The organism is Bacillus sp. 522_BSPC (assembly GCF_001076885.1).
In the GTDB taxonomy this organism is placed as follows: domain Bacteria; phylum Bacillota; class Bacilli; order Bacillales; family Cytobacillaceae; genus Niallia; species Niallia hominis.
Genome location: NZ_JVDT01000074.1, coordinates 1 through 57,671 on the forward strand (window position 1 = coordinate 1; position 57,671 = coordinate 57,671).

General features: G+C 34.5%; 56 protein-coding genes and 2 pseudogenes (1 of these 58 running past the window's edge). 23 read left to right on the forward strand and 35 right to left on the reverse strand.

Translation table 11 applies throughout. The annotated features are described in order from the left end of the window. Positions 1–83: 83 nt before the first annotated feature. The gene (locus tag ADJ83_RS05140; protein WP_031536624.1) at positions 84–1,337 is read right to left on the reverse strand and encodes an ABC transporter permease; all 1,254 of its coding nucleotides are present in this window, start codon (positions 1,335–1,337) and stop codon (positions 84–86) included. Between the two features lie 11 nt (positions 1,338–1,348). After that, complete coding sequence (locus ADJ83_RS05145) at positions 1,349–2,281, reverse strand: ABC transporter ATP-binding protein (RefSeq protein WP_031536625.1); 933 nt, start codon at positions 2,279–2,281, stop codon at positions 1,349–1,351. Between the two features lie 166 nt (positions 2,282–2,447). On the opposite strand from ADJ83_RS05145, the gene ADJ83_RS05150 reads away from it, so the two are divergent. Continuing rightward, positions 2,448–3,767 carry a hemolysin family protein gene (locus tag ADJ83_RS05150; RefSeq protein WP_081836586.1) on the forward strand — a complete coding sequence of 440 codons (1,320 nt, stop codon included), beginning with the start codon at positions 2,448–2,450 and terminating at the stop codon, positions 3,765–3,767. Positions 3,768–3,846: 79 nt separating this feature from the next. On the opposite strand, the gene ADJ83_RS05155 is transcribed toward ADJ83_RS05150, so the two are convergent. The 4 genes from ADJ83_RS05155 to ADJ83_RS05170 form a co-directional block, all read right to left on the reverse strand. After that, a complete protein-coding gene (locus ADJ83_RS05155) occupies positions 3,847–4,497 on the reverse strand; it encodes a response regulator transcription factor (protein ID WP_031536627.1) in 651 nt (216 codons plus the stop codon). After that, positions 4,494–5,603: a sensor histidine kinase gene (locus tag ADJ83_RS05160; RefSeq protein WP_031536628.1), complete on the reverse strand. Its 1,110-nt coding sequence runs from the start codon at positions 5,601–5,603 to the stop codon at positions 4,494–4,496. The genes ADJ83_RS05155 and ADJ83_RS05160 overlap by 4 nt, the downstream gene beginning before the upstream one ends. A 106-nt stretch (positions 5,604–5,709) precedes the next feature. Next, a complete protein-coding gene (locus tag ADJ83_RS05165; RefSeq protein ID WP_031536629.1) occupies positions 5,710–6,048 on the reverse strand; it encodes a YisL family protein in 339 nt (112 codons plus the stop codon). A 64-nt stretch (positions 6,049–6,112) separates the two neighbouring features. Next, positions 6,113–7,018 carry a fumarylacetoacetate hydrolase family protein gene (locus ADJ83_RS05170; RefSeq protein WP_031536630.1) on the reverse strand — a complete coding sequence of 302 codons (906 nt, stop codon included), beginning with the start codon at positions 7,016–7,018 and terminating at the stop codon, positions 6,113–6,115. Positions 7,019–7,306: 288 nt separating this feature from the next. Between ADJ83_RS05170 and ADJ83_RS05175 the strand changes: the two genes are divergently transcribed. The 7 genes from ADJ83_RS05175 to ADJ83_RS05205 all read left to right on the forward strand — a co-directional run bounded on the left by ADJ83_RS05175 (position 7,307) and on the right by ADJ83_RS05205 (position 9,702). After that, positions 7,307–7,528 (forward strand): spore germination protein, encoded by a 222-nt coding sequence (locus ADJ83_RS05175; protein ID WP_031536631.1) that lies wholly within the window; start codon positions 7,307–7,309, stop codon positions 7,526–7,528. 22 nt (positions 7,529–7,550) lie between these two features. Continuing rightward, positions 7,551–7,790: a spore germination protein GerPB gene (locus tag ADJ83_RS05180; RefSeq protein WP_031536632.1), complete on the forward strand. Its 240-nt coding sequence runs from the start codon at positions 7,551–7,553 to the stop codon at positions 7,788–7,790. Positions 7,791–7,817: 27 nt separating this feature from the next. Continuing rightward, positions 7,818–8,453 carry a spore germination protein GerPC gene (gerPC, locus tag ADJ83_RS05185; RefSeq protein ID WP_031536633.1) on the forward strand — a complete coding sequence of 212 codons (636 nt, stop codon included), beginning with the start codon at positions 7,818–7,820 and terminating at the stop codon, positions 8,451–8,453. Then, positions 8,450–8,629: a hypothetical protein gene (locus ADJ83_RS05190; protein ID WP_031536634.1), complete on the forward strand. Its 180-nt coding sequence runs from the start codon at positions 8,450–8,452 to the stop codon at positions 8,627–8,629. Before gerPC ends, ADJ83_RS05190 begins: the two co-directional genes overlap by 4 nt. 2 nt (positions 8,630–8,631) lie before the next feature. Further along, positions 8,632–9,138, forward strand: coding sequence for a spore germination protein GerPE (locus ADJ83_RS05195; RefSeq protein WP_065429055.1), 507 nt, complete (start codon positions 8,632–8,634; stop codon positions 9,136–9,138). Positions 9,139–9,206: 68 nt separating this feature from the next. Further along, the gene (locus ADJ83_RS05200) at positions 9,207–9,425 is read left to right on the forward strand and encodes a spore germination protein (protein ID WP_031536636.1); all 219 of its coding nucleotides are present in this window, start codon (positions 9,207–9,209) and stop codon (positions 9,423–9,425) included. Between the two features lie 58 nt (positions 9,426–9,483). Beyond that, positions 9,484–9,702, forward strand: a complete 219-nt coding sequence (locus ADJ83_RS05205) for a spore germination protein (protein ID WP_031536637.1) — start codon at positions 9,484–9,486, stop codon at positions 9,700–9,702. A 71-nt stretch (positions 9,703–9,773) separates the two neighbouring features. On the opposite strand, the gene addA is transcribed toward ADJ83_RS05205, so the two are convergent. The 6 genes from addA to ADJ83_RS05235 form a co-directional block, all read right to left on the reverse strand. Next, the gene (addA, locus tag ADJ83_RS05210; RefSeq protein ID WP_031536638.1) at positions 9,774–13,511 is read right to left on the reverse strand and encodes a helicase-exonuclease AddAB subunit AddA; all 3,738 of its coding nucleotides are present in this window, start codon (positions 13,509–13,511) and stop codon (positions 9,774–9,776) included. After that, positions 13,498–16,989 (reverse strand): helicase-exonuclease AddAB subunit AddB, encoded by a 3,492-nt coding sequence (gene addB / locus ADJ83_RS05215; RefSeq protein WP_031536639.1) that lies wholly within the window; start codon positions 16,987–16,989, stop codon positions 13,498–13,500. The genes addA and addB overlap by 14 nt, the downstream gene beginning before the upstream one ends. A gap of 268 nt (positions 16,990–17,257) precedes the next feature. After that, on the reverse strand, positions 17,258–17,812 hold the full coding sequence (gene lepB / locus ADJ83_RS05220) for a signal peptidase I (protein ID WP_031536640.1): 555 nt from the start codon (positions 17,810–17,812) through the stop codon (positions 17,258–17,260). Between the two features lie 39 nt (positions 17,813–17,851). Then, positions 17,852–18,472: a TVP38/TMEM64 family protein gene (locus ADJ83_RS05225; RefSeq protein WP_031536641.1), complete on the reverse strand. Its 621-nt coding sequence runs from the start codon at positions 18,470–18,472 to the stop codon at positions 17,852–17,854. A 227-nt stretch (positions 18,473–18,699) separates the two neighbouring features. Continuing rightward, entirely contained in the window at positions 18,700–19,641 is a 942-nt protein-coding gene (locus ADJ83_RS05230) for an LCP family protein (protein WP_031536642.1), read from the reverse strand. A gap of 378 nt (positions 19,642–20,019) precedes the next feature. Continuing rightward, a complete protein-coding gene (locus ADJ83_RS05235) occupies positions 20,020–22,011 on the reverse strand; it encodes a S9 family peptidase (protein ID WP_031536643.1) in 1,992 nt (663 codons plus the stop codon). Between the two features lie 249 nt (positions 22,012–22,260). Here ADJ83_RS05235 and ADJ83_RS05240 point away from each other — a divergent pair, with 249 nt between their 5' ends. Continuing rightward, entirely contained in the window at positions 22,261–22,626 is a 366-nt protein-coding gene (locus tag ADJ83_RS05240) for a hypothetical protein (protein ID WP_031536644.1), read from the forward strand. 26 nt (positions 22,627–22,652) lie between these two features. Here ADJ83_RS05240 and ADJ83_RS05245 read toward each other — a convergent pair whose 3' ends face one another. Further along, positions 22,653–23,240 (reverse strand): competence protein ComK, encoded by a 588-nt coding sequence (locus ADJ83_RS05245; protein ID WP_048717148.1) that lies wholly within the window; start codon positions 23,238–23,240, stop codon positions 22,653–22,655. Between the two features lie 190 nt (positions 23,241–23,430). Between ADJ83_RS05245 and ADJ83_RS05250 the strand changes: the two genes are divergently transcribed. After that, the gene (locus ADJ83_RS05250) at positions 23,431–23,661 is read left to right on the forward strand and encodes an IDEAL domain-containing protein (protein ID WP_031536646.1); all 231 of its coding nucleotides are present in this window, start codon (positions 23,431–23,433) and stop codon (positions 23,659–23,661) included. 302 nt (positions 23,662–23,963) lie between these two features. Here the strand turns inward: ADJ83_RS05250 and ADJ83_RS05255 are convergent, their stop codons facing one another. The 6 genes from ADJ83_RS05255 to hemE form a co-directional block, all read right to left on the reverse strand. Next, positions 23,964–25,244: a M48 family metallopeptidase gene (locus ADJ83_RS05255; protein WP_031536647.1), complete on the reverse strand. Its 1,281-nt coding sequence runs from the start codon at positions 25,242–25,244 to the stop codon at positions 23,964–23,966. Positions 25,245–25,515: 271 nt separating this feature from the next. Further along, positions 25,516–26,505: a lipoate--protein ligase gene (locus ADJ83_RS05260; protein ID WP_031536648.1), complete on the reverse strand. Its 990-nt coding sequence runs from the start codon at positions 26,503–26,505 to the stop codon at positions 25,516–25,518. A gap of 246 nt (positions 26,506–26,751) precedes the next feature. After that, positions 26,752–28,971, reverse strand: a complete 2,220-nt coding sequence (locus tag ADJ83_RS05265) for a YhgE/Pip domain-containing protein (protein WP_031536649.1) — start codon at positions 28,969–28,971, stop codon at positions 26,752–26,754. Positions 28,972–29,044: 73 nt separating this feature from the next. After that, the gene (locus tag ADJ83_RS05270) at positions 29,045–29,635 is read right to left on the reverse strand and encodes a TetR/AcrR family transcriptional regulator (protein WP_031536650.1); all 591 of its coding nucleotides are present in this window, start codon (positions 29,633–29,635) and stop codon (positions 29,045–29,047) included. 343 nt (positions 29,636–29,978) lie between these two features. Beyond that, positions 29,979–30,923 carry a ferrochelatase gene (hemH, locus tag ADJ83_RS05275; RefSeq protein ID WP_031536651.1) on the reverse strand — a complete coding sequence of 315 codons (945 nt, stop codon included), beginning with the start codon at positions 30,921–30,923 and terminating at the stop codon, positions 29,979–29,981. A 66-nt stretch (positions 30,924–30,989) separates the two neighbouring features. Beyond that, positions 30,990–32,048, reverse strand: coding sequence for a uroporphyrinogen decarboxylase (gene hemE / locus ADJ83_RS05280; RefSeq protein ID WP_031536652.1), 1,059 nt, complete (start codon positions 32,046–32,048; stop codon positions 30,990–30,992). Between the two features lie 517 nt (positions 32,049–32,565). On the opposite strand from hemE, the gene ADJ83_RS05285 reads away from it, so the two are divergent. Next, the gene (locus ADJ83_RS05285) at positions 32,566–33,084 is read left to right on the forward strand and encodes an antibiotic biosynthesis monooxygenase family protein (protein WP_048717151.1); all 519 of its coding nucleotides are present in this window, start codon (positions 32,566–32,568) and stop codon (positions 33,082–33,084) included. Between the two features lie 35 nt (positions 33,085–33,119). On the opposite strand, the gene ADJ83_RS05290 is transcribed toward ADJ83_RS05285, so the two are convergent. The 3 genes from ADJ83_RS05290 to liaF are packed head-to-tail and all read right to left on the reverse strand — an operon-like array spanning position 33,120 to position 35,537. Beyond that, positions 33,120–33,755 carry a response regulator gene (locus ADJ83_RS05290; protein ID WP_031536654.1) on the reverse strand — a complete coding sequence of 212 codons (636 nt, stop codon included), beginning with the start codon at positions 33,753–33,755 and terminating at the stop codon, positions 33,120–33,122. Beyond that, entirely contained in the window at positions 33,748–34,791 is a 1,044-nt protein-coding gene (locus ADJ83_RS05295; protein ID WP_031536655.1) for a sensor histidine kinase, read from the reverse strand. Before ADJ83_RS05295 ends, ADJ83_RS05290 begins: the two co-directional genes overlap by 8 nt. An 8-nt stretch (positions 34,792–34,799) precedes the next feature. Next, a complete protein-coding gene (liaF, locus tag ADJ83_RS05300; RefSeq protein ID WP_031536656.1) occupies positions 34,800–35,537 on the reverse strand; it encodes a cell wall-active antibiotics response protein LiaF in 738 nt (245 codons plus the stop codon). A 454-nt stretch (positions 35,538–35,991) separates the two neighbouring features. On the opposite strand from liaF, the gene ADJ83_RS05305 reads away from it, so the two are divergent. Beyond that, positions 35,992–37,395 (forward strand): hypothetical protein, encoded by a 1,404-nt coding sequence (locus ADJ83_RS05305; protein ID WP_031536657.1) that lies wholly within the window; start codon positions 35,992–35,994, stop codon positions 37,393–37,395. 304 nt (positions 37,396–37,699) lie between these two features. Here the strand turns inward: ADJ83_RS05305 and ADJ83_RS05310 are convergent, their stop codons facing one another. Then, a complete protein-coding gene (locus ADJ83_RS05310) occupies positions 37,700–38,359 on the reverse strand; it encodes a phosphatase PAP2 family protein (protein WP_048717154.1) in 660 nt (219 codons plus the stop codon). 169 nt (positions 38,360–38,528) lie between these two features. Here ADJ83_RS05310 and ADJ83_RS05315 point away from each other — a divergent pair, with 169 nt between their 5' ends. After that, positions 38,529–39,737: a M20 family metallopeptidase gene (locus ADJ83_RS05315; protein WP_031536660.1), complete on the forward strand. Its 1,209-nt coding sequence runs from the start codon at positions 38,529–38,531 to the stop codon at positions 39,735–39,737. Between the two features lie 46 nt (positions 39,738–39,783). Here ADJ83_RS05315 and ADJ83_RS05320 read toward each other — a convergent pair whose 3' ends face one another. The 3 genes from ADJ83_RS05320 to ADJ83_RS05330 all read right to left on the reverse strand — a co-directional run bounded on the left by ADJ83_RS05320 (position 39,784) and on the right by ADJ83_RS05330 (position 42,584). Continuing rightward, positions 39,784–40,509, reverse strand: a complete 726-nt coding sequence (locus ADJ83_RS05320; protein ID WP_031536661.1) for an EcsC family protein — start codon at positions 40,507–40,509, stop codon at positions 39,784–39,786. A gap of 121 nt (positions 40,510–40,630) precedes the next feature. Further along, positions 40,631–41,851 carry an ABC transporter permease gene (locus ADJ83_RS05325; RefSeq protein WP_031536662.1) on the reverse strand — a complete coding sequence of 407 codons (1,221 nt, stop codon included), beginning with the start codon at positions 41,849–41,851 and terminating at the stop codon, positions 40,631–40,633. Continuing rightward, complete coding sequence (locus ADJ83_RS05330) at positions 41,844–42,584, reverse strand: ABC transporter ATP-binding protein (protein ID WP_031536663.1); 741 nt, start codon at positions 42,582–42,584, stop codon at positions 41,844–41,846. The genes ADJ83_RS05325 and ADJ83_RS05330 overlap by 8 nt, the downstream gene beginning before the upstream one ends. Before the next feature lie 703 nt (positions 42,585–43,287). Between ADJ83_RS05330 and ADJ83_RS05335 the strand changes: the two genes are divergently transcribed. The 6 genes from ADJ83_RS05335 (at position 43,288) to ADJ83_RS05360 (ending at position 47,915) form a co-directional block, all read left to right on the forward strand. Continuing rightward, positions 43,288–43,710: an HIT family protein gene (locus ADJ83_RS05335; RefSeq protein ID WP_031536664.1), complete on the forward strand. Its 423-nt coding sequence runs from the start codon at positions 43,288–43,290 to the stop codon at positions 43,708–43,710. Positions 43,711–44,022: 312 nt separating this feature from the next. Further along, positions 44,023–45,105 (forward strand): 3-phosphoserine/phosphohydroxythreonine transaminase, encoded by a 1,083-nt coding sequence (gene serC, locus ADJ83_RS05340; RefSeq protein ID WP_031536665.1) that lies wholly within the window; start codon positions 44,023–44,025, stop codon positions 45,103–45,105. A gap of 78 nt (positions 45,106–45,183) precedes the next feature. Next, positions 45,184–45,534: a YtxH domain-containing protein gene (locus ADJ83_RS05345; RefSeq protein WP_031536666.1), complete on the forward strand. Its 351-nt coding sequence runs from the start codon at positions 45,184–45,186 to the stop codon at positions 45,532–45,534. Positions 45,535–46,033: 499 nt separating this feature from the next. Then, positions 46,034–46,603, forward strand: coding sequence for an HTH-type transcriptional regulator Hpr (locus tag ADJ83_RS05350; RefSeq protein ID WP_031536667.1), 570 nt, complete (start codon positions 46,034–46,036; stop codon positions 46,601–46,603). A gap of 367 nt (positions 46,604–46,970) precedes the next feature. Next, positions 46,971–47,519, forward strand: a complete 549-nt coding sequence (locus ADJ83_RS05355) for a DUF3267 domain-containing protein (protein ID WP_031536668.1) — start codon at positions 46,971–46,973, stop codon at positions 47,517–47,519. Positions 47,520–47,735: 216 nt separating this feature from the next. Beyond that, the gene (locus ADJ83_RS05360; RefSeq protein ID WP_035416273.1) at positions 47,736–47,915 is read left to right on the forward strand and encodes a hypothetical protein; all 180 of its coding nucleotides are present in this window, start codon (positions 47,736–47,738) and stop codon (positions 47,913–47,915) included. Positions 47,916–48,033: 118 nt separating this feature from the next. On the opposite strand, the gene ADJ83_RS05365 is transcribed toward ADJ83_RS05360, so the two are convergent. From ADJ83_RS05365 to ADJ83_RS24750, 4 genes and pseudogenes are all read right to left on the reverse strand, one after another. After that, the gene (locus ADJ83_RS05365; protein WP_035416274.1) at positions 48,034–48,123 is read right to left on the reverse strand and encodes a YjcZ family sporulation protein; all 90 of its coding nucleotides are present in this window, start codon (positions 48,121–48,123) and stop codon (positions 48,034–48,036) included. Positions 48,124–48,215: 92 nt separating this feature from the next. Continuing rightward, the gene (locus tag ADJ83_RS05370; protein ID WP_035416275.1) at positions 48,216–48,299 is read right to left on the reverse strand and encodes a YjcZ family sporulation protein; all 84 of its coding nucleotides are present in this window, start codon (positions 48,297–48,299) and stop codon (positions 48,216–48,218) included. Between the two features lie 674 nt (positions 48,300–48,973). Further along, positions 48,974–49,168, reverse strand: a complete 195-nt coding sequence (locus tag ADJ83_RS05375; RefSeq protein ID WP_031536670.1) for a sporulation YhaL family protein — start codon at positions 49,166–49,168, stop codon at positions 48,974–48,976. 179 nt (positions 49,169–49,347) lie between these two features. After that, positions 49,348–49,554 (reverse strand): annotated as a pseudogene (locus tag ADJ83_RS24750) (3'-5' exonuclease); the annotation flags it as partial. A 220-nt stretch (positions 49,555–49,774) separates the two neighbouring features. Here ADJ83_RS24750 and ADJ83_RS05380 point away from each other — a divergent pair. Next, positions 49,775–49,942, forward strand: a pseudogene (locus ADJ83_RS05380) (recombinase family protein); the annotation flags it as partial. A 455-nt stretch (positions 49,943–50,397) separates the two neighbouring features. Here the strand turns inward: ADJ83_RS05380 and ADJ83_RS05385 are convergent. Then, positions 50,398–50,838, reverse strand: coding sequence for a cell wall hydrolase (locus ADJ83_RS05385; protein WP_031536671.1), 441 nt, complete (start codon positions 50,836–50,838; stop codon positions 50,398–50,400). Between the two features lie 176 nt (positions 50,839–51,014). On the opposite strand from ADJ83_RS05385, the gene ADJ83_RS05390 reads away from it, so the two are divergent. The 3 genes from ADJ83_RS05390 to ADJ83_RS05400 all read left to right on the forward strand — a co-directional run bounded on the left by ADJ83_RS05390 (position 51,015) and on the right by ADJ83_RS05400 (position 53,081). Further along, a complete protein-coding gene (locus ADJ83_RS05390) occupies positions 51,015–51,455 on the forward strand; it encodes an Hsp20/alpha crystallin family protein (RefSeq protein ID WP_031536672.1) in 441 nt (146 codons plus the stop codon). A 64-nt stretch (positions 51,456–51,519) separates the two neighbouring features. Then, positions 51,520–51,645 (forward strand): hypothetical protein, encoded by a 126-nt coding sequence (locus ADJ83_RS26465; protein ID WP_255256528.1) that lies wholly within the window; start codon positions 51,520–51,522, stop codon positions 51,643–51,645. A 617-nt stretch (positions 51,646–52,262) separates the two neighbouring features. Next, complete coding sequence (locus ADJ83_RS05400) at positions 52,263–53,081, forward strand: AraC family transcriptional regulator (RefSeq protein ID WP_031536676.1); 819 nt, start codon at positions 52,263–52,265, stop codon at positions 53,079–53,081. A gap of 132 nt (positions 53,082–53,213) precedes the next feature. Here ADJ83_RS05400 and ADJ83_RS24755 read toward each other — a convergent pair. From ADJ83_RS24755 to ADJ83_RS05425, 4 genes are all read right to left on the reverse strand, one after another. Beyond that, positions 53,214–54,574, reverse strand: a protein-coding gene (locus tag ADJ83_RS24755) for an IS3 family transposase (RefSeq protein WP_109768643.1) whose coding sequence is annotated in 2 segments (ribosomal slippage) — positions 53,214–54,118 and positions 54,118–54,574 — 1,362 coding nt in all. Because the reading frame shifts where the segments join, the coding sequence is not laid out codon by codon here. Positions 54,575–54,669: 95 nt separating this feature from the next. Next, on the reverse strand, positions 54,670–55,836 hold the full coding sequence (locus ADJ83_RS05415; RefSeq protein WP_081836587.1) for a Ger(x)C family spore germination protein: 1,167 nt from the start codon (positions 55,834–55,836) through the stop codon (positions 54,670–54,672). Beyond that, complete coding sequence (locus ADJ83_RS05420) at positions 55,833–57,359, reverse strand: spore germination protein (protein ID WP_031536680.1); 1,527 nt, start codon at positions 57,357–57,359, stop codon at positions 55,833–55,835. Before ADJ83_RS05420 ends, ADJ83_RS05415 begins: the two co-directional genes overlap by 4 nt. Before the next feature lie 3 nt (positions 57,360–57,362). Further along, positions 57,363–57,671 carry the 3' end of an endospore germination permease gene (locus tag ADJ83_RS05425; RefSeq protein ID WP_031536681.1) on the reverse strand. 771 nt of this gene lie beyond the right edge of the window, so 309 of the gene's 1,080 nt are visible here — the last part of the coding sequence; its start codon lies off the right edge, out of view; it ends in the stop codon at positions 57,363–57,365.

The window sequence follows — 57,671 nt, forward strand, 5'->3', positions numbered from 1 at the left end:
AAATAGGATACATATCAGAGTGGTTACTATAAAGGCGCCTGGACTTCTCAAAAATTGCTTACATTTCCCCCATAATACAGCCTTCATCGAATCCCCCCTTTTTTCCTCAAGATAATGGCACTAATCAAGAACAATGTAACAGAAAATAGAAGGATAGCCTTAATCTGTCCCCATAAATCTGGCAGTGAATAGCCTTGATACACTTTTAAATAAGCAGTAATGGCAGCTCCTCCTGGAGAATATTCTCCTAACGTCTCCATAAACCCACCAATTGCACTTACATTAAAAAAGCTCCCTCCAATAAAGGCGATGATAGGCACTATTAAGGAAGATAAAATCCTTTCCACATTTGGCGAATTGGTAGCAAAGGAAATAGCGGTTGCAAATGTTGCAAATGTTGCTGCCATTACATTTATTGTCAAAGTAACCACTAAATGATTTAGCATACTAGGAAAAACTATACCGTAAATAGTAGCTGTTAAACTAAATAGAATAGTCAGCTGTAAAAAGGACAAAATAAATGCTGCGAAAAATATTCCTAAAAAAAATATAAATTTCGGAACATTTGCGAGAAGTATTCGCTCATACATCAGCTCTTCCTTTTGCTGATATGCGAAACCTGCTACTGTTGTAGAAATATAGAATACAAACATGACACACATTCCCACTCCATAATAAGCAAATGCACTAATATCTTTTTTCTTTTCAAAATTTTTAATTTGTTCATCTGTTTTGATTTTTATTAACGCTGCATATTCGAGTTGAAGCTCTTCGGCAGTTTTTATATATACCCACTCTTTTTGATAACTATCGATAATATCCTGGATAATGGTTACCTGAAGGGATTGCTTCTCCTTTGTCATTAGTGTCCAAGCAGGAATATCTGTTTCTTCCTTTAACAAATTCGCATAAAATTCAGCAGTAAATCCTTCTGGAATAACTAGCACACCATCAAAATCCTTTTCCTTTACCTTTGTCCGGTCACTAAATTCGGTAATGGATAAAATATTCTTTAACTCTGGATTTCCACCGACTTCTTTAATAAATATTTCAATTGGTTGGAGTGATTGAATAAGTGCTATCTTCTCTCTCTTCTCCTGTTCACTTCTATTTGATTGGTTCACTATATCTATTGCTTTTTGCTGCCCTTTGTTTGCTTCATCCTCCACTACAACAGCAAGCTTTGCATGCACTTCCACTTCGCCGTTATTATCCAATGCCCCTAACGCACTTCCAAGTATGGTAATAAGCACAAAAGGCATGAGTAATAAAACAATAAGCTCCCTGGGTCTTCTCCAAATCATCAATAACTCTTTCATTATCATTTGCAAGAGCATTTTATACCCTCCTAATCTCTTAGCTGACGGCCAGTTAGATGCAAGAAAACATCTTCTAATGTCGGCGTCTCAATATTTACAGAGAGTACAGTTGTCTTCTGCTCTTCGGCAATTCGCAAAATATCTTTTAACAAATTTACTTGTCTTGGTACGATTACTGTAATAACAGATTGTTGAATAGAGATGTTTTTAATATTTTCATGTTGACGGAGTGCTTCTGTAAATTCGTGTTTTATCATTTCTACCTTAATATTTATCGCAGTTTCTGCAGAAAGAATGTTTTTAATCTCCTCGTTTGTTCCGGAAGCAATAATCTCCCCATGATCCATAATATAAATCCGATCACATAGAAATTCTACTTCTTCCATATAGTGACTCGTATAAAGCACCGTTATTTGTCTCTCTTGATTTAGTCTTTTAACGGTTTCTAATATATAATTTCTTGATTGTGGGTCAATACCGACAGTTGGTTCATCCATAATGATGATTTCTGGTTCATGTATGAGAGCTACGCCAATGTTTAATCTCCTTTTCATTCCTCCTGAAAAAGTTTTAACTAAGTCCTTTTCTCGTTCTTTTAAACCGATGATATCGAGAACTTCATCCACTCTCTTTTGTAAAATTTTTTTTGGGATCCGGTGCATTTTTCCGAAGAACAGAAGATTTTCCCGTGCAGACAGATCCATATAAACAGCAATTTCCTGTGGAACGACTCCAAGTATTTTTCGTAACTTCTGGGGTGTTTTTAGGATGCTTTCATTATTAAGTCGCACATCTCCATCATCAGGGGAAATTAAAGAGGATATCATGGAAATAGTCGTAGATTTTCCCGCACCATTCGGTCCAAGTAAACCAACTATTTCTCCTTTCTCTAAATATAAATTAACGGAATTCACCACTTGCTTCTGTTTATAAGCTTTAGATAGATTCATTATCTCTAACAACACACATCATCCTTTCTTTATACAGAATAATGAAAAAAAACAGCGATTCCTATACCTAATGGTCATTTCTTTGCAAAAATAAAATGACTCTAGTCATCAAAGCATATTTTCCATAAAAAAGGGTAAAACAAATAGGAAAGAAGCCGTTGGAAAGGAGCTGAAGAATTTGGGCATTTTAGTCCTAGTCATCTTAATTGCTTTAAACGCTTTCTTTGCCGCAGCAGAAATTGCGCTCATTTCCTTGAATGACAATAAAATTAAACATATGGCGGATACAGGTCATAAGAAAGCTAAAATAGTTTATAATCTCCTATCAGAGCCTAGTAAATTTTTAGCTACCATCCAAATCGGGATTACGCTAGCTGGCTTTCTCGCCAGTGCCTTTGCAGCTGACAGTTTCTCTGGCCACTTAACAGATTTACTTTTAACAATGGGAATCCCCCTCTCTCAGGGACTGCTTGATTCTATTTCAGTCATTATTATTACTCTACTGCTATCCTATTTCACCCTTGTCTTTGGTGAATTAGTTCCAAAACGAGTTGCTTTGCGAAAAGCAGAAGGAATTGCTCTGTTCGCTGCAAGCCCATTAACGATACTTTCGAAAATAACAGCTCCTTTTGTCGCTTTTTTAACCTTCTCTACCAACATGGTTGCTCGTTTATTTGGAGTTAGACCAGATGATGAGGACGAAGAAGTAACAGAAGAAGATATAAAAATGATGATTGATGTTGGAAATGAAAAAGGTAATATTGACGAAGATGAACGAATGATGATTCATAATATTTTTGAATTTGATAATAAAAATGTCACTGATATTATGACCCATCGTTCCAATATGGTAGCAATCCCTTCCGATTACACATTAAAGGAGATAATAGCTCTTGTAAATCATGAAATGTATACTCGCTATCCTGTGTATGAAGAAAATATCGACAATATTATCGGCATTCTTCATTCTAAAGATCTTTTAGCCTATATGGGGGAAGAAAATGACGCTTTTAAATTGCATGATATTATTCGCAAGCCCCATTTCGTATTGGAATCGAAGAGAACAGATGAATTATTTATACAGATGCAAAAAAACAACATCCTTTTTGCCATTGTCGTCGATGAATATGGAGGAACGGATGGAATTGTTACAATGGAGGATCTGATTGAGGAAATCGTTGGAAATATTTTTGATGAATACGATGAACCGAAGCCTCCTGAGATAAAAATTATCGGTGAACATACCTATCTGCTCCAAGGAACAATTAGTTTAGATGATGTTCAGGAGTTGTTAAAAATCACCTTGCCGGTAGAAATTTATGATACATTAAGTGGGTTTCTAATAAGCAAGATTGGTTATATTCCAAATGAGCAGGAAAAACTCACTGTTACGTTCAAAAACTTTGAATTTCAGGTAGAAGAGATTGTAGATCGCCGAATTAGTAAAGTGAAAGTAACAAAAATACTAGAAACGGAATCTCCGTTAAAACAATCGTAAAAAAAGCGTGTCTGTAATCACCATAGCATTTGGTTGAATACTGGACACGCCTTTTGTTTGTTTGGCTTTGCATCCACTATTAAATATAATCATTTCTCACTGCATAGATTGCTAATTGGGTTCGATCTCTTAATTCTAACTTGGCTAAAATTTGGGTAATATGATTTTTTATAGTTCCAACAGATAATAATAATTCGCTGGAAATTTCTTTATTGGTTTTTCCTTGTCCAATCTTTTTCACAATATCTATTTCTCGCTTCGTCAAAGGAATGTTGTGGTTGTGGCTAAAAGCCTTCTCCTGAATAGCTTCTTTCTTTAAAAGCTTAGGCATTAATTTAGCGGCAACTTGGTCATGTATCGAGATGCCACCTGATAAACAGCTCTTTATGCTATTTACTAAACTAACGCTATCTGTCGTCTTAAGGAGGAACCCATTTGCTCCTTCTTGAAATGCCTGTATGGCATATTCCTCATCGTTAAATGTAGTCAGAATAAGTATTTTAATATGTGGATATTGCTGGCGAATTCGTTTCGTTGCTTCCATTCCATCCATAATTGGCATGCGGATATCCATAAGGATAATATCTACTATTGTTTTTTCTAATAAAGACAATACTTCTTTCCCATTTTCTGCTTCCGCAACAACGTGGATTTCTTCGTCTTGCTCAATGATCATCTTTAATCCATTTCTGACTATTGCTTGATCCTCCGCAATTAACACATGAATCATTTTTCTCCCCTCCCAACAGGAATATTTCCTTGCAGGATAAATTCTCCATCTAATTGAAGAACCTCTAATTTCCCTTGTCCCTCCTCTATTCTTTTTGTCATGTTGTCTAAGCCAAACCCATAATGAAATGGATGCTTATGAATATATGGATTTCTAATCTCAAAAGTTAGATTTCCAATCGGAGATACACCTAGCGTAATATGTACGGCCTTTGAACTTCCATATTTCATGGCATTTGTTATTCCTTCCTGTATGGAACGATAAAGAACAGCATTTTGCTTATTGCTTAGATTGACTAGTAGTACTCCTTGCTTTGTTGTAAAATGGACGTGAATATTGTTTTCACTTTCCAATTTTTTTATAAGTGCAATAATAGAAGCAATTCCACCAGATTCCCCCACTTGTAATAGTCGAACCGCCTTCCTTGTTTCTTCTAAGCATTCTTCTGTCATATCCTTCAGAATCCTATATTGTTCTTTATTCTCTTTAATCGAATATTGTTCGATTTGCATCATTAATGCTGTTAGCTTATGACCAACGGAATCATGCATTTCTCTAGCAATGAGATTCCGTTCTTCCACTCTTGCCGCATGTTCATTATGATAGGATTGTCTTTTTTGTATACGATAATCGTTTAATAAAGATTCATATGTATCTCTGATTTGTAGATAATCTTTATCTAGCTCGTTTAAACGAATGAGTAAATAGGAGATTAACAGAAAAAGAGTGATCCAAATAAAAGGGACATAGGATGATATAATAATTCCTATTGCACTATTTATCAAAAACAATGAGCAAATTATTATACGAAAAAAATTTGTTGATACGTATCTACCCACTTCCATCGTAAAATAAAGCATTAATAGGAAGAGATAGCCATGTAGCTCAACTTCTGTTACAAGCAGCGTTATATCAAGAAGAATCAAAATGAATAAAAAAGGAATGCTTTTTCTTTTAAAAACAGGTACAAGAAAATAAAATCCAAGAATAATAGCGAAAAGAAATAATAGCATAGCGAAATTCCATGCATCTGTTCTAAAGGCTTGATATAAAGCTCCTATACAAAGGAGTAAAAGTATTCCAATGTTCATGGTAAGTACCTTCATGTATTGCCTCCATTTCTCCCAATACTTTTTAACGCTGAGCAGAATTAATTCTTTTGAAAAAAGGCTTGTAGAAATAATTCTTCTACAAGCCTTCAGACTCTAAAGATTAAATACTATATCCTATTACCAACACGAGAATAAAGGAAATAACCAATAAAATCCACAGTGTTTTCGTATTTTCTCCTTTTTTTGTGCGAATAAGAACCATTTCAAGCATCCCAATCACCCAAATGCCGACTAGCATTTTTATTGTGTGCATGAAATCCATGCCTGTTTTTGCAAGCAAGCCAATTCCCGAACCAATAATCAGAATGTATACGACACGCAATACCATATGGAGGATTTTACTTCCCTTTTCTTTTCCAGCTTTATGTAAACCGAATGATATGGCAAATAGAACTAGTCCAATAATCCATGTCAGTACATGAGCATCTGTAGAACTCATATATCTCCCTCCTTTTCTCCATCATTTTAACACATATCGTAACCTTCCTTCTATTCGCGAAACATCATACGTCCTTTATTACTTTATTAAAAAGGGTGCCGATTCCTTCAACAGCAATTTCAATCGAATCCCCACCCTTTAAAAAACGTGGCGGATTAAAGCCTTTCCCCACTCCAGCAGGTGTTCCAGTTGCAATAATATCACCTGGCTCTAAAGTCATTCCTTTAGACAATACATGAATTACCTCTTCGATTGGAAAGATAAAATGCTTGGTATTCGACTTCTGTCTAATTTCACCATTGACCATTGTCGTAATATTTAATTCATTCGGATTCGGAATGCTGTCCTTTGTCACAATCCATGGACCCATCGGTGCACTTGTATCAAGGCTTTTTCCGATAAAAAATTGTTTATGTTTCTTCTGCAAATCTCTTGCAGTGATATCATTCAATATCGTATAGCCAAATATATAGTCCAATGCCTCCTCCTTCTTAATTCCTTTCCCTCTTTTTCCAATCACAACAGCAAGTTCACCCTCGTAATCAAGTTGTTCCGTTACTTCCCTATGCTCCAGAATGTTATCCGTATGTCCAATAATAGTTGTAGGAGCTTTCGTAAAGACCATTACATGCTCTGGAATATCCTCTTTACTTCCCATTTCAATTGCATGTTCCACATAATTTTTTCCTACACAAAAGATATTTTTTCTTGGTCTAGGAATAGGTGCTAGAAACTTCACTTTTTCCAGTGGGATATAATAACTAGCATGGTCATTTTGTTCTTCTACCCAATGAATTAACTCCTTCACATTGTCCAAAAATCCTTCTTGTTCTATGCATGTAACAAGGTCTTCATCATATGATCGTTTTCCCGTACGTTTCTCTTCTACATCATTTAAGGGCAATATCCCTGCTTCTTCTACTAATCCTATAAATACTTTGTCATCAAATCCAACCGTTGCAATCTTCATTTTTTTCCTCCCATTTTTCAAACATGTAAGAAAATTATAAACTTTCTTTATTAATTTTCCAAATAAAAAAAGATTTGTTCAAATAGAAGCAAAGTGAGCTTATCAACAGATAAAAAGAAATGAAAGGCTCTTTATAGAACTTCCCTTCCTTCTTGCTGTATTTCTTGTCATAGTACAACCATTCATAAGAATAAAGTAGTTAGGAGAAGAATTTATCTGTATAGGTGAATCACCTATTTTGCGGAGTTCCATAGTATGTATAAGAATATTGTATAAAGGATGTTGAATATGCCAGCAATTGTTGGAGTAGCTCAAGTTATTTCAGTGGGAGGTAGCTCTATTTTTAATATTGGGGATGTATACAAAATGATGCCTATCTCTAATGCGAAAACATTTTCTGGATCTGGCTCTTTTAATACAGGTGATGGATTAAGGGTTACTAACTATCGCAGTTCTACTAATACGTATGATAACGATGGACTGGATCAGCCAATCGCAGCAAATGCGTAAGTAGACTAAAGGGTGATGTGTAATGAATTATTTTATCCAACAATCGATAGTCATAAACACCATTAAAATTGGAGGTATTTCCAACTCCTCTGTATTACAAATAGGAAGTGCAGGTATTATTAAACCTGCTTCGTATTTATATAATACAGGCGGATTCACAGAATCAGCTCCTGAACTAAAACCAGATGAACCTGGTCCTAACGTAGCAGATGAGGAAACACTTTTCTCGCCTGCAGTTCCCTTGCAGTCTCCTCGAAAATAGGTATTAAGGAAAAAAGGGGGGATAGAAATGTCTTATGATTTTTACCAATATAGTGAAAAAATGAGCCATTATTTACAGCTGCTTGAAAAAAGAATAAAGGATTTAGAAAAACAAGTAGCCACCCTGACCAATGAGATTACAACAATAAAAGAAAAACCAAGTGTTCATATTGAACGAATTGACTACAGTTTTGATCAATTAAAAGTGGAGACACTGGAAGGTACACTAAATATTGGACTCAATCCAGAAGATTTAAGCAATATTGAAGAGCTAGCTATTAATCCGAATTCACCCATTAATCAACCACATGCTCCTTTCTATCCACCCATTGATCCAAAGCAAATGATGAATCGGTCCATGGATATTGAAGAAGAAATGAATCAATATATTCAATTAGAACTGCCAGACATCATTCGAAAGAAGCAAATAGAACTAAATATGCCGGAAGAGGAATCATATATCTCTTTTATACAAGAGGATATTATCAAGCAAATGCCAACCAGAATCCAATATTATTTACAGCAAGGTTCTAATCGTAAACAAAAGGAAGGCAAATTAACCAATGAAGATATTATCCAAGCCTTAAAGGAAGAAATGGAAAATGGAGTCCATTTATTTTTAAGCCATATACCAGATAACATGAAAGGAAGTGGAAAAGAATGAATTTTCAAGTATATAACCGAGAGCTTCAAGTTGGAAATATAAATATCATCGGTGTTGCGAGCTCCTCTATTTGCTTGGTAGGAGATGCACAATCCATTCAATTGGCCTCTACATTCGATACACCCGCTGAATCACTAATAATAGGTCCATTTGTTCCACTGCATCCGAAAATTTAATCATGCTACAGCGAACATCTGTTGTCGATTTAATCAATGTTAGGACAGTATCCTTTTCTTCGATTGTAGAGATTGGTGACGCTATTTACCATCAAGCCGTTTCACGAGCTATAGCTGTTCAAAGGCAGAAGGAGCTCTTTTATGGAAAGGAAGGGGCTTATGAAGACTATGCTGTCTTTAAAGAACCAATTCCATTAACCCCTATAATAGAAAACGTAGAATGCCATTTTGAAAATATGAAACCCATTATTAAAGTTCATCATATAGATATTACAGGAATATCTTCCTGCTCTTTATTGCAAATTGGCAATTGTCGACATATGTATGCAGAAGCACGGATTAAGCATATTCGTCAAATCGAGCAAACTATTGCGTCAGAGGTTGGAAATAATTTAATCCAATTAAATGAACCTAGCCAATTAGGTGTTCCAACCTCCCAAAGTCCTGTTACTGTTACTGGTACAGATAATACTGGGTCGCCATTTTCAGATGTGGAGCAAGAACAATAAAGGGATGGCTCAATAAGAAGGGCTTCCTCCCTTAATAAGAATAAGCTATGTAACAAGGAGGTAAAAAAATGCCTGCAATCGTAGGTCCAGTACAAATTGTTAACGTAGGGGAAGGAATTGTCCAATTTGGGGATTCATTGTTTATTTCTCCTAAAGGAAATTCTAAAGCAACCTTAGGCTCAGGTACCTCCAATACTGGAGCTTTTATCATTACAAACAATGGTGTGAATGCAAGTAACTATGTGGACACTAGTTTACTAGATCAACCAGTTGTTGCCAATAACTAACATAATATTCAACCCGTTCTATAGATAGTTATTTTTATCTTGCAAGGAGGATAGAATCATGCCTGCTATAATAGGTCCGATTCAAATTGTCAATACAGGAGCAGGAATTGTTCAGTTTGGAGATTCTCTATTTATCTCTCCTAAAGACAATTCAAAATCAACAATAGGTTCAGGCACTGGGAATAGAGGTGCATTTGTTATTACCAATAATGCGGTTAATTCCAGTAACTATACAGATAGTAGTGGCGTTGATCAGTCAATAACCGATAATAACTAAACGAAAAAAGGCATCTCGCAGAAGTTTTTGCGGGATGCCTTTTATTCTGCACTATTTAAATTAGAATGTTTTTATAACTCCAACACTTGTCCACCATCAAAGAAAAACAAATATTTCTCTTCTATGTTTCGCTTTAAGATTTTTTCTAATGCTTCTGTATATAGCTCCATTTGTATTTTATACCGTGATTCCAGTATCGGCTTAGCCTCTTCATACCCTCCTTTATACCGGGCAGTTATCGTGTCTGTTTTATAATCAAGCAACACCGTGCCTAACTCATCTTCAAAGAATACATCAATAATTCCCTGTACAAGAACTGGCTCTTCTTCTCCCGACCAGTCTGCATATACTCGACTTGCTGGATAGGCAATATTAAACGGAATTTCGCGTACAAGCTTTGGTGCTTGCTGCATTCTTTTTCCTAGAGAGGACTGGAAAAAAGATAGGATAGAGGAAATATCAATTACTTCCACTTGCTCACTTGTTAATAATTCTTTTCTAACCATCTCTTCTAATAATTGCTTCAGACTAGCTTCTGTAACCTCCGCTTTTACATCAACATGCTGCATAACCATATGCATTGCGGTTCCGATTTCTGCTGGACTTAATTTTTTTTCCTGCATAAACCTTGGTCGATTCCACACGGTTTGCTTCCACGCCTTTACAAGCTCTGTTCCACTTTGAGCATCTCGCAGTTCCCCTTGGCGTTTTAATTCAGAAACAGACTGCTTGGAGCGATGTGACGTACTTTCTTCTGAAGAATACGACCATGCAAATGTTTCTTTTATTGCTTCCTTGTAAACAGAAGAACTTTCTATTTTTTTCCCCTCTACTATTTTATTTAACCATTCCTCATCCTTTATCTCTTCCTCAACGGATCGGGTTAAAAGCTCTTCTTTTTGCAATACTTTCACTTCCCAATTGGATGGATGGGAAGAAATTTCGTCTTTTTCACTCCAGCTTTCTAAATGAATCCATGTATTGTCCCGATGTCTGACTAACGCCGGTCCAATCCAATCTAAATAAGACTTAGCTTGTGCACGATCAAATTCATTTAAAAGCCAATTCGAATGTCCTGCAATCTGTGACCATTTCTGTTTTGCCTTTTCTATATCTTTTACAGCACCTATTAAAATCAGCTTTTCCTTTGCTCGAGTTAAAGCAACATATAATACGCGCATTTCTTCTGCAAGGAGCTCCATTTTTTTCTTTTTGGAAAACGCAATTTGAGGAAGAGATGGGTAGGATATACGCTTTTTCGCATCAATATATTTCGTAGCAAAGCCTAAATCCTTATCAAGTAAAAAGTTTTTTCTTAAATCCATCGTATTGAAATTGCGTCCCATACCTGCCATAAACACAAAAGGGAATTCCAAGCCTTTACTGCTATGAATGGTCATAATTCGAATAACATCTTCTTGTTCCGTTAAGGCTCTTGCAGCACCTAAATCATTTCCTCGATCTCTCATTCTCTCCACGAAGCGAAGGAAGCGGAACAACCCACGAAACGATGTCTCTTCATATTGACGAGCTCTATCATAAAGTGCACGCAAATTAGCCTGACGCTGATTTCCTGCTGGTAAGCCCCCAACAAAATCATAAAAATACGTTTCACGATACAGCTTCCAAATCAGCTCCGATAAAGCTCCTCTTCTTGCCTCCGAACGCCACTCAGCCAATTTATCAAAAAACGGTCTGATTTTTTCATATAGTTCTTCTTCTTTCATCCTGTTCATATGGATATACACCTGAATAGCTTCATAAAAAGCTCCTTGCTTTTTCGCAATTCGCAATTTACTTAACTCCTCTTCTGATAACCCAACAATCGGGGAGCGAAGAACCGATGCAAGAGGAATATCTTGGTATGGATTATCAATAACCTTTAGTAAAGACATCATGATATCCACTTCTGTTGATTCAAAATAACCGGTTGTTAAATTAGCATATGTCGGTATATTATACTGCTTTAATTCTTCCATAATTTGCGGAGCCCATGTCATGGACCGTAATAAAATGACCATATCCTTATAACGAATTGGTCGGTATGCTTTTAGTTTTGCATCATATACCTCTTGGTTTGTTTCCAACAATTCTTTAACCTTTTCAGCAATAACTCTTGCCTCCAATTGTGATTGCTCTAGTTCTGCTGCATCTATACCTGTTGTCTCTCCATCTATTTCACTATCTTCACTAGAATCAGCACTTTGATTTACTAATGCAACTTCAATCGGATAAGAATTTTCTTCTGGATAACTCGCACCTAGCTTTAATTCAGCACTTTCATCGTATTCAATTTCGCCTACCTTTACTCCCATAATTTGCTTAAAGAGAAAGTTCGTTCCTTCTAATACTTCTTTTCTACTTCGAAAGTTTTTTGCTAAATCAATTTTAAAGCCAGCGTCCTCCCGCTCTTGAAAGCGAAGATATTTGGCTAAAAATAAGTTTGGTTCCGCTAATCGAAACCGATAGATACTTTGTTTTACGTCCCCGACCATAAAAAGATTTCCTTCCGATTCTCTATCCTTTGTCACTAGTTTTAGAATAGATTCCTGAACTAAATTCACGTCCTGGTATTCATCTATAAGGACTTCTTTAAATTGAGCTCGATAAAATAATGCAGCTTCTGATGGAATTAGTTCATTTTCTTCTGGACGACTTAAAATGGATAGACAATAATGCTCTAAATCAGCAAAGTCGACTAATCCTTTATCCATTTTTATTTGCTGAAATCTTTCTCCAAAGGCTTCCACTAGATAAACAAGTGTCTCCACGTGTGGCTTCATCTCCGCCATATCCTTTAAAAAGCTTTGCGGCTTTCTTGTAAAAAGATCACCTTGCATTTCTTGCAATATTTTTTTGGCACGCTCTCTAATTCTTTGCCCCTCTTCTACTAGTGAAGGATCATAGTCGTCTCCTTTACAAGGCTTTGCTCGTGAAAATTTCAATTTCTGCATTGCCTCATATAAAGTTTCCCAAGATTGAGCCTTTGCTTTTTCAAGAATGGAAACCAATTCCAAATCCTCTAGAAAATTGCTTGCACGTGGTGCTGGCCCTCCCGGAAGCTTCGTCAATTCATAGCCATATTCAAGTAGCTTCCTTACTCCTTCTAATTGCAGTTCCACATCATCGATTAAATGCTTCACAAATGGTAATTCCATGATATCTGCATCTTCTCCGATAGCATACATCTTGATTAAAGACTGTAAATAAGCAGAAGGAAATGGATTAGAACGAGAAAAATCATATATTTCTTGAATCATTCGCTGCAAAGCATCATCACTGCGATCATTTGTAAAGGCATCAACTAAATCAAAAAATGCTACATTATTTTCCTTCCCATATTCCTCTTCAAATAGATCTTCTAAACATTCATCTCTTAATAATTGTCCTTCTGTTTCATCTGCAATTCTAAATCCTGGATCTAAATCAATAACATAATAATATTTTCGAATGACTTCTAAACAGAAAGAATGAATTGTCGAGATATGAGCTTTATTTAAAAGCGCCAATTGTCTTTTTAAATGCTGAGATGTTGGATTCGCATTAATTTCCTTTTCTAATACTTCTCCAATCCGGTGCTTCATTTCAGCTGCAGACGCATTCGTAAACGTAACAACAAGCAATTCATCGACATTTATCGGCTGATCGGATACAATTTTCCGAATCATCCTTTCTACTAAAACAGCTGTTTTTCCAGATCCTGCTGCAGCAGCAACTAAAATGTCCTGCCCACTAGACATAATCGCCTTCCATTGATCATCTGTCCAGGTTACATCTGCTGGCTTGTCCGGTATGCTAATCTCTTTCATTCCTGTTAGCCTCCTCTCGGATTAATTGCAGCACTTCATCCTTTGAATAGGCTGGCAATTGTCTATATTGGTTTGTTTCTAATGCTTCATCAAATTGGCAAACAGATTTAAACGAACAGAAAGTACAAGGCTTTTTCTCATTTAAGCGATACGGTTCAATGCCTACTTCCCCACTAATAATTTTGTTTCCTGAATCCCTATATTTATGGCGAACAAACTTTTGCATTTCACTAAAGTCTTCTTTTGTTGCGACTTTAGAAGCTTTTGTTAGAGTTCCATCTGTCTTAAAACCTGCTGGCACAATTGGAGAACTCCCTTTTTCTAACGTTTCATCCATTAGCTGAATAACTCGCTCTTCTCCAAGCATTAGCCCATTCATTTTAAATTTCTTCAATAATTCTTCTTCGATTTCATCTAATGTTAATATTTTCTTACTAGAAATCATCGGATTGTGTACATGAAAATATAATACTCCTGCTGGGCTCGCTTCCTTATCTACTAATATTGTACTGTTTGTAATAATTAAATCTAAATAAGTAAGCATCTGTAAAGATAGTCCATAATATACTTCATTCATATTTAATTCTTGGCTACTTGATTTATAGTCGATGACTCTTAAATATACTTCTTCTCCAACAACCGCTTTATCGACACGATCGATTCTTCCAATCAAATCCATATTTGAACCGTTTTTTAACGGAAAAGAAATGGATGGAAGCTTTCCTTTTGGACCAAATTCTAGTTCTAAATCAATTGGTGAGAAGCCACTATGCTTAGCATGTTCGCTTAAAATAAGGGAAGCCCTACTGATGATTTGCTCTAACTTTCTTTTTATATAATGATGTCTATTTGTGCTAAGCAATATTTCATTTTGCAATTTAGGTGCGAGCATATCTACGGCATCCTTTGCAAGCCGCTCACATTGCTCTCTCGTTAAACTAGACCACATTAACTCCTTATTCATCACTGTTTCTGCTATATATTTCAAGGCAGCATGAAATAAATCACCGATTGCCGGTGCCTCTAAGCGATATACTTGTCGTTCTCGGAGCTTTAATCCATGTGTCGCAAAATGTGAAAATGGACAAGCATGAAATAATTCCATCCTAGAGACACTTGCCGAAATAGTATCTCCATATAATTCACTGCTTGTTTGTTCTGATAATTTTTCTGTTTGATTTTGATACGTTAAACTAGAGAACACCTTTTTGGCAGGTTCTCTCCAATTTGTATTCTCTATATATTCATTGTAAACATCCCACCAGAAATCATAGATAGGATATTCTCTTTTCTTTAAATAAAGCTGTCCTGTTAAATAAGATAAGGTCGTTTGAAAATGGACCACATAATCCAGCTGCCCTTCTTCTGACAGCTCTTTTGGATCTGACATAAAGAAGAGAGTAGTGGCATTAGGAAATAAATCTCTCATTCTTTTGATATAAGTAGATGCCAAAATAGATTTCCCTTCATCATTTGCTAACGGATAGGTTAAGTAAAGACAATCAGATGGCGTAGTAAATGCTTTGTATGCAAGAAATTCTTCATCTAACAGTCTCGTTTTACTTGTAGGAGCTAGCTTCATTCCTTTTTGTTGCAAAGCTTCTCTATCCGTGTCTGCAAGTATTCCTTCATCCTGAAATCTCGATGGAAAAACACCTTCGTTTAGACCGATAACAAACGCTACTTTTATATCATTTAACCGAGACTGTTCTATATCGGCGATTAAAACCTGATCCAGGGCTGGAGGAACGAGGGAGAATTTCAATGTATCTAAACCGGCATTCACAACTGTTGCAAATTGCTTCGTTGAAAATTCCTCTTCTCCTAGTATTTCTACAAATTGATCAAGCATTTCCACTATGCTATTCCATGCTTGATCATGTTCTCCAGCTTTTACTAGCTCTCCTTTTTCCTCTAACTCATTCTTCCAGTATTCCATTTTCAGCGGTACTTCAAGTTCTTCTAAAAATAGATATAAAGCTTCACATTTAGCGCGTCCTGTTTTCCCTCTTTTCAAACGGTTTTGAAGGCGAATTAACGGCGCAGTTAAAGACAAACGCAGTTCATTTAATTCTTGCTCGAATTCTTTTTCTGCATCTGTCTGAACTCCTTGCTCCCATTCTAATCCTTGGATTCTTCTATATTTCCAACGCTCTTTGGAAGTCCACTTATTTCCTTTTATTCCATAAGCAAGACAATAATTTTCAAGTCTATCTACCTTTTCTCGAATATTATTTTTGCGTTCATGGAGTGGGAAAAGTAACTCCGTTTTTATAGAACGAAATACAGGCTCATAACGCCAATTTGTTTCAAAAATTTCTAAAGAAGAACGAATCAGTTCTACTAAAGGATGATCATGCATTCTGCTTTTCTGATCAATAAATATTGGAATATGATAGTCTCTAAAAACCGTTTCAATAATATTTTGATACGTAGCCAAATTACGAGAAAGTAAACTTATCTCCCGATAACGGTAGTGCTTATCTCTAACAAGCTTGACAATTTCCCGCGCAATCCCTTCTATTTCTGCGCGTGGATTAATGCTTTCCGCAAATTTGATTGTTGTTTCTTCTGTATAAGCTTGAACTGGTCTGCTGTCAAAATGAGTTTCTATATGCATTAACGACGGATGGCTATCTTTTTTATATTCCGTAAACTCTACAATATCAACTTCAACTCCTACTTGCTTGGCCATCGAGTGAATGGTTTGAAAGGATTCTGTCGACATTCGAAATAAGCTTAAGTCATCATGTTGTGAAAATGAAGGATCTAATGTATTGGTAATTGTTACCCTTTCACAAAGGTGCATTAACTGTTGAATAATCAAATATTCTTGAGGAGTAAAGCTATAAAAACCATCGATATAAATTTCCGCACTTTTCAAATAGGAGGATTCACTCATCTTTTCCGCAAGTAAACGAAAATAATCCTCTCCATCGATGTATTTACCGATCAATCTTTGTTCAAATTGCTCATATATTAGTTCAAGATCACTGATTTTATCCATTAATGCCTTTGCTGATTCCTGGTTGTCCTCTATTTGTTCTTTTGTTGTTAGCAGTTCTTCAGGAGTAACCGTGTATCTCCTAAATTCAGTGACTAGTTGTTCAACCTGCTCTATAAATCCATTTTTATCGGCTACCTTTTTAAAAAGAGTTAGCTTATTTTTATTTTCTTCAATAATCTTGCGTATGAGCATATTAACACCAATACTATTTATATGGTAGCGACTAATTCCACCAGTCTCTTGCAATATTCTCCAAGCAAGACGAGTAAAACTATACACTTGTGCCCGAAACATTCCTTGAACCTCAGATCCGGATAGTAATCGCTGATCGGATAAAAAGGTCATCTGATCTGGGACAATATAAATTACAGGATTGCCTTCCGGATTTGCGGCAAGCTTTGCTTGGATCTCTTCTATACAAAACGTTGTTTTTCCAGTACCAGATCGACCTGCTAATAAGCGAACAGTCATCCAATCCCTCCCCTTTTTTTCTCTATCACCATAATACTTTATATGTATATAACATCATATCATAGAAACACATGTTTCCATAGAAAAGCGACACTGGATAATTTTTCTCATCCTCAACTTAAACGATACTACTCGAATAGTCGTGAAGAAATGAGAAATAGGGAAAAGCTTTATTACTCCTCGTGTGCTGATATCTCCTGACTTTATACCAATCAAAACAACATAAAGAAAAAAGAACTCAAACTTGAGTTCTCCTTTATCCATCCTTCTAAAAGGTAAATTGAATTTCATTAAATGGCCAATAACGCAAGCTAACTTTTCCAACTACTTGATCAATGGAAATGAATCCGAAATGGCGACTATCCCAACTTCCTAATCGATTATCCCCTAATACAAATAATTTCCCTTTTGGAACAGTAGCCTCCCCGGTTAGTTCTTTTAACGTAAAATTCCCCGTTAGCCTTCCGGATGAAACTTGTTTACGATAATCATTTAGAAATGGCTCCTCATACTTTTTCCCATTTATAAATAGATGGTCATCTCTATATTCTACTCTATCTCCAGGGATGCCAATTACTCGTTTCACATAATCATCATTTTCATTTGCATGAAAAACAATAATATCAAAGTGATCAAAATCAGTCATTTTATAACCAACTTTATTAACAACTAATTTGTTTCCGTCCTGTAATGTAGGCATCATCGATTCACCTTCCACTACATAATTGGAGAAGAAAAAAGCACGAATTATAACAAAGATGATAATCCCGATTGCAAATGCCTTTAACCATTCTATGCTTTCTTTCTTTATAGCTTCTTTCAACCTCTATCTCCTCCAAATAAATTTTGCAGACCATCTTTTCTAATGGCTTCTCTCTTTCTCTTCCATTCCCGGATTATTCATTTTTATCTCGATTCGTTTCCCAATAGCCCAAAGAATAAAGATAGCTATCCCAACAGGTATTGTACGTAATGGCTGCGCAATCATTGATTTCAAGTCATAGCCAATAAAGCTAATCGTACTAATCATGACTAGTTTACCTGCTATAACGGCAAGCACATATTGGCTCGTACTAATTCTCGATAAACCAGCCACTATATTTACAAGTGCAGAAGGTGTAAACGGAAAACATAGCATTAAGAACAACGGACCAAATCCATGTCGCTCAATCCAGATTATTGGTTTCTGCACCTTTTTATGTTTTCTTAAAAAGCTCAGCAGTCTTTTTTTCCCATACTTTCGGATTATCGAGAATACTAGCAATGCACCTAAGATTGTTCCAGCCCATGAATATAAAAATCCTAGCCAAAATCCAAAAGCATTTACATTAGCCATAATAAAAACAAAAAGCGGCAAAAAAGGGATAAACGCCTCAATCATTGGCAATAAGACCCCTGGCAACGGTCCGAACGAGCGATAACTGTCAATTAAGTCCATTATATTTTCAAGCGTAAACCATTCTTTAATTAAGTTCATATCCATGAGCAAAACCCCTTGTATAACAACTTACGCATCTTTTTGTATTTGTATTCTTTTAACTCTGGCGTTTTTGATGAATCCACTTAAAACACAAGTGGACTTCATACCATTTCCCTTCTATTAGAACCTTTTGTTGCTATAGCATTTATTAGCAAACAATCTACTTAACTATTCTAGTTTAATTCTTTATTCTTTCTAAAATATAAAGAATATGTTAAAGATAATTCAATTTATTGTGCCAAAAATTCTTTTATTGCTGTTTTATTCGCTTCTAAATCGACAGATAAGACAGCAGCTCCATTTACTCGCATATCTTGGAAACTTCCATCTACTGGAACTCTTAGCGACTCTACCTCATGATTTTTTGAAGTCAATAATTCCTTCCCAATAAACAGCATATCCCCTGTTTCCATACTCGTATTAATGTAAGGCATTATTACCCCTGCTAGTTTTGGCAGCTTAGCAAATGTCTGTACAGCAGAAACTTGATCAGCAAGTGCTTGCAATGTTTTTTGTTGTCTTGCCACCCTTCCGAAATCAGATTCTGCATCATGTCGGAAACGCACATAGCCTAGTAACTGCTTGCCATTTAAATGTTGCAATCCTGGCTCCAACGTTACGCCTATATTTTCAGACATTTGTTTCTCTACATTGATTTCCACACCATCTGGAAATACTTCATCAACTACAGCTTCAAATCCTTCAAAATTAATAATCGCATAATATTGCAATTCTATATCAAAATTTTGTTTGATTGTTTGCCTTAAAAGCTCAGGACCTCCGAGAGTATAGGCAGTATTAATCCTCCCTTGACTATATCCAGGTATATCCACATACATATCTCTCATGAGTGATATTAGTTTATATGTACCATTATCAGGATGATATTGGGCTACCATTATGGTATCTGTTCTGGATTGATTTTCCCCTTTACGCTGGTCACTTCCAAGCAAAAGGATATTCGTTCCACCATTACTATCCTTTTCCCCATTAAATTCGTATTTAACCTCGTCTACTCCAATCTTCCCTAACGACTGTTTTTCTCCTTGCTTAAATTGAATAATACTGTATATACCTACCAAAAATATAAATAGAATTAGGAATAGAAAGAAAACCCTCCCTTTACGTAATTTCCTTCTTTTCTTTCCTTTTCTATATTCCGCTCTCCCCATTTCATTAATCCTTTCCATATTAAAGTTCTTTTTATTTTTTTATGACTCTTTATTACTATCAAGTGTAACCTTTGTACAAAAATATAGACCTTCTTCTCCTTGTAAATCCTGTTTGCTATTGAACTCTTTCATTTCTTAATGGATAGCTTTCTTTTTACTATCATAACAAAAAAAGTTCTTTTCTACATTTTTTTCTTGCTTAAAATTACATTACAGGATAGAATTATACTTTTTCTATTTATATACACTTACTTATACTTCGGTATTTTATAAGTTAATCTTAAAAATGGAAGACCCATTTTGCTTCAGATTATATAGGCAAAAATAATAATTTTGCGCATAAAAAAAGGCGCCAGATGGCACCCTTTTATTTAATCGTTATACATATTTCAAAAACCAATTGTTAATATAGTTTAGTCTTTCTATTCTAAGTGTAGGTTTTCCACTTCTTGAAAGTTCATGATTTGATTCTGGGAAACGGACAAATTTCGTTTCTTTTTTTTGCACCTTTAAGGCAATAAATAATTGCTCTGCCTGTTCAATTGGACAACGAAAATCTTTTTCTCCATGCAATATAAGCAATGGTGTTTGCATATTATTTACATAAGCTAATGGAGAATGCTTCCACAGTGTTTCAATATCATTTAAGTCTGCTTTTATTTGCCAATCAGTAAAGTAGTATCCTATATCACTAACTCCATAAAAACTTATCCAATTGGAAATAGAGCGCTGTGTGACTGCTGCCTTGAAACGATCCGTATGACCTATAATCCAGTTTGTCATGAAGCCACCATAGCTCCCTCCTGTAACCCCTAAACGAGAAGCATCGATAAAATCAAATGTCTCTAGACAATAATCCACCGCATCCATAATGTCTTCATAATCCTTCCCGCCATAATCTCCACGTACAGCATCTACAAATTGCTGCCCATAGCCATGACTTCCTCTCGGATTAATAAACAATACCGCAAACCCATTAGAAGTTAGTGTTTGGAATTCATGGAAATAGGAATTAGCATACATTGCATGTGGTCCCCCATGAATTTCTACTACCATTGGATATTTTTCGCCCGCTTTAAAGTCTTGTGGCTTCATTAACCACCCATGCAGCTCCCAGCCATCTCGAGAATGAAATTGTAATGGCTCAGCTTCAGAAAATGTATGTGTTTCCGCAAACTCTTTATTTACATCTGTAATTTGCTGAACCTCGCCTGTCTCTAAATTTAGGGTGTATAAATCTCCTGGATGTGTAGGTGTACTAATAGCTACAATCGCTCTTTTTAAACTTCCGCCAGTTGATAACCCATACACATGATGATTATCGATAAGAGACGGATAGATTGCACCTGAAATATTTCCAAAATAGACAATGGTATTTCCATGGTCAGTTCCTAAAAAAGTAAAGCTTTCATTATCCTCTCCCCATAGTATGCCAGGTGTTACAGATCCCTGTTGAAAATCTCCGATTGCATAATCGCCAACATTTACATCCCATTCCGGTGTTAAGCATTGTAGATAATCAGATTCTAAATCATATACCCATATTTTTGACAGAGTCGCATTCTCGTATTCTCTGCCACTTCCTATCAATCCTAGTCTTTTGCTATCAGGTGTCCAAGTTGCTTTTCCATAAGAGCCATTACTTTCTGTAACCTTCTTCCAGTTCCGTTCTTTTCTATTATATAGATAAATATCTGCAATAAAGCTAAAATCCTTTTCATCGCTTTCATCTGCACTAATTGCTATGTACTGTCCATCAGGGGACCAGCTTTGCACATAATAATTATTTTCTCCTGATGTAATCTGCTCTAGATCGCCACTTTCTATATTTATGATAGCAATATGATCATAGCTTCCATCCCAAAAGCCCTTGCCGTCCGATTTGTACTTCATATTAGTTACTTCTAGTGAAGTAACCTTTTCCTCTTTCTTCTCCGTTATATTTTCTTTGTCTTCAACTGTTTCTCCCATTTTTAAATTACATTGAAAAGCTATTTCCTTGCTATCCGGGGACCAAACTGGATTACTTACTCCATTGGCTAAAAAGGTTAGTTGCTTTGCTTCTCCACCTTGCTTATTTAATAAAAACAATTGATTTTTCCCAGATCGATTCGAAATAAAGACAACTTGTTCTCCATTCGGTGACCATCTTGGTGAATAGTTTCGATCTTTCCCAAATGTCCATTGAGTTGTATCTAATGTATCTAGACGCTTATAAAAAATATTGGAATAATACTTATCGGTCTCTTTACAAATGGAAGTGAGTACATATAAACATTCCTGTCCTTTTTCATTAACCTGAGGATCAACGACAGATTTTAATTCATACAAAGCTTCTGCATTTATTCTATTGCTTTCTTTCAATTTCATCTTCCTTCCCTTATTTAAAGTAACTATATATTTCGACAACTGAAATAATTTCCCCTCCTTCTCTCTCTCTTTTCTTCTAAAAAATTTTTTCAGGAATTACAGCATTAATATCCACCTTCCTAAATTTACATGTAACATGCTTTTTAGAGACTGTGAAAAATATCATTATCAACTTGAAAATTACAGCCAAACAAGGTATTATCGAATAAGAACAAATGTTCTATAACATATAAGAAGGGGTCAATGATTATGACACGAATTCCTGAAATAGAAAGGGACATTATGGAAAAAGCTATTTATCTTCCTATGCTTTTAACTATACTTAATCGGGATCTGCAGGTCATCAAAAAAAGTAATTTTAAGCTAAAACAACCTTATATAGACCTTATAGAAAATACAATGAATGCAGTACAAACGGAGTTAAAAAAAACGAAGAATTATATGTATAAGCATGCTTTGAAGATTCAAGAAGTAAATCGTGATGAAGCATTTACCATGTTTTTGTTTATTTACAACGGTTATGAGGAATATCATAATTACTTTAACCCACGTCTTCGGAATAAAGTTCAAGAACTATTAGAGTATTATTTATACAAAAGGTTTACTATTAGTTAACAAAAGTAAATAAAAAAAGCTCCTTTTCAATTGCTATCCGATTTACTCCACTTCTTTTTATATTTCATTTGGTTTTCTGCCAGCTCTATCTGTTTATCCATTCCACTTTTATACGTGAGTTTGGGATTCATACTAGCTTCATAATTATAATGTTGCAAAGTTTTATATGAATTCGTCCTCATTATTTGATTTCTCAGAGAATAGATGGAAATCCCTATTTCAATCTTTTGTGAGTTTTGGAAGGTGATTCTTACTTTGGACGCTTCTATTTTTTTAATGTCAAGAATATGATGAAGTGAAATCCATGCACAGTTTTGATTTCTAGGAGAATGAGTAGGAAAAAAATAAACAGAATTATATGGATCAATTACGATTGGAACCTTATGGTAATAGGTCATTAACCGACGAGTTCCCTCTCTCCTTCCTTCATAGGAGCTCCCCAGATAACTACAGGTATTTTTAACAATCATTAGCGGGCTATGTTTGCATAAAAAAACGTTATTTTGTTCGTATATCTTTGAATAGATAACACCATTAGCCAACTTATAAGGGAGCACTGCTCGCGTATGATAATTAATAGCATAATTATCAACTATTACATATTTTTCTTCCATCAATAAATCACTCCTTTTATTTAGTAAACTAACCTAATAATAGCACTTTTTACCTAATTAACCTAAATACTTCCTAAATTTTCAGAACATAGACATACTTTATAATCAAATTTCTAAATTATTAAAAAATAGATTGATAATTATCAAATTTTCCCATATAATATTAAAAAGGCATCAGGAGGGAAAGACAATGAATGATAAGTCCTACACTGAGTTTACAAAGTTAAGTGGCAAGAAAAAGAACACAGAAACTTATGTAAAAGACCTCTACATTGAAATGCTGCTTTCTGAAATTCAATTAAATAATGAAAAAGCAAGTTTGATGTCCTTGATTGATAAAGCCATTGATGAACGAAATAAAGAAAAATTTAACGAACTAAGTATTAAATTCAACTTATTATGTAAGCGCTTCGGTACTTGATAATAAAGAGTTCTAAATAATTTAAGGATGCCCCAAAGAGCTAATCCAGCTAGCTGAATTAAGCCCTTTGAGACATCCTTTATCTTTTGCTCATGATAGTTATCTATGTTTTTAAATTTAGTCAAGTATAAAAACTAAGTCGTTTTTACATCTATGTTTAAAATAATAAACACGAGCATTTATGCAAAATGATTACATAATACTTCGTGTTTATCGTTATTTGAAATAAAGGTAGCTTTATTCAAGAGCTAAATTAGAGATTATTCGTCTTTAAAGATTAGTAGTATCCCACATGGAAACGATCATTCTTGCTGTTGATTTTGCAAACGGATACTTTCCTCTTCTAGCTTACTGATTCTTTCTAGCATTGTCGGATGACTATAACGGAATATTTTTACTAATAAAGGTGGGTTTACTTCACTCAATCCCGTTTTTGCTAACTTTTGAAAAGTAACAATACCTGCTTCTGGATCTTCTGTAAATTGGACTGCATAGTCATCAGCCCTTTTTTCTTCATATCTTGAAATTAAATTAGTTACTGGATTTACAGCAAACAGCAACATGGAAATTAATAAAAGTACTAGAGGAAAAGAATGGATATCCTCTACTCTCGATATTTTAAGTGCATCTCCCCATCTATTCACAATCCAGTGCATTAATTTATAAACAAAATATAAACCAAACAAGGAAAAGAATAAAGAAATGCCTATCCCAATATAAATATGTTTTTCTACATAATGAGCCATTTCATGTGCCATAACAAATAAAATTTCGTCATTCTCTAATTCCTTTAAACTCGTATCCCATAGGACAATTCTTGCATTGCTTCCTATTCCAGTAACATATGCATTTAATGCACTAGTTTTATCAGACATATTCACTTCGAAAACATGGTTAGCTGGTATATTCGAAGCACTCGCTAACTTCAATATTTCAGCCTCTAATGCCTTATCCTTTAAAGGGGTGAAATCATTATAGAGCGGATCAATAACAACCGGTTGGATAAACGTGAGAAATAATGTAAACGGAATAGATAAAAACCATGCATAAAGCCACCATCTCTTTTGACTTTTTTTCATAAGCCAATATAAAACGATGACAAGGAGATACAAAATAACATAATTCACCCAAAAATCAATCATTTCGTCCTTCATCCAGGATGGAAAGCTTTGTGTAGAGATATGATAAGTCTTTGATAAGGAATAACTGATATACCCAAGAGGAAAGGTCAAAACAAATGCTGTTATATTCAGCCAAAATAAATAAATAGCTGTTTGTAGCGGCTTATATTTAGCAGAAGACTCTCCCCATTTTTTAAATGCTTTCGAAAAACCAAATAATAAAATGAATAAGTATAGAAGCCATTCAAATGGTGTTGATATAAAAAACAAGAAATTTCTTACCCGTGAATATTCCTCACTTAATACTAATTCTCTGCTATTTAGAAAAGTACTTGGATCAGCTCTAGACCCCTGAAATTCAAATGGCAAAGTTGGACTAGTGTATTGAAATAAATACCAATAAAAAAACAAGCCGTATAACACATAGGCAACCACTGCATAAAAACCAATTTTTCTAGTCATAATCTCCCTCCTGCCTAGTACAACCTATTATTAATAAGTAGTCCAAAAAAGAATTTTTAGAACTAAAAGGAGTATTTTTTGCTATTTATTTTGTTTATCTTATTAGTCATTGGAATCGACATCTGTTTAACACTGTTTTATCAGTTAAACATAAAAAATTGTCCGCGCCATTCCACTAAAGAAATATTATTCACTGAAAGAACGTAAAAAAGCATCCTAAACAATAGGATAACCACTATCATTTTAGATGCTAAAATATGCTCTGAAGTTATTAATAAATCAATTGCAGAAAATCTTCTTTTGTTACATTCCCAAAATAATGCTTAATAGAAATGTCTTCTAATGCCTTTTCTAACTCTGCGCGGTCATAGCGGATACCAATAAGGCGTTTCTCGATATCCTCTACATCGCCAACACCAAAGAAGTCACCATAAATTTTACAGTTTTTCACAATTCCTTTAACCACATCGAATCTTACATCAATTTGCCCAACTGGGAAACGATGAGAATGCTGCAGATTGAATTTAGGTGATTTTCCATAATTCCAATCCCAATTTTGGTATCTTTCTTTTGATAATTGATGAATTTTCTCCCAATCTTCTTCTGTTAATACATACTCTTGGATATTCTCTTCCCCGTCAAAAAGATAAACTAATAAAAGACGACGAAACTCTTCCACCGATATTTTTTCTGGTAGAAATTCAGTAATGTTCGCTACTCTACTTCTTACAGATTTAATCCCTTTTGACTCAATTTTGTCTTTTTTCACTTTTAATGCTGACACAACATGATCCATTTCAGAATCAAATAACAAGGTACCATGGGTAAACATTCTTCCTCTTGTAGAGAATTGGGCATTACCAGAAATTTTTCTACCTTCTGCAAGAAGATCATTGCGACCACTTAATTCAGCATTTACTCCCATGCTTTTAAGCGCTTGGACAACAGGCTCTGTGAATTTTCTAAAATTATGAAAGCTATCCCCGTCATCCTTTGTAATAAAGCTATAATTTAAATTGCCTAAATCATGATAAACAGCACCGCCACCAGACAATCTTCTGACAACATGTATGCCTTTTGATTCTACATAATCGGTATTAATTTCTTCTATCGTATTTTGGTTTTTCCCAATAATGATGGAAGGTTCATTTATATAAAATAAAAGAAAAGTTTCATTTATGTCTAGATTTTTCAAAGCATATTCTTCTATTGCAAGATTAATACGCGGATCTGTAATCCCTTTATTATCTATAAATAACATAAAAAGACACCCCTTAAAATTTTGTAGAATTATATCCTATTTTCCCGAATTTAATTACCCTTTTATACTATAACGAAAAAACCTGAAATAATCACTTCATTTGTACTTTTTTCATAGAATTGGCAAAGTTTTTTATAACACAGATTTGGCTGCACAATCAAAAAGCTGCTATTTGGCAGCTTCAAGAATTTCTATCATAAATATCCAATAGAGTTTCTATGAAGATACAAAGCAGCAGCTTTCTTATTATTCCGCAGTAACTTCCATGTCATTGTTTATATAATGACGTCTATATTTAAAGATAAAGTAAATAGCTGTACCTGCAAAGAACAATATTGGATAAATCCCCAAAATCTCTGCATTATGCCACATATACTCAAAATCACCAGTTGAGATTACCGCTTTTAAGCCAGCTACTGAATAAGACATTGGCAATAGATTGTGGATATGTTGTAATACATTTGGTATTAACTCTAACGGAAATGTTCCCGCACTTGTAGTTAATTGGAAAATCATGATTATTACGATAATAAACCGTCCAGGATTTCCAAATAACGTAACAAAAAATTGGATAATCGAGAAAAATACTAAACTAGTTAGAACAGTAAATAGGATAAACAACGGTACGCTTTGAACTTCCATACCCAAAATAACGAGCAATACAAAGGACGCAACTAGTGCCTGCAAGACACCCACTCCAACTAGAATGATCGTTTTGCTTAAAAACCAACGCATACCACTTTTTGGCTGTCTCTCTGGTTCGGCAAAAGAGAAAACGATAGATAACATTAAAGCACCAACAAACAATCCAAGTGAGATAAAATATGGAGCTAAGCCCGTTCCGTAATTCGGAACATCCGATACCTTTTCTTGGTCCACTAAAATCGGTTCTGCAATCATATCATAGGTTTTTTCATCCGAATGTATGGAACTTGCTTCCTCCGCTCCATCGGATAATTTAGAAGATAGCTCTTTACTACCATCCAATAAGGTAGAAGTTCCATTAACCAGTTCCTTTGAACCGTTTTTCAGCAAGTTGGTTCCATCTGATAAAGCAGTGGAACCAGTTGCAAGTGTATTCATTCCTGTTAGCAATGTATTCGCACCTTCAGCTAAATTAAAAGACCCATCGACAGCTTTTGAGAATTCAGAGGCATACTGATTCATTCCAGACACAAATTGTTCTTGACCAGCTACCTGTTGCTTTACCCCACTTTCTAACTTCGAGCTACCATCACTTAACTGATTAACACCTGTTTGAAGCTGTTTTTGACCTTCATTTAATTCAGTTAGACCGCTTGAAAGGCTCACTCCACCTTCTGCCAGCTGGTCTGCTGCTTGGCTCAAAGCCACTGTATTTGTAGCAATAGAAGAGCTTCCGTCCACCAACCCTTGAATGGCTGCCATTAACTGCTGTTGATTTTCTTCTGGTAATCCTTGTAGCATCGGCATAATCGAATTTATTGTTTCCTGTAAGGTTTTAGCACCTTCATTTAATTGATTTGCTCCAGCAGCTAATTGTTCTGATTTATCACTCCATTCTGTTAAACTTTGCGATAAATTATCTGAACCAGTTTGAAGCTGATTTGTCCCTTCGATTAGCGAAGGTATACTCGCTTTAACTGTATTGATTCCATCTTTTGTTTGAGACACGCCATCCAGAATGGATTGATCCCCTGCTTGTAATTGCTCAGCGGCAGTACTTAATTCCCCTTGTGCGGATTGTAACTCCGATAACCCTTTATTCAAATCCCCCGCACCATCTGCTAGCTCTTTCACTCCATCATTCGCACTATTTACACCATCAGAAAATTGAATTGACTTTTCAGCAAGTGTTTTTAAGTTAGAATAAACCTCTTCTGTCCCAGATTTAATTTTATCTGTTCCTTCTTCTAAATCTTTTGCACCAGAGCTTGCTGTTTTTAAGCCATCTGACATTTCTGTAATGTTTTCAAAAATAGATTCCGCATAAGTTTCCGTTACTTCTTTACTTACACCTTGCTTAATTTTTTCAATTGCAGAGTTCCCTATTTGAGAAGAAATAAAGTTATAGCCAGGATTAGAGATATATTTCAAATCTAATTTCTGTGGATTATCTTCAAGTAAGGTCGTCGCATTTTCCGAAAAATCTTTTGGTATCTCTATCAACATATAATACTTTTGCTTTTCTAAATTTTCATATGCTGTTTTTTTATCAACAAAAATAAAGTGGAAATCTTCGCTGTCCTTTAAGTTTTCAACTAAATCGTTACCAATCTCTAATGATTTCCCGTTCATTTCTGTCCCGGTATCTTCATTAACGACTGCAACGGGTAATTTGTCTAAGTTTCCATAAGGATCCCAAAAGGCCCATAAGTAGATGCCTGCATATAATATTGGAATAAATACAATAGCAATAACAGAAATGAGCATCATTTTATTTTTAAAAATAGAGGACAGCTCTGCCTTTAATAAACTTTGTTTCATGTAATTCCCCTCCATTTTTCCATAACTCTATTATTCTTTTCCATTACTTTCAATTATTAATTACAAATCCCCTTTACTTAGAAACTAGAGAATCACCTGATAATCCATAAAATAAATGCATTTCTAAACTAGAAGCTATTTCCTCTGAGCTTAGAGGCGGGTGGTTTTTCTCCCACTCAAATATTAATGCTAAATATACTTTAAAGATAATAAACGAGGTTAATTCTGTATCCTTTATTTGAATTTCCCCTTTATCTACTGCCTCTTGCACACGTATCTTCATATAATTTAATATGGCATTTTCTAAATGACTAATAACTTCCTTTACTTCTAAAGTGCCGATTTCTCGTTGCTCTTGAAAAAGTTTAACCGTCAACTGATGTTCTTTGCGGTACTCAAGCATATTCATCAATGCACGATGGACATTTTCCATAAACGTAGAGGATGGATCAAATGACTCATCTGCTCTTTCCTTCATTTCTGCTATCAAATCATTTATGATTTCGTAAAAAAGCTCTTCCTTATTCTTAAAAAAAGTATAAATGGTTCCTTTTCCTACGTTTGCGATTTTAGCGACATGATCCATAGTTGTTGCTTTATAGCCGAACATGGAAAATGATTTTGCCGCTGCTTCTAAAATAAGATTCCTACGATCAACAGTCATATATCCCACCTCTTTCTTATAGCGCAATTTTCCATATGTAAGCAGAAAACAAAGCACCAGTCTTTTCCTTCCTATTATTAAGCGAGTAAATATTCTCCATTAACTGGTTCACTCAAAAACATGTCTCCAATGTACTCTAATCTTAAAAATATAAAGGAAAAACTCCCTTATGAAAGACCGCTTCTATTACGAGACTGACTAAAATAACGTTTCGGTCAGTTAGTACAAAGAAGAATATATCACAGTGTTAAGCTGCTTGCAACAAAAGAAACCAAGCGATTTTCGTAATAATCACTTGGTTCCGTTTACAATATAATAATGTCAAGAAAAATTATTTTTTAGCTTATCCTTTAGTAGGTACGGCAATTTCTTTTAATACGACTGTTGCTAATACATCAATAAATTCTGGCTGTGCGTTCGGCATTTTTGGTCGATAATAACTTGCACCAACTTCTTTTGTAACTACCAAGCATTCGTAGTCATTGTCATATAAAACCTCTAAATGTTCTGCAACAAATCCTACTGGAACATAAACAAATGCTTTATATCCATATTTATCGTATAGATCTCTTGTTAAATCCTGAACATCTGGTCCTAGCCAAGGATCTGGTGTATTGCCAGCACTTTGCCAACCTAGATAATAAGTAGAAATTCCTGCCCCTTTTGCAATTAAATTTGCTGTTTCCTTTAATTGCTCTGGATAAGGGTCTCCATATTGAAGAATTTTTTCTGGCAAACTATGTGCTGATACGATTAAAGCTGCATTATCTCTTTCTTCTTGAGACATTTTGCTATATGTCTCTTTTAGTTGATTTACCCAATAGTTGATAAACTTAGGCTCTTTATACCAACTTTCAATACTATGAATAGTTAAATCGCCTAGCTTATCCGCTTCTGCTTTTGCACGATTATTATATGATTTAATACTAAATGTAGAATAATGTGGAGCTAATACAATACTTACTGCTTCTTTTATCCCATCATCATGCATCATCTTTACGGCATCTTCTACAAATGGTTCAATATGCTTTAAGCCCAAATACATTTTAAATTCAATATCCTCTTGAATTTCATTAAGACGGGCCTCCAAGCCTTTTGCTTGTTCCATCGTAATTTTTGCTAATGGAGAAATCCCGCCAATTGCTTCATAGCGACTCGTTAAGTCTTGAAGCATTTCATCTGTCGGCTTTCTGCCATGTCTAATATCCGTATAATATCTTTCAATATCCTCTTCTTTATATGGAGTTCCATATGCCATCACTAGAAGACCCATTTTTTTACGACTCATTTCATTACCTCTCTTCTTTCCTATTATTTTGTATCTTATTTCTTTATATATCCTTTTAAATAATTTTTATTTACCTTCACGCTTGCTTAATAAATCACCAGAATAGTCATGAATAAATCCAGTCAATCTTTTCAACACCGCTGGATCTACATCCGGGAATACGCCATGCCCTAAATTAAAGATAAAGCCAGGGGTTTTAATACCTTGCTGAATAATTGCTTTCGTTCTCTCTTCAATGACACTCCATGGTGCAAGCAGAACTGCCGGATCCAAATTCCCTTGAACTGCTTTTTTTATCCCCATTTTTCTTGCCTCAGATATAGGTAATCTCCAATCTAGGCCAACTACATCGAGGGGAAGGTCGTTCCATTCTAAAGCTAAATGGCTTGCACCAACTCCATGCATAATTAGTGGTACATTTTCATCCTTTAACGCTGAAAAAATTCTTTCCATTACAGGCTTAATAAAAATACGATAGTCTACCACGTTCAATGCGCCAACCCATGAATCAAAAATTTGAATAGCACTAGCTCCAGCTTGAATCTGTGCCTTTACATAGGTAATAACCATATCGCCAAGTTTATCCATAAGAGTAGTCCAGGCTTCCGGTTTTGCATACATAAATGCTTTTGTTTTATGATAATTTTTCGATGGACCCCCTTCAATCATATAACTGGCAAGGGTAAATGGTGCACCAGAAAAACCAATTAAAGGAACATCTAATTGCTCGGTTGTAAGGAGCTTAATCGTATCAAGGACATACTTAATATCTTGTTCAGGATGTAACATACCAAGTTTTGCAACATCATCCATTGATTGAATGGGATTCTCTATCACTGGTCCAATTCCTGATTTTATTTCAACATCAACACCGATTGCTGGAAGTGGTGTCATAATATCTTTATAAAGCACGGCTGCATCGACATCATACTGATCGACTGGTAATTTCGTAACATATGCACATAATTCTGGCTGATGTGTTATTTCGAATAAAGAATATTTTTCTTTAATTGCTCGATATTCAGGTTGGGAACGACCAGCCTGTCGCATATACCATACCGGAACATAATCAGTCGGCTGTCCTTTTGCCGCTTTAATAAATGTATCTTTCACTTGTTTGCTCATCCTCTTAATGTCCACCTTTCAAAGGTATGATTTCCATTGTATCTATATTAGTGGTTATACTCAACTTATTTATAATCATTATTAAATTATAATATTTATAAATATTATGCAAGTAAAAAGTTTTGAAAGCGGGAAATTTTTTTGCACTTTCCCAATTACTTTTCTCAAAAACTTATCATCCCCAATAAAAAGGAATGTCCTCACTCACCAGACACTCCACCTTATTTTATGTAAAATTACTCCCACTCAATCATGCATACATTTTAATAATATATCTTTTTCACTACCTTTGCATAGATAACTCATCGGATTGTCACAATTTAGACATTTTTATCCGATTAGCCATGCAGCACCCCAACAATTAAAAGCATCTTAGAAAAACATCTGCTTCTTCCTATTTGCGATTATTTAAAAATCCGTTAAAGGTTTATTCATGTGCCTCCCTTCTCTATTTCCATAGTAACTTTTCCATTTTTATTGTATGCTAATAGTATCTTGTGACATAGGAGGAAGATCAGTGAACATCTATCTTACTAGCGGAACATATGATTATTTATGGAAAAAATACGAGAATGAATTTTCTAAAGAAACTTTATTGTTAATGCAAGATATAAATAGTGACAGGGCAATACTGCTTCATGAAAGTCAGAATCCTTCTTTTTTCAAGGAACCAAGAAGCTATGACATTTTATTTACCTATGGAATATTAGAAAATAACGGATTTATAACAATGAATTATGTACCTGTAAGTGAAGATAATAAACCTGTTTATGAGCATAATATAATGAAATATTTTTCATCTAATCCACATAGAGAAATGAAAGCCATTCGATTCCTCCGTCCTAAAAAAGGAGATACTTTTATTATCCTTTGTCTATGGGAAAATAAAGCAAGCTATATTAAGTGGATGCAGCATCCAGAAAATGCAAATGCGCCAATCGGAAATAATAGTGAAAAAGGCTGGAATAATTCGCAGCATTCTATCTTTAATGGAAAACCATATTTCATGCAATTAACGATTCCAGAGGAAGATTAATCATACATAATCCCTGTAGCCTGCTGAACAACTAACTACCTTGTCTTAATTATGCCATTTCGATTTGCATAAACAGCTGCTTGTGTTCGGTCGGCTACTCCTAGCTTGGATAATATATTGCTAACATGGGTCTTTACCGTTTTTATCCCGATATATAATTCCTCACTAATCGCTTGATTTGTCATGCCTTCTCCAATACACATTAGTACTTCCGATTCTCTTTCTGTTAGATCATCATGGGGTTTTCTTTCTGTTGCTCGTAATTTTTTGACCATAACATTAGCAACTTTAGGCTCAATTATTGCTTCTCCACTATTGGCTTTATTAATAGCCTGAACAATTTCAAAGGCACTCGCTGTTTTTAGTAAATAGCTAAAGGCACCTGCCTCTATCGCTGGAATTACTTGAGCTTCATCATAGAAGCTTGTTATAATAATGATTTTACAGCTAGGATATTCTGTTAGAATGGCTTTAGTTGCTTCGATTCCATTTCCGTTTTCCATCAGTAAATCCATCAGGACAATATCTGGCTTTTCTTTTATAACAAGCTGAACAGCCGTTTGACCACTATTGGCTTCTCCTACAATTTGAATATTCGACTCTGTCATTAAATAAGATATAATCCCTTTCCGGACCATCTCATGATCGTCAACAACTACTACTTTAATCATTTTCCCACCCCTTAGTCGAAACTCTAATATCAATATATGTACCTTCTCCAATTTTCGAGCGAACTTCCATTATGCCACCAATTTCTTCACAACGCTCTCTCATCGTTTTTAATCCATAGGAAGCTATCCTTTCTATAGTTGGATCAAATCCTTTTCCATTATCTCCAATATGTAAATGAGCATAATTTCCGCGCTCTTCCAAAATGATTCTTACTTTATCTGCATGGGAATGACGAAGCACATTGGATAAGGCTTCCTGTACGATTCGAAATAAATGTTCTTGTCCAGCCGTAGTTAAACCTTCTATTTCATCAATGCTCGCAGAAAAATGGAGCGTTGTTTTTCCCTTCAATTCTTGAATTAGCTTAATAATTCCATCACACAATGTATCATTACTTAATTCAACGGGCCTTAAATGTAGCAATAATGCTCGCATTTCTCCTTGTGCTTTTCCTGCAATCGACACAATTTCTTTTAACTGTTCTTTTGCCAAAACTGGATTGCTGTCAAAAACTTTATATGCAGCAGAAGACATCATGTTTAATGCAAATAATTGTTGACTGACAACATCATGCAAATCTCTTGCAAGTCTTTGCCTTTCTTCTATAACTGCAGCATTATGAGCAGTTTGGCCAAGTGTTATTTTTTCATTTGCTAATCTTTGCAATGAATGGACTTGTTCTTGTTGATAGTCTGCAAGTTGATTAAGTTCTTCTTTCACACCGTATACATACTCATTCGTGGATAGCTGCATTTTCCCTGGTATTTTCCCTCTCCGTAAAGACGATGTAAACCAAAATACCTCATCTAATTGCTTCTTAATCGTGCTATTCCATTTAAAGGCGAAGTAAAAACCAATTATAGAAGTTAGGAAAAACCAAATAACTGCTAAAATGAAACTTTCTATAGCTGTCATAACAAAAGCAGAAAACAAATATAAATAAATTTGTATACTTATAAATAACAATAAAGCACTAATCATACTTGTTAAAGCTACATTTCGGTAATATCCATAACGGCTACTTGTCTGCTTCATGTTTCCTCCTATACCTTTTGCACAGCTATATCGCCTATATTTATTAAAATATTCAATTTAATTTTTTTTATTGCCTCTTCATAATCGGGTGTTACATACTCTAAGCTATTTCCAAGCCCATCTCTAATTGATTGAAGTATGCGTACTTCTCCAATTTTCGCTTCTGCAGTAACATTCATCGCTAAATCATCTGGAACAATAATTTTTATGTCACCAATTCTAGCATGTATAAACAATTCAGTTTCTCCTTCTGGAATAAAGGCTTTGCTAAAATCGATATAGACATCTCCTATCCCATGAGATATATGCATTGGTTCAACAGACCAGTTGTCTGTGTTATATTTCACGTCGCCAATTCGAAATGATTTCTTTGTGTAGCGGTTTCCTCCATTATCATATTCAAAAGAAAATTTCTTTGGGCTAATAAGCCTTAATGCCAAAAGAATAATTACTAATGGCCATAATCTCCAAAAATCCACGAAACCAAATTCCAATACTTGGAATCGATCCAATATTAATAAAATTGAAAACACAAGAATAAATAAAGTGAAAAACAAATTATTTTTCCTCTTTAATGAAATATGATAAAGAGATAGACTTCCATATATAAACAACAAAAACGGATATATTATGACAAATATTTTTTTTATTTCCAAGGAAATGACACCTATACTAATGAGTAATAGGATAACGCCTAGAACCAGTAAAGTAATGGAAAACAATGTTTTGGGGATAGATTTTTTCAAAGACTTCCCTTCTTTCTTTAAACATTTATACTTTGGGTGATATTTCTTCTTTCTATATGGATAAAATTCCAAAAAGGACAACAAGAATATAAACTTATTGTACTATCATTTCGACTATTTTTGTTCCTTCTATCGAAGTTTTTTTCTCCGTCCTTAGAAGTAGTCTCCATTTTTTCATGTAATAATTTCTCCTTACTTCAGATATAAGGAGGTTCCATAAAACGAAGCAGAATCTCCCCTGATCGATAATAATAGAAATCTTCTACTCATTGTCCTCCTCCTTTCTCTTTATTTGTTATCTCGAGCAATAGATATTACTTCCGTTAAGAGGGATACCCATTTTTCTTAAAAGGACTTATCACCTTTTACATGCAGCCACATAGTCTGTATTAACCGAATTGTGATAAATGCCTATTGCATTATCGACCTTAAATCGGGAAAGGAGCTGCATTAAATGGGTATTGAATTAACAGCACTTCATTGGATATATGTATTATTTATTGTTTTTATTATCGGATTTATGGTTATGAGAAGAGATACAACATTTATTTGTATTGTCGGAATCTTTCTTTTAGCCATTACAGCAACTGGGTCATTAAGCACGTCGATTAGCAGTATTTTTAATAGTTTTATCTTTGCGATCACAGAATTGTTACCTACTATTGTGGTCATTTCCATCATCGTTGCAATGAGCAAAATTTTGACAAAAACAGGGATTAATGATGTGATGATTTCTCCCTTTTCGAAATTAATTCGTTCACCAAGTCTTGCATATTGGACGATTGGTATCGTAATGATGTTGATTTCTTTCTTTTTCTGGCCTTCTCCTGCAGTAGCATTAATTGGTGCTGTTTTATTACCAGTCGCGCTGCGTGTTGGTTTGCCAGGAATTGCTGTTGCCATGGCTATGAACTTGTTTGGTCATGGAATCGCTCTATCAGGAGACTATATTATTCAAGCAGCTCCAAAGCTAACTGCAGATGCTGCTGGTATCCCTGTGCAAGATGTCATGCATGCAAGTATTCCCCTAGTTATTGTTATGGGACTTGTGACCACTATTTCTGCTTTCTATTTTATTAAACGTGATATGAAAAGAGGAACATTAACTTATTCGACCGGCATCAAATCTTCCAGTACATCAGAACTACTTCCTTCAGTTAATCAATTACTGCTTAGCAGAACCCAAAAGAAATTATTTGCCATTCTTATTCCGATTCTTTTTATTCTTGACGTAGTTGCCATGTTTCTTCTAGATTTACAAGGTGGAGATGCTACTGCACTAGTTGGAGGAACATCCATTATTATTCTTCTTTTAATTACACTAGTAAGCTATAAAAACAAGGGGTTAGAAAAAACAACCAGTTATTTAATCGAAGGTTTTCAATTTGGCTTTAAAGTTTTTGGTCCAGTTATTCCCATTGCCGCATTCTTTTATTTAGGTGACTCAGGCTTTAATACGATTATCGGGGACTTTCTTCCAAAAGAGTCACACGGAATTGTAAATGATCTCGGAGTTGCTATAGCTTCCACTGTTCCATTAACGAAAGAAATTGGAGCAGTCACATTAACTGCTGTTGGTGTTATTACAGGCTTAGACGGTTCTGGCTTCTCCGGAATTTCTTTAGCAGGATCCATTGCTGGTTTGTTTGCCCATGCAATTGGCAGTGGCATAAGCACCTTAACTGCTTTAGGGCAAATTGCTGCAATATGGGTTGGTGGCGGAACTCTAGTGCCTTGGGCGTTAATTCCTGCTGCTGCAATATGTAATGTCGATCCATTTGAATTAGCTAGACGAAATCTTCTTCCAGTTTGTATCGGATTAGCGGTTACCACCATTTTCGCAATGTTTCTTATCTAAATAGACAGCCGGACCACACTAATAAATAATCAAGGTATTAAGCTTCATATTTTTAAAAAAAGGCTGGGACAAAACTAAATAACTAATCTTTAAAGAGGAACAATTTCTAATTTAGTTTTTAAATATAGTTAAGCGTAAAAACTAAGTCGTTCCATTGCGCTACAGACGCACGATGCGCCGGGGAGTAAGCTGATCCTCCACGCTGCGAGGGCACTGAAAAAGTATAGTTTTTCCAAATTAATAAACACGAAATTTTATGTAAATTAACCACATAAAAATTCGTGTTTATTATTAGTTGCACAGCTTATGTCCCAGCCTCATTCTTACGTCTATTCAGTCTATCTTTAAAAGTTTCGTACAAACCTACCCATATAAATAACCAAATTCCTCCTAATAAGTAGCCACCAATAACATCTGTTGGATAGTGTGCCCCTAAAGCAATTCTGCTTATCCCAATTAGTAGAATTAATACAAAGGCAGCACCTGCTAATATTAGTTTCCCTGCATTTGCTTTTATTTCCTTTGCGATAAGATGGGCAATAAACAAGTAGAGAAGCAATCCTACCATTGCATGCCCACTAGGAAAACTAAAACTGTCTGCCTCTATAGCATCCGCTGTTATCGGTCTAGGTCTTACTACTAGATCCTTTACCCATTTATTTAATTCATTACCTATTCCCACACATAGAACAAATGTGACAATCCCAGCATAATCTTTCTTTTTCCACCAAAGAAAAAGGATGAAAAGCAAGGCAATGATTCCAATCCCAATCTTATCTCCTAAATAAGATACCCCTTCCCAAAAAGGATTTAAGCTAGTTGAAAAAAGGATATGTATAAAATCAGTTATCGCTGTATCAGTGGCCAATTTCTCCTGACCAGATACGCCAATAATAAGAAGGATAAAAAATAAGAACGAAAGGATTAACAGACCCCAAGCCATTTTTGATTTTCTAATATCCATGTTTTGCCCTCCATACGATATTCCATTTAAACCTTATTTTAACAACATTCCCTTCATTAGGATAGGGGAAAATTAAGAACTAATCCTTTTCCATCTACCTTTCTCCTATCCTCCTACTTTTTCCATGCTATAATAAAAATATTCAAAATAGTAAAACGAGGTGAAAGAGATGCTAGAAGAAATATGGGAACAATTAGAGAACTATTATGACGAAATGGTCGAAATACGAAGATACCTTCATCAGCATCCAGAATTATCATTTAAAGAGTATAAAACAGCTCAGTATATCATCTCTTTCTATGAAAAATTAGGAATTCAGGTTACTGGCAACATCGGCGGAAATGGAGTAGTAGCAAAAATAACTGGAGGAAAACCAGGCAAGACAGTTGCTTTACGCGCTGATTTTGATGCCCTTCCGATACAGGATGAGAAAGAAGTTGCTTATAAATCAAAGGTTCCAGGTGTTATGCACGCCTGTGGTCATGATGGACACACGGCGACATTATTAATCCTTGCAAAAGTAATACATGAATTTAAAGAAAAATTGTCAGGAAATTTCGTTTTCATTCACCAACACGCAGAGGAATCAAACCCCGGTGGAGCAAAAGCGATGATTGAAGCTGGCTGTCTCGAAAATGTGGATGCTATATTCGGTACTCATTTATGGGCGACGCTTCCTACAGGTACTGTTTCCTATAAAGCTGGTCCAATGATGGCTGCTGCCGATGAATTTAAAGTCAAGATTCAAGGACAAGGTGGACATGGAGCACAGCCCCATAAGACAAAAGATTCTCTTGTTACAGCTTCCCAACTCGTCATTAATCTGCAACAAATTGTCAGCAGAAAAGTTAACCCAATCCACAATGCTGTTTTAACAGTAGGCTACTTTGAATCTGGAAATGCTTTTAATGTAATTGCTGATACTGCTACAATAGGAGGAACAGTTCGAACATTTAATTTAGAAACGCAAGCACTTATTAAAGAAGAGCTGGAAAGAGTGATAAAAGGAACCTGCTATACAGCGAATAGCACGTATGAATATGAATATGATGATGGATATCCAGCTGTTGTCAATCACTCAGAAGAAACTTCTTTTTTAGCTCGTTGTGCCGAAAACATTCTAGGAGTGTTTGTGCAAGAAGGAGAACCAGAATTAACAGGTGAGGATTTTTCCTATTACCTTCAGCATAGAAAAGGAGCTTTTTTCTTTACAGGTGCAATGCCTGATGCAAACGGCCTTACTTATCCACACCATCATCCAAGATTCGATATTAACGAAAAAGCAATGCTTATTGCAGCAAAAACACTTGGGTCTGTTGCAATTAATTACAATCTTACCTTTTCTGAAGAAGAAACGAATACAATTAAAATATCGTAAATTCCAGAATCAAAAGGAATGGATTCAACTTAACGAATCCATTCCTTTATTTTAATTGTTTCTGTTCTTGAAAATAACGCCAGCGATATACATTTTTAGCAGCCTCACCTAATTGATCTAATAAATTATAGTTTGCGTAGGCACCAACTGCGGCACCAATCCCTGGGACAAGCTGAAGCATTTTCACAAAATCAATAAAATCCCGATATTCCTGTTGTAGCTCCTGCCAGTTAAGACCCGCAACTTTTTGCTTTTCTTGTTCCCAATTCTCGATTACCTCTAAAACTTCTCTTCGTTTGCCTTCACTTGAAAAAGCTAACTGAAAGATATAAAGCAAATAGATTCTTTCTTCTAATTTGTCCGTATCATATCCATAGATAGTTGCTGTTTCCATCAAAAAGTTCATTTTAATAGAAAGTAATAGTGGAAAATCAGCCAATCCAAGCAGAATCCCACCGGCACCAGTTCCAGCGCCTTCTACAACAGCGATCTTTTTATATTGGCCAATCTTTTTCGTTAACTCCTCATCTTTTCCTTGTAAAGTGTGAAATCGTGGCAGATTCTTTTTCTTTAATATATTGCTACCAGCAAGCGTCGCTTGGATCATCTGTTTGATCGCTTCGGTAATTGTTTGCTGAATTTTATCGGGGATATAGGCATTTATTTTATTCTGTGCCTTCTTGGATACTCTATTTAAAATAGAAGAACGTTTTTGAAGTTTACGTTTCCACTCCTCCACTTCTATGAATGCTCTCTGTTCATATTCATTCATCTGCATTCCTCCTTTTGCTTATTCTTACGTTGACTATAAACAAATAGTTCTCTTTTTTCTATCTACTAATCAAAAAGGAGCTTTAATCCTTGGCAAATGAAGGTTTAAAGCTCCTTATCTTTTAGGAATGTTTCACTTTTTTATTTATATACATTAAAACAAAAAAAGCAATAAAGGCTCCATTAACTATTAAAGAAATCACTGCATATAAAAAGTCCCCTTTAAGTGCAATAATAAGCGTTAAAACAAATCCTTGCCATCCTAAAATAGTAGCCATTATTTGCTTAAAAGCTTTTTCTCTATAAGAGGATTCGACTGGATAAATAGTAATCCATAGCTTGTTATCATAAGCATTCCAAAGCGGCAATAACTGCAAACCAGTTAAGAAAACAAATAATACACTAATGAAAACTTGACCTGGTCCAAAAGATAAGAAAAAGATGAAAATTCCACTTATCACAGTTAACCTTAGTGTTAGTCCAAAATAGTCACCTGCACGTATATAGGTTCTCCAATATAAATGGGCAAACACTTTATCTTTCACATAAGGAATTCGACTAAACAACAAATCAAGTAAACGTCTTCTTTTAATATGATTTCTTAGTTTAGGTACCTCTGTAAACATATTCGCAAAACGATAAAAAGAGGCTAATCTTTTTTCATCCTGTTCGATTAAATATTCCCATTTTACCCCTTTCTTGCTTGTCGCCTTCTGGAAATAAACAAGCAAAAATGCCATGATAAGGAGTAAAACAAGAATAAAGTAGGGAGAAGAATCTGCAAATAATAAATAAAGTATAGCTAAATTCACAAAGAAACGCACAACAGTATCTGTGTAATGATAGTGAACATTTACATAATATTGAATATGCCAGCGAATAAGCAAATTAGCCCCTTTCGTGATCAATAGCACAATTAGTAAATACCAAAAACGGCTAAAGTCCCCCCCATGTACTTGTGCATACAACGGCATTAGTGCTGCCAAAAGGATCAACAGTAAATATCCTTGGATAACAAAGCTAACCACCATTGACTTCAGAAAATATTTCTTCATTTTCATCTCAACAGCAATCAAAAAGATCCGATCGGCATCCTTTAAAAAGGTATAGGTAGGACTATTTGTCAGAAAAAAAGTAAGGATAATGCTCATAATAAGCGCCACAGGAAAATCATCGGGAATCGTTTTCAGCCAGGCTTGATAGTAAAAGGCTGCAGTTCCTAACAAAAACACTAACACTATCACAAGATGTCCATTGAAAATATACTTTAAATATTGACCATATTCTTTTGCTGTTTGTCCAGCTCTATCTTTCCATAATTGCTTTTCATTAAATTCAAACATGTTCTTCTTCCTTTGTTAGAAGAATATATAGATCATCCAGTGTAGCACCTGGCATATTAAAGGCCGCCCTTAATTCCTCCATCGTTCCCTGACATTTAATTTTTCCTTCGTGAATAATGATAATCCGGTCACAATATCTTTCTGCAGTAGCAAGAATATGAGTAGACATTAAAATCCCTGCACCCTTTTCCTTCATTCTCTTAAGTTGATCGAGCAAAGACTGAATACCAAGTGGATCCAATCCAACGAATGGTTCATCCACAATATAAAGAGATGGTTCCACTAGAAAAGCGCACATAATCATCACCTTTTGCTTCATTCCTTTAGAAAAATGAGCAGGAAACCATTTTAATCTTTTTTCCATTCGAAACTCTTTTAATAATGCTTCCATTCGCTTTTGATAGTCAGATTGAGATAATCCATATGCCATCGCCGTTATTTTCAAATGCTCTTCCAATGTTAATTCATCATATAATATAGGTGTTTCTGGCACAAAGGTAAACTCTTTTCGATAGGCCTCTTTGTCCCCTTCAAACGTCTTTCCATTAATGAATATTTCTCCTTTATGGGGTTCCATTAAGCCAATAATATGACGAATAGTAGTACTTTTCCCTGCACCATTTAACCCAATTAAACCGACCATCTCATTCTTATTGATGGAAAAAGAAATATCTTTTAGAACAGGATTCTTTGTATATCCCCCAGTAACATTCTTTATTTCTAACAACGCCATATTTTGTACCTCCAATATGTATTATCTATAGTTTAACAACATTCTCCGTTAATTAAAAATGATTGTGCAGAAAAACTTTTAATTCTTTTGTATATAAATTCTTAATCAGGACATTCTATTTATTGAAGGGGAGCACCAATGAAATATTGCAGTATAAACTTCAATATTAAATGAGGTGTTTGCAAAAGATTCTATAGAGATCTTTTAAAAGAAACTTCCATTCGTTTTTAAAGGGGATGTTTGCCTTGCATAAGCAAGATATAAACATAAGATCAGTAACACCAAGTTGCTTTCTATCAAAAGCAGCCTTATAAATCATTTCCACTTTGAAATGAGGTGTTTGTCGCAGACTGTCATCCAATCTTTATACGTTGATAAACTTATAAAGACATTTAAGGGGATGGTTCGTTTGAACAATGATCGATTTTTCTCATAAAAGTAAAACAATTCATTTTTAAATGAGGTGTTTATCAAAGAGAAGAACCCTAAACGATAAAAATAGAAGTTCTCTCCTTCAAAAAGAGGGTGTCCTTACAAGGTATTCTTATCATGTATTTCCATGTTAAAGGAGTTAACTTAAACTTCTCACTTGGAACATTTATGATAAGAGGCTCCTTACAAGGCACCCTCTTTCCTTTTGGTGTTCATTAAAATAGCTCCTGTGTTAAAATATTGGTAATACATAATGAAGGAAGGTTTTTTTATGAGTGACTGCATTTTTTGCAAAATAATCGCTGGAGAAATTCCATCTAAAAAAGTTTTTGAAAATGAACATGTTATGGCTTTCTTAGATATAAGCCAGGTAACAAAGGGACATACATTGGTGATACCTAAAAAACATGCGAAAGATATTTACGAATTAACCCCTGAAATAGCAAGCAATCTGTTTGAAGTGGTACCAAGTATTGCATCCGCAATTAAAGAGGCTTATGAACCAATTGGGTTAAATCTTTTAAATAATAATGGCGAAAAAGCGGGACAGTCTGTTTTCCATTATCATATGCATCTCATACCAAGATACGGAAAAGGGGATGGATTCGGTGCAGTATGGAAAACAAATTTCGACGGATATTCAAATGAAGAATTAACAGAAATTGCGGATAAAATTAAAGAAAAAGTGAAGTAAAGAGACAAAAGTAACAGCGAGTAAAGATATTTCTTAAAAAATTCATTTTTTCCAAAAGCTATATAATAATAATTTCCGTTTCATCTCATTCGTTCTTTCTCCCCTATCGTATCAACTATAAACATTTTCGAAGCTGGGGAAAATATTTTTTTAATAGCACAAAACCCCAAAACACCATTTTGAAAAATTCTCATTTTTTCAAAAAAGGTGTTTTTTAATCTGTACAAATCAGCGGAATTTGTTAGTATAAGGGTAATCTTTTTGTCTTTACCACATTACTAGTTGAAAAAGTGAATTTAGGAGGAAAGAACGTTGAAAAGAGCATATAATTTTAATGCAGGTCCAGCTGCTTTACCTGAATGGGTTCTACAAGAGGCAAAGGAGCATTGGCTGAATTTTAATGATACAGGAATGTCTTTAATGGAATTAAGCCATCGCAGCAAAGACTATGAGGCTGTACATAATGAAGCAAAAGAGCTCCTTACGTCTCTACTTTCCATACCAGATAATTATGACATTCTTTTTTTACAAGGAGGAGCAAGTCTTCAATTTACGATGGTACCAATGAACTTGCTTCCGAAAAATAAAACGGCCTATTACGCACTGACTGGCGTATGGTCAGAAAAGGCAATCAAAGAAGCCGCTAAACTTGGCAATACAGCAATTTCAGTATCTAGTAAAGAGGATAACTACACATATATTCCGAATCCTGAACAAATTGAATTGCCAAAGGATGCTGCTTATCTGCATATTACAAGCAACAATACGATTTATGGAACTCAATGGAGCAATTATCCAACAAATTTATCTGTACCTTTAATAGCTGATATGTCCAGTGATATTTTAAGTACACCAATTGATGTATCACAATTTGGCATTATATATGCCGGTGCCCAAAAAAATCTTGGACCTTCTGGCGTAACGGTAGTTATCATTCGAAAAGATTTAATTAAAGAAGATAACACTTTGCCAACTATGTTAAGTTATCATACACATGCTAAGAATAATTCATTATTCAATACCCCTCCTACTTTAGGTATTTATCTTTTATCTCTAGTACTAAAATGGGTGAAACAACAAGGTGGTATCGAAGGAATAGCTAACATAAATAAGGAAAAAGCACAACAATTATATAATGTTATGGATCAAAGTAATGGTTTTTACCGAGGACATGCAGAAGAAAAGAGCCGTTCAAAAATGAACGTAACCTTCACTTTGCCGTCAGAAAAGCTTACAAAGGCCTTCTTACAGGAAGCAAAGGAAGCAGGATTTGTTGGTCTAAACGGTCATCGATCTGTTGGAGGTTGCCGAGCTTCTATATACAATGCTGTTCCACTGGAACATGTTGTCGAACTAGCTAAATTTATGAAGGATTTTCAAAACAATCACCTCTAATAAATACGAAATATCCTTAAAAATAGTAATGATAACTTGATTACGTTATAATAAGGAAAAAGAGCGAGGTGTTAGCAAATGAGCGCAAAATCATTCTTATCAGGATTTTTAATTGGAGGAATTGCAGCTGGAATTACTACCTTACTGACAACTCCTTACTCAGGAAAAGAAGTGAGAAGAGTCTGCAATGATAATGGAAAAGCTTTTCTACAACATATTCAAGAATTAAAAATCGATTTAAATGAAATAAAAGATTCCATTAAAACTGTTACTGTAGAAGGAAAAACAGTTTTAAGCGACTTTATTGAAGACCTTAAACAATCCTTAGATACGTGGAAAGAAGAAATTAAGCCACATCAGGAATTACTTCAACAGGAACTCGATGAATTACAATCAACCATTAATGAGTTAGAAAATGATTTAAAATAGCTTAGTCTTTACATGGCAAAAAATTTTTAAAAAAGTGGAGGTTTTCTAACAAGGAATCCCTCCATTTTTTTATCTATTCAAAATCGCCTTAGTTATGTCACTTTTTCTAACACAACAATGTTAAATCTTTATTCGCATATAATTTTCCTAGTCCTTTTTCTACCAATTATCACATTCCATTTTTTTACTTCTCTTTTTCAACAATTAATTTCTTATTCACTCTCCAAAAAAACTTCTCCCTTCTTTTTTCCTAATCCATAATTTTTTAGACAGGTAATCTCCCCACTTTCATTTTTTTCTATCCTTCCCAAACTTTATTTCCTCAAATATGTCTAAACAAATACATGAATTTTTATTTACTTTTTTACATATCTATTCAATTAAGCGCTTACTTTAAATAAAAATTCTTATTTCTAAAAATTTTGTTAATTTTTATCTTTATTAATTTTTGTTTTATTGGCATAATGTTTATAGATAACAGAAAAGTAGGTGATTGTGGATGAATGAAAGTCAGATTTCAATGAAGGATGCTTTACTCTTTACTCAAAGAATCGGACAACTTAGCAAAGCATTATGGAAGGCAATCGAGAAAGATTGGCAAAGCTGGATTAAACCGTATGATTTGAACATTAATGAGCACCACATACTTTGGATTGCTTACCAGCTAAACGGAGCATCTATTTCAGATGTAGCAAATTTCGGAGTAATGCATGTCTCAACAGCATTTAATTTTTCGAAGAAATTAGAAGAAAGAGGACTACTACAATTCTCGAAAAAAGAAAATGACAAAAGAAATACGTATATTTGCCTTACAGATAAAGGGAAAGAAGTATTTGTTCAAATTATGGAAGATTATAATCCAAATAATAGCTCAGCATTATCCGCCTCCTTGCCAATCAAAAATCTATATGGAAAGTTTCCAGAGCTTCTAGAAATGATGACAATCGTTAAGCATATTTATGGAGACGATTTTATTGAAATTTTCGAAAAATCCTTTTCTAATCTTGACGATATTTTGGAAGAGGATGAAGGACATCTAAAGAAAAAAGATCCAGTATATTCTAAATAGAGAAATAGAAATTGGGGAATAGGACTCTAGGTTTGGGACATTCTTGACCGGTGGTAAAAAAGATAAGAGAGCAGGTTGCTTTCTTATCTTTTTTTCGGAAAATTTAAATAAGTTTTACAAATGTAAGTAAAATACATATAAAGCATGATATTTTTCTGTTTGCAAATAATATTTTTAATAAATGTCATAAATTTGTATTAAGAGCCTATTGATTTTTTACTCTTTTCGTCGTAAAGTATCAAGGTAAGTTTGCTTGATTAAACGCAAGATAAGAAAAAGAAAAAGATATTCTTCCAATTATTAGTTATTCAAGCGAGAATTTATTATTAAAAGTAGCTAAAAATTTCTCCCTATGGAGGGTATTAACATGAACTGTTGGAAGACTGTCAACTTCCATAAAAAATATGGAACGCAGCGCCTATTTATTTTGTCTTCTATGACAACGATTGGTTGTTTTCTTTTCTTATATGTACCAATAACAACCTATTTTGCAAATAACAAACTTTCTGACGATTATTTTTTATTATTTATGACATCTATATTGCTTATATATCCTTTACACAAATTATTGCATTTATTACCAATGATTCATTTAGGGGATAAAATTAAGAAAACATGGAATGTACAATTTTTACCTGTTTTACACATTCAAGTAAAAGAACCAATCGGAAAAATTCAATTTCAATTCGCACTAATTTTTCCTTTTGTCATCATTAGTGGATTATTACTTGTATCTTGCTTCCTTTTCACGAGCTATGTTCATTATTTTTTAATGATTTTCGCTTATCATACAGGTATTTGTGTTCCAGATTTCATTCGGATAAAAAACCTCTGGAAATCACCACGTTCTTGCTATGTAGAAGAAAACGAGGATGGATTTGAGATATTAATAAATAATGTAAGTGAATTATCTTAAATGGATACTATTATTGTTTTACCAAACATATAATGAGATAAAACTAGAACGACTGATTTTCTAGCCTCCTAGAAAGATAGATTGTAAGGAGGCAAAAAATCCTTCTGACGAAGAATCTAAGTTTACTGCCTAAAATAGTTGATAATACTATCTTTTTGTCCTGTTATTTGATAATGTAAATATCATACAATAAATTCTGCTTAAAGGAGGGAATCAATGATGATCTCCATTTTCATTATTTTAGCTATTTTTATTTTATATAATATTAATAGACTAACAAATGCCCTATGTTTACAAAAAGAAATTCCTGAAGAAAAACAACCAAAAGTCTTTCGAACGATAAATGTTCTTATTACCATTCTTTTGATTTCTTCCTATGTAGATATTCTTTTTTAAGATTTTTTTAACTAAACAAACTCTGTCTTATATACGGAGATATGTAGAAAAGAAGCAATGTAATAGCAGTCCAAACAGACTATTACACTTGCTTCTTTTTATATGCCTTCAGATCAACTTATAGCCAAGCTGCTCCGATGATTACTAATAAGATGAATAGTACTACTAATAAAGCAAAGCCTCCACCGTAAACTCCTCCACCAGACATGAAGATTCCTCCTCTCTCTATCGTTCCAGTTGTTCTTTGGCGCATAAATAGGCACTCATCCTAGTAAGATTGCCTTTATACGCTATTATAGCTTACAGCCATGCAGCGCCAACGATAACTAATAAGATAAACAATACAACGATTAAGGCAAAACCTCCGCCGTATACGTTACCCATAGTAACACCTCCTTTAAGGTTGCTACCATTTGTTTAAAAATTACATGGTGTTTCGGTTTTTCTACTTTCTTTTATTTATTGGCTTCCATACAACCATAACCAACTTATTCTAAATTTGTTTTTTATCAATATTCGTCCGTCCCTATTGGATGTTATTGGTCACTTGTTAGCCACAGATCTTATTTTAGATCCTCCATAAAAGAATGAACTAATATTTATAATACTTTGTACTGTATTACCACTCTCACTTCATCTTTTGCCATATAAACCGTAACAACCTTATGAATTTGCTTAACGCGAATTCTTTGAGCTCTTTTTCAAGCTCAATTTATCATATGTATTCGCCCTAAATTCGGAACAGGACATATACCCATTTTTTTATAAGGAATGGAAGGCGCAAAAAAATAGCATCTCAAATAACTTTATGGAAAAGACATAAAAAAACAAAGAATCCAATCTACAAAATTCATTTCCATTAAACGAAGAAACGCTATTTAGGAATGAATCTTATACATTTAATCCTTTGTATCAAAGAAAGTAAAACTTCCCTCAACGGTGATTTTTTCCTATCACACTATTGGTTTGGTTAGTTGAACCAATCGAATTATTTACAGACAGTTTACTGCCATTTACCACTGTAAAAAAAGAGTTAAATAGAAACTTCAAGCAGTTGTTTAATTCTCATACACCCTCACTTCTCCATCTCTACGTTTTTTCTCCTCTTCTAGTCTTTTCATATAAACCTCTCCTTCCCGTTCAATTATTTCATTTTCAATTGCTCTATCCTCTTTTCCAGTTTTAACAGCCATAATCGCACTAATTGCAATTCCTCCCAATACAAAAATAACCCAAAGTGGAATTCCTAGCATTGAAAATTACCCCTTTCTAGTAATTTCTATCTTTTATTTCATCCTATGCTAGAAAAACTAGATTATTCCCTCTTATCGGCTTTTTTGCAAGAAATTACATTACTTGATTAGCAAAAGCAGCATTTATCTTTGGGATGCAAAAAAAAGGATGAGAACTCAGTGAACTCATCCTAGTCTTTTTATTTATGAAATGTTGGTTTGTAAAAGGAACGGTTTTCTAACGGAAAAACTCTTTCCGTAAATTCCCCTGGTTTCACTCGATCTAATACTCGATCCAGCATATTCATTTTTGCATCTAAGTTATCAATATAGTGTAAGATTTCCGCTTCTTTAATTAACGGAGCTTTTGGACTTCCCCATTCAGGCTTTCCGTGATGGCTGATTATCTATATATATAAAGTGAGAAAAATATTAAATATATAGTAGTTTCAATACTTCTCTTGCATTTTTCTCATATATAGTGAGAAAAAGTAAAGATTTATAGAGCCTACCTCTATTCAGGTGTAAGCAATTCTCTACCTTTGGCAATTTTCATTCCGCAACATCCTGTTTCTGTAAATTTTTAATTTATTTGTTCAATTATATATCAGTAGAGTCGCAACATAGGAGCGCGAGCAACTTCAAAAAATGTTAGAGGATCTACAGGAAGGTGACATTATTTTTGTTACTGACTCAACCCGAATCAATCGGAGTACACAGTACTTATTTGAATTGATTGATTTAATTCGAAGGAAAAAGGATAGCTTAAAATCACTCAAGGATACATGGCTAGAATCTTAATAAGCAAAAACTGTGGCATCTCTTTCAAGCGGTCACACCAATCATAAGTTTCCTCCCGTACAATCTTTACTTTAAAACAAAAGGTCCTTTTTCTATGGAAGAATGTATTTATAACTATCTAAAGTCAGAGTCTAAAAATTAGTGGGATAACTTAGATGAATATTACAGTGGAAAAATGGTATCAGTTGGAGGCTGAAGCGATAACTTTACTTCACTAACGGATGCGTTCATTTTCAGATGGAGATGGAGCAAAAAAAGTACAAGTACTATATTAAGATAACGAGACCTTATCTACAACAAGGATTGAATCCCTAATCGTTTTAAAAGACACGACTATTGAAGATAAGCAAGTAATATAAGCTTGTAACAATGATTCTTTGAAATCTTCGATACAAGCTTAATAATCGATAACAAATTATTTATTAATACATATCAATTCGTATGCTGCTTTACCATCTATAAACGCTTTCGCATGTATTAGCTTGGGGTTCATAATAACAATGTTGTTTATATTGACCTGCTAATGGTTGAGCGTACCAAGTAGGTGGGCATTTACCATATGGATTGAAATACCAAAGAGCATATTTAGAAGGATGCTCTCTCCAATAATCTAATGCTTTTCGTGCTAATCTTTTTTCGACATCTCTTGCACCTTGATAAAAAACATTCCCTTTTTGTACTGCTTCAAAAGAATAATTTCCTCCTTGTACTTGAAAAATCACGTCCCTTATTGACCTTAAATTTAAAAAATCTAAACAATCTGCTTTTAGTCGGTTTACAATGACATTACCAACCATAAGCATCCCTAGTCGTCCTTCTCCTTCAGCTTCTGCTCTCATCATCCTTGCCATCAATGCAACATCACTTTCGGTATATTTTACTCGTGGCACTTTTATCACTCCCTATATCTAATTATATGAACGTTGTTCATCAGAAATACCTTGTTGAAGTTTACTAATGAGCGAGTTAAAATGAATTGTGAAAAAATCAGGAAAATAATACATAAGCTAATAATTTCATGAGAAATGAAGAGAATATGAATGATAAATGAAGGAGGAATGTAACTATGGCATTAACACCTTATGACCCATTTAGACAATTAGTAAATATAAGAAGAGATTTTGACCGTATCTTTTCTGACCTACCGTTTGATTTTAGTGGGGACAAAGAGCACTTTGGAAGTATTAAGGTAGATGTGCATGAAAGTGAAAATGAAGTTGTTGCAACTTGTGATATACCGGGACTTGAGAAAAAAGAAGACGTAAACATTGATATTGAAAATAATGTATTATCGATTAGCGGTTCTATAAACAAAACAAATGAAACAAAAGAAAAAAATATGTATAGAAAAGAACGTTACACAGGTAGTTTTCACCGAGCTATAACACTTCCGAGTCTTGTATCTACCGAGGGAGTATCAGCAACCTATAAAAATGGTGTATTAGAAGTAAAAATGTTAAAGACTACACCAAATAATAAAAAGAAAATTGATGTGGAATTTCATTAAAATGAGCAAATTATATGAAGTTATGAAAGAATTTGATAAGGATTATTTGCAGGAGATATCTAATATGCAACCAGAATTAGTGGATTTGCTTATATTAACTTGTCATTCTTCAAATAATAAGAAGAAAGCTATATTAGATGAACTTGCTCATAACATTAAGTCATCATATATTAAAAACAATATTAACTAATCTTCCGATTAGAACTATCTAAACAAGGGGGTGTCGAATTTGGCATCCCTATTGTTGTAACAAAGTTAAGAGGTAAAAAAAATGCCCTTACTGTATTTTCTTTATTTTTTGTGAGTTTTCACCTAAAGATACATAAGAAACTATGTATAGATTGTTGTAAGAACCAAATCTATTATACTAGAGTAATACAGGGTATTTATTTTGAATAAATTCAAACTTCGTTCAATTAATTACCTCGGTAGATAGTATTTAACATAAGGATAACTTATCCCCCCCATTCCTTGCTTATTATTGCATAGAGGTAATTTCTTTTTCTACTTCTTCTTGAATTACATTGTTGAAAATAAGTATGCAAATAAATGTACTTTAACTAAACTGTTTTAATTCAATAACTACATATAGAAAGCTCAAAAATACATTATTTTACTTATTAAAATGGATTATTGTCTCTTTGTTACTTATCTTTGCCTTATAAAATCAGAAAATGATTAACAGATGTCTTGTTATTAGAGGATGCAATTCACTATAAAATGTGAATGATAACTTCCAGTAATGTGTTTCAGTTATTATAGCAGAAATTGTGTCATTCTACTTGATGTTCACAATTGGCTAAAAGAATGAACCATGCGTTAAACTTCATTGAAAATAAAGAAATAGACTACAAAGAAACTGCAAAAGTAGCTAAATTTTCCGAGTTTCACTTTTCAAGAATGTTCTCTTCAATCTCAGGTGTATCGCTCTCAAAATATATTAGACGTAGACGGTTAACACTCGCAGCATTTGAAATTCAAAAAAGTGAAATTCGGATCATCGATGTGGCAGTTAAATATGGTTATGTTTCTTCTGATACTTTCTCACGTGCTTTTCAAAAAATGCATGGAGTAACCCCTTCCAATGCTCATAATAGAGGGGTACAGTTAAAAGCCTTTCCCAGAATATCCTTTCAAATTACTATTAAAGGAGATACCGAGATGGATTACAGAATTGAAAACCTTGATTTTGAATTAAGAATTGTAGGAAAAAGTAAGCCAGTAAAAACAAGCAGAGCATTTAAAACAATCCCTACGCTTTGGAACACCGCGAAAAAAGATGGATTTATGCAAGAACTAGTAGCTATGTCATGGAAAAATCCAAAATGCACGCTTGAAAGCCTTCTGGGGGTTTGCGGAAAAGAAGCCGCCATAACAGATGAAGAATTTTCCTATTTCATGGGCGTAAGATACGATGGGGAATCCCCTGAAAATATGGAGACGCTTATTATACCCGCAAGTACATGGGCAGTATTTCCGAACATAGTAGATGCATGGAAACGTTTATATACCGAGTGGGTTCCTAACTCCGAGTATGAACTTGCAAATTTACCTTGTATAGAATGTTATTACGGTCCGAAGCATAAACCAAGACACGAACTCTGGGTCCCTGTTATCCCGAAGTAAATTCATATTCAGTAATAGAATGTGTTTATGGGACTCTGCAGACGAAACGCAAATATTATACGCTATCAGAAATATAATTAAAAAGTCAATTCCATACTGAAGTGACCCCATAAAGTTAGACAGGTTATTTCGTTAGGCGGCTTGCAGGGCATGAACTCGGTATTGTACCGGGCTCATGCCTTTTAATTTTGCCTTGATTCGTTTGTGATTATAGTAATTTATATATTTTTGTAGTTCTTTCTTAAAGTGTTCTATACTTTCAAATTCTTTTCGATAAAGAAATTCTGATTTCATGATGCCAAAGAAGTTTTCTATAACTGCGTTATCGTAACAGTTCCCTTTGCGAGACATACTTTGTGTAACACCCCGTTCACTAAGAGAATGACGATATTGCTTCATTTGGTAGTGCCAGCCTTGATCCGAATGAATGAGGAGGGTATCATCGTCTCTTAAACGTTCAAAAGCCTGATCTAACATTGTAGAAACAAGAGAGTAGGTCGGTCTTGAGCCGATGGTATAGGTAATGATCTCCCCGTTAAATAAGTCTAAAATAGGTGACAAATATAACTTTTCTCCAAATAACTTAAACTCTGTTATATCCGTAACCCATTTTTGATTTGGTTTTTCAGCTTTAAAATTGCGATCTAAAATATTGGGTGCAATTTTTCCAACCGTTCCTTTATAAGATTTATATTTTTTCATCCGAACCTGACATTTTATCCCTAATTCTTTCATGATACGCTGTACTTTCTTATGGTTGACCTTATGTCCGCGATTTCTAAGTTCATCACGAATACGGCGATATCCATAACAGCTATCATTTTCCTCAAAAATCGTTTGAATCAATACTTTCAGCTCTGCATCAGGATCGGGACGACTGAAGTTTTTCACCCAATAATAATATGTGCTGCGTGGAATGCTTGCGAGCTTTATAAGTGCTTTCACCGGAAATTCATGCCTTAATTCATAGACTACTTGCGCTTTGTCTTGTTTGGTGATTTTCCCTTGTTTTGAACTAAGGCATTCAACTTTTTTAAATACGCATTTTCCATACGTAGATGTTCTAATTCCTTCTGAAGTGCTTCCATTGATCCTTCAGTCTGTTCTTGTTTTTTCGGTAATTCTTGATTGTCATTCTTCAAAGATAGTCGCCCCTTTTTCTTTGGTTGTAGGGCATCATATCCTTTTGTTTCATAAGCAACTTTCCATTTTCGAACCGTTTCATAAGATGGAATATTAAAAATCGCTGCTGTATCCCTGATAGACGTCCCTTGTTCGTTCATATAATTGAGTACATCTAGTTTAAACTTTGCGGGATAGGATGTATAGCGCTTTTCAAAAGCATCTTCACCAAAGTACTCATATTGTTTAATCCACTGGTGAAGAATACTCGGATGAACACCTATAAATTCAGCAACTGATTTTCCTCCTTCATTTCCATTTAAATATTGTTTTACTGCCTGTATTTTTTCTTCTGGAGAAAACTTTGCCATAAAAAAACTGCACCTCCAATTGTTAGTTGTGTCTAACAATTGGGGTGCAGTTCATACATAAAGAATTGACTTTTGTGAAATTTGGCTAAATCACTCTAATAATGACTTTCTTGGTATTTCAATTTTCCTGAGTTCACTAACTTAACTTGAATGTTGATATGCTCGATACTATCCTTATTTAAAAAAAATGGCTTTTCTTTTATCTCTTGATTCCATCTCTGAGGGTTCTCCCGATATAATATTTCACCTAACCTATAAACATCTGAATTTATCTCCACTCCTTTTTCAAAAGTCTTTAAAATCTCATCTCTTATTATTTTTTTAGTGTTAGCAACTAACTTGTTTTCACTAATTTCTTTTAACTTTTCGTTTATTCCGGCTTGTAAGGATACGTTAATTTTATATCTCACTTGTTCGTTAGTAATAACTGGAGTTATCCTCACCTTTGGTTTTTCTAATACTATAGAAACAACCGGTTGATCATCTTCAACTATCCACAAAGGAGATCGAACAGTTTTTTCATCTATCCATCTTAGACCGTTTAAATCAGATTCAGAAAGCCATCCTTGTAGATGGTTATTTCTTATAAAGACAGCGCCGTCATTTCTTAACAATGGTGCTTTTTTATCTTCCTCTTTCCAATTTTCAGTGGATATTTTTATTGAAGGAATGAAAGCTGTTTGTCCAACAGGATTGCTATCTCGAATAAATTGGAAAAATTGAATGGGTTGTATGTAGGATCTTTGCTTATAACTTTCATTTGGTTCGTGAAGAATCGTCGAGAGTCCAGATAAAGTGAAAAATGATTTTGTTTTAAGTACGTCTTCAATGGATTCATTTGTAGCATAAAATTGGATATTATAACGTATTTCTCTATATCGATTTATAAAATCAATAGAGGATTTGATATCTTGCTCAAGTAATGTATTACTCAAAATCAATGTAGACACATGTCCCCAAAAAAGTCTTTGTTGTGCATCCTTGTATAATTGATTTAACGCTTCTGTCATCGTAATTCCCTCACCTCTCCCAATCCAAATCGGTGGTTGTTTATCAGGTCTAGCACCTTCTAGTTTAGCCACATTAGAAAAGTCCAGTAATTGAACATAAGCTATATATTTTTCATCTTTATAGTCAATTCCAAGTGCTGCAACATAGTAAATATCTTGTATTTCTTTGATATTCCAACATCCCGATAATACCAGACTAAAGAGAGTTAGTATGCTAATTAAAAAGAACCTACGTAGTTTCAGGATTGTCACTCCCCTTCATCCGTCTTTGTACTATCCCGCGTACGAACATAACTAACACGTTCTCTATAACTTTTCCATGGTAACCGAAATAGCGCCTTGAAAAGATCTGAACTAGACTTCGGAAATACTAAAGCTAAGTAAGGGATTCCGAAAGAACGTAACCTTGCCATATAAATGACAATCATAAATCCTCCAAGCATAAAACCGTATAAACCCATAAAAATCGAGCAAACAAGAACAAATCCTCTAAGAATGGATATTGAACTTGCTAATATTTGGTTCACTAGTGTATACCCTGAGATGGCAGAAAGAGCCGTAATAACGATGACCGAAGGAGAAATCAAACCCGACCGAATTGCAGCGTCTCCAATAATGAGTCCCCCAACGACGGAGAGAGTTTGTCCAAGAGGGGAAGGTAATCTTTGACCAGCTTCACGGAACATTTCAAACAGGAATAAAACGATCATAAGTTCTAATGGTGCAGGAAATGGCAACCCCGATCTTGCAACAGTTATAGTCGCAAGAAGAGGAAAAGGGATTTGATCTTGATGGTATGCAAGCAATGCCATCCAAAACCCGGGTAAGTAGACAGCTAAAAGAAATCCCGCCCATCTATAAAATCGAGCTAATGACATGGGTAAATAATTAAAATGTGAATCCTCTGCTGCTTTAATCAAAAAAGTAATGGTTACAGGAGCAATAATGACTAATGGTGAGCCATCTACTACTATGATTATTCTACCTTGTAATAAACATTCAACTGCAAAGTCAGGTCTGGATGTATCAGCAGAAAGTGGGAAAATAGAAAGTGATTGTTTGGACACCATCTCCTGCAATTGAGTTGAACTAATAATTCCATCAATCTCAACATTAGATAATCGTTCCCGAATAGTATCTAGCATCTCCGTATTAACCACATCTTCTAGATATAATAATCCCACCTTAGTTTGAGTTCTTGTTCCTATCGTATAAGTTTGATAAGATAGCGTTGGCGACCTTAGTCTTTTTCGAATTAGTGCAATATTTGTTGAGATATCCTCTGTGAAATTATCTCTTGGGCCACGAACAGATACCTCGTAATTGGATTGTTCAGTTGAACGGTTTGGTTTATTGGATGCACTGACAGAAAAAAAAACACTAAATTCCGGAAAATAAATGACTAAATTACCATCGAAGATCTCTAAAGAGATGGAATTTAACCCTGTTTCCACCTTTAAAGGTGTCCATTCCAGATCATCTTGATTCCATTCCACGCCCTCTTTGAATATTTTATAGTCATTTTTTGTTGTCATTTTTTTTAGTTGTGGAATAATAAATTGATTTATTTGTTTTTTATCAACTAAATTCTCACAATAGATAAATATGGTATTTATTTCTTGTTGTTCATCAGTAAATTTATGGAGTACAACTTTAACATCCTCACTTTTTTGGTAAATTGAACGAATTTTTTCTTCATTTACTTCATCAGTATTCTGAAAGGTAGTATGATAAGAGTTCAGTTCCTTTTGTTTTTTATGTTTATTACATTTCAAGAATTATCTCCCCTTTTCCCCTTTTAAAAAGGCTAATAACCCAATGCTTAAAGAAAAGATAAGTAAAAATAGGAATGATAAATAAAAATATATATTTTGCAAAAAGCGAACAAATTGCATATCACTAATAGGTAGAAGAACCATCAACAATGTAATTAGTGAGCTAAACCCTATTAATAAATGTCTATTCTTATCGTTCTCAAATGGAAAGAGCTGTCCAATTATAAACAAACCTAAACTTATTCTTATAAATCCACCTGACAGCCATTGATAAATAGAAAAAAAATCTACATGTTCAATATATTTACCAAT

Excerpts from the sequence above, each read along its gene's own strand:
- ADJ83_RS05140 (WP_031536624.1), bottom strand. The coding sequence starts at position 1,337 with ATGCTCTTGCAAATGATAATGAAAGAGTTATTGATGATTTGGAGAAGA.
- ADJ83_RS05155 (WP_031536627.1), bottom strand. The coding sequence starts at position 4,497 with ATGATTCATGTGTTAATTGCGGAGGATCAAGCAATAGTCAGAAATGGA.
- ADJ83_RS05160 (WP_031536628.1), bottom strand. The coding sequence starts at position 5,603 with ATGAAGGTACTTACCATGAACATTGGAATACTTTTACTCCTTTGTATA.
- ADJ83_RS05165 (WP_031536629.1), bottom strand. The coding sequence starts at position 6,048 with ATGAGTTCTACAGATGCTCATGTACTGACATGGATTATTGGACTAGTT.
- ADJ83_RS05170 (WP_031536630.1), bottom strand. The coding sequence starts at position 7,018 with ATGAAGATTGCAACGGTTGGATTTGATGACAAAGTATTTATAGGATTA.
- ADJ83_RS05175 (WP_031536631.1), top strand. The coding sequence starts at position 7,307 with ATGCCAGCAATTGTTGGAGTAGCTCAAGTTATTTCAGTGGGAGGTAGC.
- ADJ83_RS05180 (WP_031536632.1), top strand. The coding sequence starts at position 7,551 with ATGAATTATTTTATCCAACAATCGATAGTCATAAACACCATTAAAATT.
- gerPC (WP_031536633.1), top strand. The coding sequence starts at position 7,818 with ATGTCTTATGATTTTTACCAATATAGTGAAAAAATGAGCCATTATTTA.
- ADJ83_RS05190 (WP_031536634.1), top strand. The coding sequence starts at position 8,450 with ATGAATTTTCAAGTATATAACCGAGAGCTTCAAGTTGGAAATATAAAT.
- ADJ83_RS05195 (WP_065429055.1), top strand. The coding sequence starts at position 8,632 with ATGCTACAGCGAACATCTGTTGTCGATTTAATCAATGTTAGGACAGTA.
- ADJ83_RS05200 (WP_031536636.1), top strand. The coding sequence starts at position 9,207 with ATGCCTGCAATCGTAGGTCCAGTACAAATTGTTAACGTAGGGGAAGGA.
- ADJ83_RS05205 (WP_031536637.1), top strand. The coding sequence starts at position 9,484 with ATGCCTGCTATAATAGGTCCGATTCAAATTGTCAATACAGGAGCAGGA.
- addA (WP_031536638.1), bottom strand. The coding sequence starts at position 13,511 with ATGAAAGAGATTAGCATACCGGACAAGCCAGCAGATGTAACCTGGACA.
- addB (WP_031536639.1), bottom strand. The coding sequence starts at position 16,989 with ATGACTGTTCGCTTATTAGCAGGTCGATCTGGTACTGGAAAAACAACG.
- ADJ83_RS05225 (WP_031536641.1), bottom strand. The coding sequence starts at position 18,472 with ATGGATATGAACTTAATTAAAGAATGGTTTACGCTTGAAAATATAATG.
- ADJ83_RS05230 (WP_031536642.1), bottom strand. The coding sequence starts at position 19,641 with ATGGGGAGAGCGGAATATAGAAAAGGAAAGAAAAGAAGGAAATTACGT.
- ADJ83_RS05235 (WP_031536643.1), bottom strand. The coding sequence starts at position 22,011 with ATGAAATTGAAAGAAAGCAATAGAATAAATGCAGAAGCTTTGTATGAA.
- ADJ83_RS05240 (WP_031536644.1), top strand. The coding sequence starts at position 22,261 with ATGACACGAATTCCTGAAATAGAAAGGGACATTATGGAAAAAGCTATT.
- ADJ83_RS05245 (WP_048717148.1), bottom strand. The coding sequence starts at position 23,240 with ATGGAAGAAAAATATGTAATAGTTGATAATTATGCTATTAATTATCAT.
- ADJ83_RS05250 (WP_031536646.1), top strand. The coding sequence starts at position 23,431 with ATGAATGATAAGTCCTACACTGAGTTTACAAAGTTAAGTGGCAAGAAA.
- ADJ83_RS05255 (WP_031536647.1), bottom strand. The coding sequence starts at position 25,244 with ATGACTAGAAAAATTGGTTTTTATGCAGTGGTTGCCTATGTGTTATAC.
- ADJ83_RS05260 (WP_031536648.1), bottom strand. The coding sequence starts at position 26,505 with ATGTTATTTATAGATAATAAAGGGATTACAGATCCGCGTATTAATCTT.
- ADJ83_RS05265 (WP_031536649.1), bottom strand. The coding sequence starts at position 28,971 with ATGAAACAAAGTTTATTAAAGGCAGAGCTGTCCTCTATTTTTAAAAAT.
- ADJ83_RS05270 (WP_031536650.1), bottom strand. The coding sequence starts at position 29,635 with ATGACTGTTGATCGTAGGAATCTTATTTTAGAAGCAGCGGCAAAATCA.
- hemH (WP_031536651.1), bottom strand. The coding sequence starts at position 30,923 with ATGAGTCGTAAAAAAATGGGTCTTCTAGTGATGGCATATGGAACTCCA.
- hemE (WP_031536652.1), bottom strand. The coding sequence starts at position 32,048 with ATGAGCAAACAAGTGAAAGATACATTTATTAAAGCGGCAAAAGGACAG.
- ADJ83_RS05290 (WP_031536654.1), bottom strand. The coding sequence starts at position 33,755 with ATGATTAAAGTAGTAGTTGTTGACGATCATGAGATGGTCCGGAAAGGG.
- ADJ83_RS05295 (WP_031536655.1), bottom strand. The coding sequence starts at position 34,791 with ATGAAGCAGACAAGTAGCCGTTATGGATATTACCGAAATGTAGCTTTA.
- ADJ83_RS05305 (WP_031536657.1), top strand. The coding sequence starts at position 35,992 with ATGGGTATTGAATTAACAGCACTTCATTGGATATATGTATTATTTATT.
- ADJ83_RS05310 (WP_048717154.1), bottom strand. The coding sequence starts at position 38,359 with ATGGATATTAGAAAATCAAAAATGGCTTGGGGTCTGTTAATCCTTTCG.
- ADJ83_RS05315 (WP_031536660.1), top strand. The coding sequence starts at position 38,529 with ATGCTAGAAGAAATATGGGAACAATTAGAGAACTATTATGACGAAATG.
- ADJ83_RS05320 (WP_031536661.1), bottom strand. The coding sequence starts at position 40,509 with ATGAATGAATATGAACAGAGAGCATTCATAGAAGTGGAGGAGTGGAAA.
- ADJ83_RS05325 (WP_031536662.1), bottom strand. The coding sequence starts at position 41,851 with ATGTTTGAATTTAATGAAAAGCAATTATGGAAAGATAGAGCTGGACAA.
- ADJ83_RS05330 (WP_031536663.1), bottom strand. The coding sequence starts at position 42,584 with ATGGCGTTGTTAGAAATAAAGAATGTTACTGGGGGATATACAAAGAAT.
- ADJ83_RS05335 (WP_031536664.1), top strand. The coding sequence starts at position 43,288 with ATGAGTGACTGCATTTTTTGCAAAATAATCGCTGGAGAAATTCCATCT.
- ADJ83_RS05345 (WP_031536666.1), top strand. The coding sequence starts at position 45,184 with ATGAGCGCAAAATCATTCTTATCAGGATTTTTAATTGGAGGAATTGCA.
- ADJ83_RS05350 (WP_031536667.1), top strand. The coding sequence starts at position 46,034 with ATGAATGAAAGTCAGATTTCAATGAAGGATGCTTTACTCTTTACTCAA.
- ADJ83_RS05355 (WP_031536668.1), top strand. The coding sequence starts at position 46,971 with ATGAACTGTTGGAAGACTGTCAACTTCCATAAAAAATATGGAACGCAG.
- ADJ83_RS05360 (WP_035416273.1), top strand. The coding sequence starts at position 47,736 with ATGATGATCTCCATTTTCATTATTTTAGCTATTTTTATTTTATATAAT.
- ADJ83_RS05365 (WP_035416274.1), bottom strand. The coding sequence starts at position 48,123 with ATGTCTGGTGGAGGAGTTTACGGTGGAGGCTTTGCTTTATTAGTAGTA.
- ADJ83_RS05370 (WP_035416275.1), bottom strand. The coding sequence starts at position 48,299 with ATGGGTAACGTATACGGCGGAGGTTTTGCCTTAATCGTTGTATTGTTT.
- ADJ83_RS05375 (WP_031536670.1), bottom strand. The coding sequence starts at position 49,168 with ATGCTAGGAATTCCACTTTGGGTTATTTTTGTATTGGGAGGAATTGCA.
- ADJ83_RS05390 (WP_031536672.1), top strand. The coding sequence starts at position 51,015 with ATGGCATTAACACCTTATGACCCATTTAGACAATTAGTAAATATAAGA.
- ADJ83_RS26465 (WP_255256528.1), top strand. The coding sequence starts at position 51,520 with ATGCAACCAGAATTAGTGGATTTGCTTATATTAACTTGTCATTCTTCA.
- ADJ83_RS05400 (WP_031536676.1), top strand. The coding sequence starts at position 52,263 with ATGAACCATGCGTTAAACTTCATTGAAAATAAAGAAATAGACTACAAA.